Annotated in this window: 57 protein-coding genes and 7 tRNA genes (1 of these 64 running past the window's edge); 43 read left to right on the top strand and 21 right to left on the bottom strand. The window is 61.4% G+C overall.

Features of this window, described 5'->3' with window-relative positions:
• From HY836_RS12515 to HY836_RS12435, 17 genes are all read left to right on the top strand, one after another.
• Positions 1 to 220 carry the end of a hypothetical protein gene (locus HY836_RS12515; RefSeq protein WP_290676486.1) on the top strand. The gene continues 1334 nt to the left of window position 1, outside the view, so 220 of the gene's 1554 nt are visible here — the last part of the coding sequence; the start codon falls outside the window, past its left edge; it ends in the stop codon at positions 218 to 220.
• A gap of 61 nt (positions 221 to 281) precedes the next feature.
• Positions 282 to 1298, top strand: a complete 1017-nt coding sequence (locus HY836_RS12510; protein ID WP_290676485.1) for a nitroreductase family protein — start codon at positions 282 to 284, stop codon at positions 1296 to 1298.
• On the top strand, positions 1295 to 1819 hold the full coding sequence (locus HY836_RS12505) for a serine O-acetyltransferase (RefSeq protein WP_290676484.1): 525 nt from the start codon (positions 1295 to 1297) through the stop codon (positions 1817 to 1819). Before HY836_RS12510 ends, HY836_RS12505 begins: the two co-directional genes overlap by 4 nt.
• The gene (locus HY836_RS12500; RefSeq protein ID WP_290676483.1) at positions 1819 to 3051 is read left to right on the top strand and encodes a polysaccharide pyruvyl transferase family protein; all 1233 of its coding nucleotides are present in this window, start codon (positions 1819 to 1821) and stop codon (positions 3049 to 3051) included. Before HY836_RS12505 ends, HY836_RS12500 begins: the two co-directional genes overlap by 1 nt.
• Entirely contained in the window at positions 3048 to 4088 is a 1041-nt protein-coding gene (locus HY836_RS12495; RefSeq protein WP_290676482.1) for a glycosyltransferase, read from the top strand. Before HY836_RS12500 ends, HY836_RS12495 begins: the two co-directional genes overlap by 4 nt.
• Positions 4089 to 4139: 51 nt before the next feature.
• On the top strand, positions 4140 to 6266 hold the full coding sequence (locus tag HY836_RS12490) for a hypothetical protein (RefSeq protein WP_290676481.1): 2127 nt from the start codon (positions 4140 to 4142) through the stop codon (positions 6264 to 6266).
• A 7-nt stretch (positions 6267 to 6273) separates the two neighbouring features.
• Positions 6274 to 7059, top strand: coding sequence for a WecB/TagA/CpsF family glycosyltransferase (locus HY836_RS12485; protein ID WP_290676480.1), 786 nt, complete (start codon positions 6274 to 6276; stop codon positions 7057 to 7059).
• An 8-nt stretch (positions 7060 to 7067) separates the two neighbouring features.
• Complete coding sequence (locus tag HY836_RS12480) at positions 7068 to 8198, top strand: glycosyltransferase family 4 protein (RefSeq protein ID WP_290676479.1); 1131 nt, start codon at positions 7068 to 7070, stop codon at positions 8196 to 8198.
• Positions 8195 to 9856, top strand: coding sequence for a GMC family oxidoreductase (locus HY836_RS12475; RefSeq protein ID WP_290676478.1), 1662 nt, complete (start codon positions 8195 to 8197; stop codon positions 9854 to 9856). The genes HY836_RS12480 and HY836_RS12475 overlap by 4 nt, the downstream gene beginning before the upstream one ends.
• A complete protein-coding gene (locus tag HY836_RS12470) occupies positions 9853 to 10830 on the top strand; it encodes an NAD(P)-dependent oxidoreductase (RefSeq protein ID WP_290676477.1) in 978 nt (325 codons plus the stop codon). The genes HY836_RS12475 and HY836_RS12470 overlap by 4 nt, the downstream gene beginning before the upstream one ends.
• 120 nt (positions 10831 to 10950) lie before the next feature.
• Positions 10951 to 11373 carry a c-type cytochrome gene (locus HY836_RS12465; RefSeq protein WP_290676476.1) on the top strand — a complete coding sequence of 141 codons (423 nt, stop codon included), beginning with the start codon at positions 10951 to 10953 and terminating at the stop codon, positions 11371 to 11373.
• A complete protein-coding gene (locus HY836_RS12460; RefSeq protein WP_290676475.1) occupies positions 11370 to 11762 on the top strand; it encodes a hypothetical protein in 393 nt (130 codons plus the stop codon). The genes HY836_RS12465 and HY836_RS12460 overlap by 4 nt, the downstream gene beginning before the upstream one ends.
• On the top strand, positions 11759 to 13336 hold the full coding sequence (locus HY836_RS12455; protein WP_290676474.1) for a GMC family oxidoreductase: 1578 nt from the start codon (positions 11759 to 11761) through the stop codon (positions 13334 to 13336). Before HY836_RS12460 ends, HY836_RS12455 begins: the two co-directional genes overlap by 4 nt.
• Complete coding sequence (locus HY836_RS12450) at positions 13333 to 13557, top strand: hypothetical protein (protein ID WP_290676473.1); 225 nt, start codon at positions 13333 to 13335, stop codon at positions 13555 to 13557. The genes HY836_RS12455 and HY836_RS12450 overlap by 4 nt, the downstream gene beginning before the upstream one ends.
• Before the next feature lie 83 nt (positions 13558 to 13640).
• The gene (locus HY836_RS12445; protein WP_290676472.1) at positions 13641 to 14744 is read left to right on the top strand and encodes an NDP-sugar synthase; all 1104 of its coding nucleotides are present in this window, start codon (positions 13641 to 13643) and stop codon (positions 14742 to 14744) included.
• A 33-nt stretch (positions 14745 to 14777) separates the two neighbouring features.
• The gene (locus tag HY836_RS12440; RefSeq protein ID WP_290676471.1) at positions 14778 to 15641 is read left to right on the top strand and encodes a hypothetical protein; all 864 of its coding nucleotides are present in this window, start codon (positions 14778 to 14780) and stop codon (positions 15639 to 15641) included.
• The gene (locus tag HY836_RS12435) at positions 15613 to 17925 is read left to right on the top strand and encodes an ATP-dependent DNA helicase (protein ID WP_290676470.1); all 2313 of its coding nucleotides are present in this window, start codon (positions 15613 to 15615) and stop codon (positions 17923 to 17925) included. Before HY836_RS12440 ends, HY836_RS12435 begins: the two co-directional genes overlap by 29 nt.
• Positions 17926 to 17930: 5 nt before the next feature.
• On the opposite strand, the gene HY836_RS12430 is transcribed toward HY836_RS12435, so the two are convergent.
• Genes HY836_RS12430 through HY836_RS12420 form a run of 3 tightly spaced genes read right to left on the bottom strand, consistent with a single transcriptional unit; the run spans position 17931 to position 19727 of the window.
• Positions 17931 to 18581, bottom strand: a complete 651-nt coding sequence (locus tag HY836_RS12430; RefSeq protein ID WP_290676469.1) for a CatA-like O-acetyltransferase — start codon at positions 18579 to 18581, stop codon at positions 17931 to 17933.
• 23 nt (positions 18582 to 18604) lie between these two features.
• Positions 18605 to 19186: an NnrU family protein gene (locus HY836_RS12425; RefSeq protein WP_290676468.1), complete on the bottom strand. Its 582-nt coding sequence runs from the start codon at positions 19184 to 19186 to the stop codon at positions 18605 to 18607.
• Between the two features lie 49 nt (positions 19187 to 19235).
• Positions 19236 to 19727 (bottom strand): GNAT family N-acetyltransferase, encoded by a 492-nt coding sequence (locus HY836_RS12420; RefSeq protein ID WP_290676467.1) that lies wholly within the window; start codon positions 19725 to 19727, stop codon positions 19236 to 19238.
• Between the two features lie 73 nt (positions 19728 to 19800).
• On the opposite strand from HY836_RS12420, the gene HY836_RS12415 reads away from it, so the two are divergent.
• Positions 19801 to 20643: an alpha/beta fold hydrolase gene (locus HY836_RS12415; RefSeq protein WP_290676466.1), complete on the top strand. Its 843-nt coding sequence runs from the start codon at positions 19801 to 19803 to the stop codon at positions 20641 to 20643.
• Entirely contained in the window at positions 20640 to 21125 is a 486-nt protein-coding gene (locus HY836_RS12410; RefSeq protein ID WP_290676465.1) for a hypothetical protein, read from the top strand. The genes HY836_RS12415 and HY836_RS12410 overlap by 4 nt, the downstream gene beginning before the upstream one ends.
• Positions 21126 to 21129: 4 nt before the next feature.
• On the opposite strand, the gene HY836_RS12405 is transcribed toward HY836_RS12410, so the two are convergent.
• Together HY836_RS12405 and HY836_RS12400 are read right to left on the bottom strand one after the other, a co-directional pair.
• A complete protein-coding gene (locus HY836_RS12405; protein ID WP_290676464.1) occupies positions 21130 to 22170 on the bottom strand; it encodes a peptidylprolyl isomerase in 1041 nt (346 codons plus the stop codon).
• 10 nt (positions 22171 to 22180) lie between these two features.
• A complete protein-coding gene (locus HY836_RS12400) occupies positions 22181 to 22420 on the bottom strand; it encodes a VF530 family protein (RefSeq protein ID WP_290676463.1) in 240 nt (79 codons plus the stop codon).
• Between the two features lie 185 nt (positions 22421 to 22605).
• On the opposite strand from HY836_RS12400, the gene HY836_RS12395 reads away from it, so the two are divergent.
• Together HY836_RS12395 and HY836_RS12390 are read left to right on the top strand one after the other, a co-directional pair.
• Positions 22606 to 23514: a hypothetical protein gene (locus HY836_RS12395; protein ID WP_290676462.1), complete on the top strand. Its 909-nt coding sequence runs from the start codon at positions 22606 to 22608 to the stop codon at positions 23512 to 23514.
• A complete protein-coding gene (locus HY836_RS12390; RefSeq protein WP_290676461.1) occupies positions 23511 to 24749 on the top strand; it encodes a choice-of-anchor X domain-containing protein in 1239 nt (412 codons plus the stop codon). Before HY836_RS12395 ends, HY836_RS12390 begins: the two co-directional genes overlap by 4 nt.
• Here the strand turns inward: HY836_RS12390 and HY836_RS12385 are convergent.
• On the bottom strand, positions 24740 to 26557 hold the full coding sequence (locus HY836_RS12385; protein WP_290676460.1) for a hybrid sensor histidine kinase/response regulator: 1818 nt from the start codon (positions 26555 to 26557) through the stop codon (positions 24740 to 24742). The two genes, HY836_RS12390 and HY836_RS12385, sit on opposite strands and share 10 nt — an antisense overlap.
• Positions 26544 to 27227 (bottom strand): response regulator transcription factor, encoded by a 684-nt coding sequence (locus tag HY836_RS12380; protein ID WP_290676459.1) that lies wholly within the window; start codon positions 27225 to 27227, stop codon positions 26544 to 26546. The genes HY836_RS12385 and HY836_RS12380 overlap by 14 nt, the downstream gene beginning before the upstream one ends.
• A gap of 404 nt (positions 27228 to 27631) precedes the next feature.
• Between HY836_RS12380 and HY836_RS12375 the strand changes: the two genes are divergently transcribed.
• From HY836_RS12375 to HY836_RS12290, 18 genes are all read left to right on the top strand, one after another.
• Positions 27632 to 28648, top strand: coding sequence for an FAD:protein FMN transferase (locus HY836_RS12375; protein WP_290676458.1), 1017 nt, complete (start codon positions 27632 to 27634; stop codon positions 28646 to 28648).
• Between the two features lie 23 nt (positions 28649 to 28671).
• A complete protein-coding gene (locus HY836_RS12370) occupies positions 28672 to 31698 on the top strand; it encodes a hypothetical protein (protein WP_290676457.1) in 3027 nt (1008 codons plus the stop codon).
• Complete coding sequence (locus HY836_RS12365; RefSeq protein ID WP_290676456.1) at positions 31695 to 32333, top strand: hypothetical protein; 639 nt, start codon at positions 31695 to 31697, stop codon at positions 32331 to 32333. Before HY836_RS12370 ends, HY836_RS12365 begins: the two co-directional genes overlap by 4 nt.
• Positions 32333 to 33151, top strand: a complete 819-nt coding sequence (locus HY836_RS12360; RefSeq protein WP_290676455.1) for a hypothetical protein — start codon at positions 32333 to 32335, stop codon at positions 33149 to 33151. The genes HY836_RS12365 and HY836_RS12360 overlap by 1 nt, the downstream gene beginning before the upstream one ends.
• 13 nt (positions 33152 to 33164) lie before the next feature.
• Positions 33165 to 33791, top strand: a complete 627-nt coding sequence (locus tag HY836_RS12355) for an outer membrane beta-barrel domain-containing protein (RefSeq protein ID WP_290676454.1) — start codon at positions 33165 to 33167, stop codon at positions 33789 to 33791.
• A gap of 11 nt (positions 33792 to 33802) precedes the next feature.
• Positions 33803 to 34321 (top strand): TlpA disulfide reductase family protein, encoded by a 519-nt coding sequence (locus HY836_RS12350; RefSeq protein WP_290676453.1) that lies wholly within the window; start codon positions 33803 to 33805, stop codon positions 34319 to 34321.
• On the top strand, positions 34318 to 34566 hold the full coding sequence (locus HY836_RS12345; RefSeq protein WP_290676452.1) for a DUF4266 domain-containing protein: 249 nt from the start codon (positions 34318 to 34320) through the stop codon (positions 34564 to 34566). The genes HY836_RS12350 and HY836_RS12345 overlap by 4 nt, the downstream gene beginning before the upstream one ends.
• Positions 34553 to 35692 carry a DUF3570 domain-containing protein gene (locus HY836_RS12340; protein WP_290676451.1) on the top strand — a complete coding sequence of 380 codons (1140 nt, stop codon included), beginning with the start codon at positions 34553 to 34555 and terminating at the stop codon, positions 35690 to 35692. Before HY836_RS12345 ends, HY836_RS12340 begins: the two co-directional genes overlap by 14 nt.
• Positions 35693 to 35710: 18 nt before the next feature.
• Complete coding sequence (locus HY836_RS12335) at positions 35711 to 36361, top strand: AraC family transcriptional regulator (RefSeq protein ID WP_290676450.1); 651 nt, start codon at positions 35711 to 35713, stop codon at positions 36359 to 36361.
• A gap of 72 nt (positions 36362 to 36433) precedes the next feature.
• Positions 36434 to 38392 carry a hypothetical protein gene (locus tag HY836_RS12330; RefSeq protein WP_290676449.1) on the top strand — a complete coding sequence of 653 codons (1959 nt, stop codon included), beginning with the start codon at positions 36434 to 36436 and terminating at the stop codon, positions 38390 to 38392.
• Positions 38376 to 41558, top strand: a complete 3183-nt coding sequence (locus tag HY836_RS12325) for a tetratricopeptide repeat protein (protein ID WP_290676448.1) — start codon at positions 38376 to 38378, stop codon at positions 41556 to 41558. The genes HY836_RS12330 and HY836_RS12325 overlap by 17 nt, the downstream gene beginning before the upstream one ends.
• Positions 41555 to 41917: a hypothetical protein gene (locus tag HY836_RS12320; protein ID WP_290676447.1), complete on the top strand. Its 363-nt coding sequence runs from the start codon at positions 41555 to 41557 to the stop codon at positions 41915 to 41917. The genes HY836_RS12325 and HY836_RS12320 overlap by 4 nt, the downstream gene beginning before the upstream one ends.
• 86 nt (positions 41918 to 42003) lie before the next feature.
• The gene (locus tag HY836_RS12315; RefSeq protein ID WP_290676446.1) at positions 42004 to 42663 is read left to right on the top strand and encodes a MotA/TolQ/ExbB proton channel family protein; all 660 of its coding nucleotides are present in this window, start codon (positions 42004 to 42006) and stop codon (positions 42661 to 42663) included.
• 1 nt (position 42664) lies between these two features.
• Complete coding sequence (locus HY836_RS12310; RefSeq protein WP_290676445.1) at positions 42665 to 43162, top strand: biopolymer transporter ExbD; 498 nt, start codon at positions 42665 to 42667, stop codon at positions 43160 to 43162.
• A gap of 9 nt (positions 43163 to 43171) precedes the next feature.
• Positions 43172 to 43666 carry a biopolymer transporter ExbD gene (locus tag HY836_RS12305; protein ID WP_290676444.1) on the top strand — a complete coding sequence of 165 codons (495 nt, stop codon included), beginning with the start codon at positions 43172 to 43174 and terminating at the stop codon, positions 43664 to 43666.
• Positions 43663 to 44787 (top strand): TonB family protein, encoded by a 1125-nt coding sequence (locus HY836_RS12300; protein ID WP_290676443.1) that lies wholly within the window; start codon positions 43663 to 43665, stop codon positions 44785 to 44787. Before HY836_RS12305 ends, HY836_RS12300 begins: the two co-directional genes overlap by 4 nt.
• A 33-nt stretch (positions 44788 to 44820) precedes the next feature.
• Positions 44821 to 45426, top strand: a complete 606-nt coding sequence (locus HY836_RS12295) for a hypothetical protein (protein WP_290676442.1) — start codon at positions 44821 to 44823, stop codon at positions 45424 to 45426.
• Positions 45427 to 45435: 9 nt separating this feature from the next.
• Entirely contained in the window at positions 45436 to 45750 is a 315-nt protein-coding gene (locus HY836_RS12290; RefSeq protein ID WP_290676441.1) for an antibiotic biosynthesis monooxygenase, read from the top strand.
• Positions 45751 to 45877: 127 nt separating this feature from the next.
• Here the strand turns inward: HY836_RS12290 and HY836_RS12285 are convergent, their stop codons facing one another.
• The gene (locus HY836_RS12285; protein WP_290676440.1) at positions 45878 to 46003 is read right to left on the bottom strand and encodes a hypothetical protein; all 126 of its coding nucleotides are present in this window, start codon (positions 46001 to 46003) and stop codon (positions 45878 to 45880) included.
• A gap of 46 nt (positions 46004 to 46049) precedes the next feature.
• Between HY836_RS12285 and HY836_RS12280 the strand changes: the two genes are divergently transcribed.
• Positions 46050 to 47531, top strand: coding sequence for a hypothetical protein (locus tag HY836_RS12280; protein ID WP_290676439.1), 1482 nt, complete (start codon positions 46050 to 46052; stop codon positions 47529 to 47531).
• A gap of 83 nt (positions 47532 to 47614) precedes the next feature.
• On the opposite strand, the gene HY836_RS12275 is transcribed toward HY836_RS12280, so the two are convergent.
• The 12 genes from HY836_RS12275 to HY836_RS12220 form a co-directional block, all read right to left on the bottom strand.
• Positions 47615 to 48541, bottom strand: coding sequence for an RDD family protein (locus tag HY836_RS12275; RefSeq protein WP_290676438.1), 927 nt, complete (start codon positions 48539 to 48541; stop codon positions 47615 to 47617).
• Between the two features lie 186 nt (positions 48542 to 48727).
• Entirely contained in the window at positions 48728 to 49945 is a 1218-nt protein-coding gene (locus tag HY836_RS12270; protein WP_290676437.1) for an RtcB family protein, read from the bottom strand.
• Between the two features lie 55 nt (positions 49946 to 50000).
• On the bottom strand, positions 50001 to 51143 hold the full coding sequence (locus HY836_RS12265; RefSeq protein ID WP_290676436.1) for an SPFH domain-containing protein: 1143 nt from the start codon (positions 51141 to 51143) through the stop codon (positions 50001 to 50003).
• Between the two features lie 231 nt (positions 51144 to 51374).
• A tRNA-Thr gene (locus HY836_RS12260) sits at positions 51375 to 51448 on the bottom strand.
• 202 nt (positions 51449 to 51650) lie between these two features.
• Positions 51651 to 52226: an HNH endonuclease gene (locus tag HY836_RS12255; protein ID WP_290676435.1), complete on the bottom strand. Its 576-nt coding sequence runs from the start codon at positions 52224 to 52226 to the stop codon at positions 51651 to 51653.
• 27 nt (positions 52227 to 52253) lie between these two features.
• Complete coding sequence (locus HY836_RS12250) at positions 52254 to 52406, bottom strand: hypothetical protein (RefSeq protein ID WP_290676434.1); 153 nt, start codon at positions 52404 to 52406, stop codon at positions 52254 to 52256.
• 22 nt (positions 52407 to 52428) lie between these two features.
• Positions 52429 to 52505, bottom strand: a tRNA-Glu gene (locus HY836_RS12245).
• 40 nt (positions 52506 to 52545) lie between these two features.
• A tRNA-His gene (locus HY836_RS12240) sits at positions 52546 to 52616 on the bottom strand.
• Between the two features lie 24 nt (positions 52617 to 52640).
• Positions 52641 to 52716, bottom strand: a tRNA-Pro gene (locus HY836_RS12235).
• A gap of 11 nt (positions 52717 to 52727) precedes the next feature.
• Positions 52728 to 52805: transfer RNA gene (locus HY836_RS12230), tRNA-Arg, on the bottom strand.
• Positions 52806 to 52823: 18 nt separating this feature from the next.
• Positions 52824 to 52899 (bottom strand) — tRNA-Phe (locus HY836_RS12225).
• A gap of 14 nt (positions 52900 to 52913) precedes the next feature.
• Positions 52914 to 52989, bottom strand: a tRNA-Asp gene (locus HY836_RS12220).
• Between the two features lie 648 nt (positions 52990 to 53637).
• On the opposite strand from HY836_RS12220, the gene HY836_RS12215 reads away from it, so the two are divergent.
• From HY836_RS12215 to HY836_RS12205, 3 genes are all read left to right on the top strand, one after another.
• Positions 53638 to 54006, top strand: coding sequence for a hypothetical protein (locus tag HY836_RS12215; protein WP_290676433.1), 369 nt, complete (start codon positions 53638 to 53640; stop codon positions 54004 to 54006).
• Between the two features lie 24 nt (positions 54007 to 54030).
• Positions 54031 to 54249 carry a DUF3820 family protein gene (locus tag HY836_RS12210; RefSeq protein WP_290676432.1) on the top strand — a complete coding sequence of 73 codons (219 nt, stop codon included), beginning with the start codon at positions 54031 to 54033 and terminating at the stop codon, positions 54247 to 54249.
• A 261-nt stretch (positions 54250 to 54510) separates the two neighbouring features.
• Positions 54511 to 55209: a rhomboid family intramembrane serine protease gene (locus HY836_RS12205; protein WP_290676431.1), complete on the top strand. Its 699-nt coding sequence runs from the start codon at positions 54511 to 54513 to the stop codon at positions 55207 to 55209.
• A gap of 586 nt (positions 55210 to 55795) precedes the next feature.
• Here HY836_RS12205 and HY836_RS12200 read toward each other — a convergent pair.
• Positions 55796 to 56146 (bottom strand): MmcQ/YjbR family DNA-binding protein, encoded by a 351-nt coding sequence (locus tag HY836_RS12200; protein WP_290676430.1) that lies wholly within the window; start codon positions 56144 to 56146, stop codon positions 55796 to 55798.
• Between the last annotated feature and the right edge of the window lie 652 nt (positions 56147 to 56798).

Raw genomic sequence — 56798 nt, 5'->3', positions numbered from 1 at the left:
CCTGCTGAAGATGGCTGCTTCTGCTGGCGCTGGCGCTGCCACGATGCCACTCGTACGCCAACTGTTCCCAGCAGACCCGCCCTCATTGTTATGCTTAATGACAATGTCTTTGGCATGTGGTCTGACCTTTCTCGTCGTCGCCTGGATCCTGAAACCTTTCGAAAAGCAGGAGAGCGCACTCATCAACAAGGCGCTCCCCCGCCCGCTATTTGCCTGGTAGTCCGATCATGAACGCTAGTCTCGGCGCCCCTACATCCCTGAAAAGCCGATTGAAACAGGCCATGCAAGCGCGCCCAGCCATCTGGGGGCGTTACTGGCGCGCCAAGCAGGAACTCAAACGCCTGGCCATGCTGCGCTATTTCCTGCACGACATCCGGCACACCTATCGCTTCATGTTCTGGCCCTGGGCGCAACGCGAGGCCTGGGCGCTGAGTGCCGAACTGCTGTTTCAGTATCACAAGCTGGAGAAGGGCCTGGTCATGCCGGGTACGCCCAGGCTCTTTGGCCTGGAGCCGGCCGCTTCGGTCATGAATCTGCTCGATCGCTGGGTTCGCGCCAATTTGCCTCGACAGGATCAGGTGTTCCTGGGCGCCATCGAAACCCTGCGCTGCTATCTCGCGCGGATCAACGAGCGCCAACTGGATCCTCGGCAAGTGATTGCACCCCAGCTTGCGCAATTCCTTCAGCGCTTCGATGACGTGCCGGCGCAAGCACACCTGAGCACACCGTACCAACCAGCACTGCCCGCCGAGGTCAGCGAAGACCTGCTGGGCACGACCTTTGATGCCCTGGCCAATGTGCGTCGCAGCGTGCGTGACTTCAAGCCTGACCCCGTCTCATCGGATGTATTGGCACACGCGGTATCCCTGGCGCAACTGTCGCCATCCGCCTGCAACCGCCAACCCTGTGCCGTGATCCTGGTTGATGACCCCAAGAAGCGCAAGCAATTGCTGGATCTTCAAAATGGCAACAAGGGTTTCGGGCATCTGGCCCCGCACATTGCCGTCATCACGGCAGACGAGCGAGGCTTCTTCGATGCCTCCGAGCGACACGAACCCTACATTGACGGCGGGCTGTTCGCCATGAGCCTGATACTGGCACTGCGCGCCCATGGCGTGGGCAGTTGCTGCCTGAACTGGTGTGTCCCCCCTGCTTTGGACAAAGCTGCGCATGAGGTCCTGGGGCTTCATCCAGCCCGTCGCATCATCATGCTCATTGCCGTTGGTTATCCTCAAGAAAATGGTGTCGTGGCGCGCTCTCCCCGACGGAGTACCTCGGACATCCTCACGCACATATGAAGAACCTTGCTTTTCTTGAAGACCTCAGGGTGGCACAAGAAGGCTTGCTGTCTCTGGGCTTCTGGGCATTGCAGGTCTACCGATTTGGCCACCTGCGCTATCGTTTCAACAGCAAACTGATTCGCATTCCCCTGGGCGTGATCCACCTGTTCCTGGCCAAATGGGCAGAAATGCTGTTCGGTGCCACCATTGGCGTGTCAGCCAAAATCGGCCGCAGACTGGTCATCGAACACTCCGGTGCCATCGTGATTCATGGCAACGCCGTGCTCGGCGACGACTGCATCGTGCGCCAAGGGGTGACCATCGGCAACAGGCATCTGAACACCCCTTTTGATGCCCCCGTCATTGGCAACCGCGTCAACATCGGTGCTGGCGCCAAGATTCTGGGCAAGGTGCACATTGGCGACGATGTACAGATTGGCGCCAACGCCGTGGTGCTCAAAGACATCCCGGCCGGCTGCATCGCCGTTGGCGTGCCCGCCCGCATCATTTCCACAAAAAATACCGGAGCCACTTCCTGATGAAGTTCTTTTTCGCCGGCCAAAACAATTTTGGCAATCGTGGTTGCGAAGCCTTGATTCGCTCGACTTCCTGGATGATCCGTCAGCGCATCCCTGACGCCAGCTTCCTGTGCCCGTCGTATGACATCCAGGCAGACCAGGCCCAATGGCCCACCTCCGCACAGATGGGTATCGAGTTTGTGGATGCGCCCCCGTTCCCGACAGCGGTCAAGTGGTGGTCGCGCGCCACGCGCGTCCTGCCGCCCCTGGAGGAACGCACACGCCCGAGCTTTTCGTTGGGTGCCAAGCAAGTGCAACAGTTTCGCCAATGCCAAGGCCTGATCATGACGGGTGGCGACGTGATTTCGCTGGACTACGGTGTACCCTCTTTGTACGAGTGGTCTGGCCTCGTCGACAACGCGCGGGAGATGGGCCTCAAAACCATCTTGTGGGCAGCCTCCGTTGGCCCCTTCACCAAGAAGCCTGGCGTGGAACGCTTCATGGTCAAACACCTGGCCGCCTACGATGCCATCACGGTTCGTGAAACTGAGTCGCTTAGGTATCTACAGCAGCAGTTGGGATTGAAAAACGTCAGCCTGGTCGCCGACCCTGCCTTCAATCTGCAGCCCGAGGCCTTCGACGTCAGCCAGCTGATCGATGGCGACGGCCAGGACGTGGTCGGCCTGAACGTGAGCCCACTGATCCGAGGCTTTCGCGAAAGCGAAGAATCCAAGCAACAGCTTGACCGCGAAGTCGTCGCCTTCATCCGCGACGTGGTAAGCAAGCGCAATTTGCGCGTGCTGCTCTTGCCTCATGTGGACCCGCTGGACAACTCGGTGTTCAACTCGGACAGCCATTACATGCGCGGATTGTTGAACCAGGTTGCCGATCTGAGCGACCGCGTGCGCATGGCCCCCAACAAACTCAATGCGGGCCAACTGAAGCACCTGTTGTCGAAGATGCGCTATTTCATGGGCGCACGCACACACGCCACCATTGGCGCCATCTCCATGAGCGTGCCTACCTTGTCCATTGCCTACAGCGTCAAAGCCAAGGGCATCAACAAGGACCTGTTCGGTGACCTGCGCTACGTGTTGGAAACGCCGAAGGTCACCAGCACCACCTTGATGGAAGGCCTGGACTTGCTGATCCACGATGAGCCAGCAATCAAGTCACTGCTTGCAGACAAGCTTCCAGAGTGGAGATCTAGGGCATTCGGCTCCGTAGATCGCCTTCAGGAGGTGATGCGATGAACAAGAGAGTGTCGGTGATCATCAAGGCGCTCAACGAAGAAGCCAAGATCGCAGCCACTATTGAAAGTGCATTGGCCGCCGTTGCTGCGTTGAATGGCGAAGTCATCCTAGCCGATTCATTGTCAACCGACCGTACTGTTGAAATCGCTCAACGCTACCCGATCAAAATTGCGCAACTTACGCGCGCTGAAGACAGAAGCTGTGGCGTGGGTGCGCAACTGGGTTATCAGTACGCAGAAGGGGAGTACCTCTACGTGCTGGATGGTGACATGCAAATGCGACAAGGTTTCCTGGAGAAGGCCATCGAACTGATGAGCAAAGAACCTGACATCGCAGGAGTAGGAGGTCGACTAGTAGAACGCAATACCGACAGTCTAGAGTTTCAAGCCAGATTAGCTCGCGCACCAGTCAACATGCAGCCAGGCCCCGTGGATCGATTGGACGGAGGTGGCCTCTATCGCCGGAGTGCAATTGAGCAGGTTGGGTATTTGACAAATCGCAACCTGCATTCGTATGAGGAACTGGACTTGGCCATTCGACTACGCAGTGCAGGGTACAAACTTGTTCGCATTCCTGTTGATGCCGTTGACCACTTCGGCCACACCATAGATGCGTTTGCGCTGTTGAAGCGGCGATGGCGCAGCCGTTACATCTTCGGAATTGGAGAAATTGTTCGAGCCAGCCTGGGCAAGCCACACCAAAAGCTACTGCTCAAAGACTTGCGCGAGTTGCGCGTCTATCTCATCGCAACATGCTGGATCTTGACGACGCTGCTGCTGAGCTTGATGGCAATCATGGGGAACTTGCACTGGTGGGGCCCACTATGCTTGGCTGTAACACCACTTATCTTAATGAGCACGAAACGTCGCAGCTTTAGGCTTGGTATCTATGCCATTACGTCTTGGATCGTCCATGCCGCAGCCTTGTTCCGTGGATTGTGGTCGCAACAGCTTCCCCCTTCAACGCCCATACCTTCCGTACTAAGGGTGCAGAATAGCGCAACGCACACTGCCCTTGATCCCCACGTACGTCGGTAAAGAACAGATAAAGCCGTTCATCACATGAGGGCCCCAACTAGAACTGTTCGCTTGCTTGCTACCCTGCTATGCACCATCGCGCTGCACGGATCGGCCTCCACAGCAGGCGTGGAGACTGTGCAATGGGCAACCGTGCAGGACACCAACCTGGAAATCGCACCGGGCAGCCCCCTGGATTTCAGCGCATGGACGACGCAGGCGCAAGACCCTTCCGGGCACGCACGCATGCATTGCGCCTCCTTGGCCTGGAGCCCAGCCACCGGCGGCTTTCCAGATCACCAGACCGCCAGCCGGTATGCGCAGCAGTTGAAGCGTCACGGCTACAACGTCGTGCGCTTTCACTATGTCGAGGCCACGCTGATGGCCAAGCGGGACGAGGACTTCGACTTTGATCCCCAGCAACTGGACAACTGGCTTTTCTTCCTGGCCGAACTCAAGCGCCTGGGTGTGAATTGGGTATTCGATGCCCTGAGTTCCGACAACGGCGCACTGGGTGGCGTGTATCCGCACCGGTGGGTCAAAAAGCACAAGCTCAAGGAACAGGTCTACCTGAACGAACGGGCCCAGCAGCATTGGCGGGAGCTGAACCGCCGGCTGCTGACCATGGTCAACCCCTATACCAAGGTCAAGGTGATCGCGGATCCGGCCTTGCTGGGCATCATCCTCGTTAACGAAAACGGCTTGAACTACCTGGCCACCACGCGGCAACGCTGGCCGGATGGCCTGGACACGGCCTTCAATGCCTGGCTCAAACAGCAAGGCCTCAACAATGATGGGTTGGCCAGGAAATGGAAAGCCAGCAAGGATGCCAGCGACGACCTGGATCTGAATGCCGTGAGCCTGCCCCAAGGGCCCAAGGTGACGGGCGCCAAGGCGGCTGATGCGCAACGCTTCATGAGCGAACTGGAAGGCAAGACAGCCGCCTGGATGAGCGAGTACCTGCGTTCGCTGGGTTTCAAGGGCTGGATCACGTCATACAACAACTGGCCGGCGTTTCAGACCAGTGTCAGCCGCTCGGCCTTTGACTGGGTGGACATGCACGCCTACCACGACGAGTCGTTCGCGTGGTCGCCAGGCACCTCGATCCAGCAAACCAGCTCGCTGGGCGATGGTGTTCGCTATGCGCGCTGGCTGGCCATGACGCGGCAAAAAGGCAAGGCGTTTTCCGTCACGGAATACGGCCAACCATTCTGGAATCAATACCGCTATGAAGCGGGCTTGACCGTGCCAGCGATGGCGCGCCTGCAAGGGTGGAACTTTGCGTGCCTGCACGCGTCTGGCGCCATCGATCTGAGCAGTACCGAAACGTTCTTGTTCAAACGTCAGATCCTGCCCTATGGCGTGGGCCTGGACCCGATCGCCCGCGCAGGCGAAACGCTGGCCGCCGCGATCATGATGCGTGGCGATCTGCGGCCTTTCGATAAAGGGCTGACCTTGCCTTTGTCCAGGCAAGCTGCATTCGACTCGGGCGGCAATGGCCTCCCACCTGATGACATCAGCTACCTGGCCTGGTTGACACGGGTCGATTTGGCCATCACCCACAACGAATCTGCCGACAACAGCCTGCTGCCCCCCTTGACGAAGTGGTCGGCCATCCCGCGCTTGAGCAACCATGTGGCCCTGCTCAAGCGAAAAGGGCTGCTGCCCGGCGACAACCTGAGCGATGTCGACAAGGGCATCTACCAGTCGGGCACAGGAGAAGTGACGCTCGACACCCACAAGGACCAGTTCGCCGTCAACAGCCCACGCACCGAAGCCCTGGCTGCACGCAAACTGACTGCGCCGATCAAGCTCGGCAGCCTGACCGTTCGCCACTTGAGTGGCAGCGGCCTGCTCGGCTTGATATCGCTGGATGGGCTGGCGCTCAAAAGCAGCCAGAAAATCCTGATCGTGCTGGCATCCGATGCGGAAAACACAGGCATGAGTTTCAAGGACCCCGGCCGCAAACAATTGGAGGACCTTGGGAAATTGCCCGCCAGGCTGCGCAGAATCACGGCCAACCTCGATCTGGAAAGGGCAACCCCCTCAAATGGCGTGTTGACCTCACTACATTTGAATGGCGCCCTGGGCGACAATACGCCCTTGACGACGAAAACGGAAAAAGTCAGCGTGGCACTGGACAATTTCGCCGCCAGCCATGGCCCCACGACTTTTTTCTTGCTGACGTTCAATAAGTAAGCTGGACATGAACAAGGCACATCTGTTTGATATTGAATTTGATGCGGTAGACATGCGTGGCGCTGTCGACCGCGTATATGCCTTGGTCAACCGAAAGCAGTTTGCCTGCGACTACGTCGTCACGCCCAACATCGACCACGTGGTCAAGCTGGAAAAAGACCAGGCCTTTGCAGCAGCCTACAAGGATGCCGCCATGGTGGTGGCGGATGGCAAGCCACTGGTGCTGGCCTCATGGATTCTGGGGCGCTCGCTGCCAGAAACCGTGCCCGGTAGCGACCTCGTGCCTGCCGTGTTTGATGGGGCGGTGGAACGCCGCCAGGTGATCACCGTGTTCCTGTTTGGCGCTGGCCCTGGCGTCGCAGACAGCGCGGCCGAGTTGATCGCTGAACGCTGGGGAACGCACGTCAAGGTTGTCGGCACCTTGAGCCCGGATTTTGGATTCGAGAATGATCCGCAAGCCTGCGAACAGATCATGGCCCAGATCAACGCGACCCATCCGGACGTGCTGGTCATCGGTCTGGGCGCCCCCAAGCAGGAAATCTGGGTTCACAAATTCCAGAACCAGTTGAAGGTGGGTGTGGCGTTTTGTGTGGGCGCCACCATCGATTTTCTGGCGGGCGAGAAAAAACGTGCGCCCGACTGGGTGCAAATGCTGGCGCTGGAATGGGCTTATCGGATTTATCAAGAGCCCAAGCGGCTCACCGGTCGTTATGCCTATGACGCCTGGGCCTTCCCCCAGATATTCATGCGCGAAGTATTTTCCCGCCTCAAGGCCTCCCACCGTACCAAATAGGTTCCGATTTGAGCAAGCGCCAGCAGCCCTACATCTATCTGGCCTGCCCATGGGCTCCCATGGGTGGCGGCATGTACAAGGTGGTCGATTACTTGATCCAGGCCCAGACAGAGGGTGCCGGCACAGCTGATCTGCGCGTGCTGGACACCCGTGGTGGCGGGCGCGCCATCTTCTCGCCCCCCATCCTGATCCTGGCCATGTTCAAGGTCTTGTTCGGCCGCCTGAGCGGGCGGCTCGTTGGCCTGCATGTCAACATGGCCGAACGCCTGAGCCTGTTTCGCAAGGGTGCGCTGATCCTGCTGGCGCGTGCCCTGGGCCTGCCTGTGGTCCTGCACCTGCATGCCGCCCAGCTGCATCATTTCTATCGCGGCCTGCCTGGCCCACTTCAATGGCTGGTGAGATGGATTTTTGCATCGGCCAGCCTGGTGGTCGTGCTGGGTGAGCAGGCGCGTCGCTTCGTGATCGAAGAACTCGGCGTGCCAGCATCGCAGGTCGAAATCCTGATCAATGGCGTGCCCGGCAGCAAGGAGCCACGCCGGGCCTTTGACCCCAATGGCCCCTTCAACATCCTGTTCCTGGGCAACCTCATGGAGCGCAAGGGGGTGTCGGATCTGCTCAAGGCGCTGGCGTCTCCAGAGATGAAAGCGCGGCAATCGAAGTGGCATGCGCGCCTGGCGGGTGGTGGCGACGTCGAGCACTACCGGGCGCTGGCCAGGACGCTGGGCGTACCGGACAACACCGAATTCGTCGGTTGGGCAGATCAGGCCAAGGCGGCCAAGCTGATCGCCCATGCCGATGTGCTGATCCTGCCCTCGTACGACGAAGGGCTGCCACTGGTCATCCTGGAGGCACTGGCCAAAGGCGTGGCAGTGATTGCCACACCCGTCGGTGAGATCCCTGCCGTGCTGACCCACGGTGTCGATAACTGGTTCGTGCAACCGGGCGATGTGCAAGGGATCGCCAACGCGTTTTGCACCTTGATGGACAACCCGCCGCTGCGCATCACCCTGGAAACAGGTGGCGCAGACATCTACACGCGCAAGTTCTCCATGGACGTTTTCTTTCGCAACGTGGCTCGCATCCACCAGGAGCGTTTCGGCTTCTGTGCGTCGCAATCCGACCGGCAACAAACATCATGATCTCGAATGCGCGTGACGTGCCCCAAGGCACCAATCTGACGGCAGATGTGTGCATCGTGGGCGCCGGTGCGGCCGGGCTGGCCATGGCCATGGCCCTGCGTGAATCCGGACTGAAGGTGCTGCTGCTGGAGTCCGGTGGCGACAAGGACGACGAAGCGACGCAGGCGCTTTACGCAGGGGAAGTGGCGGACGAGCGCATGCACAGCCCGCCTGACAAATACCGCAAACGCGTCTTTGGCGGCTCGACCACGATCTGGGGTGGGCGCAGCATGCCGTTCAACCCCATCGATTTCGAAAAGCGCGAGCACATTGCCCACAGTGGCTGGCCCATCGGCTTTGATGATGTCGCCCCCTACTATCCGCGCGCCAACGAATTGATCGAAGCAGGCGACTTCGACTACAGCGCTCGATCCGCCTTGCCTGATGCACCGCCCGTCATCGAAGGCTTCCAGAGCAACACCATCCTGTGCGATCAACTGGAGCGTTTCAGTTGCCCGACCAACTTTGCTGCGCGCTACAGACACCGCCTGGCCGAGTGTCAGAACGTCGAGATCATGCTGCAGGCCAATGTGTGCCACATCCAGCTTGATGCCAGCGGGCAAACCGTACAGCATTTGGTCTGCGGCACGCTGGATGGCAAACGCTTTCAGGTGAGTGCAACGCGTTTTGTCCTGGCCACAGGTGGCATCGAGGTGGCGCGCCTGTTGCTGGCTTCACGCGACGTCATGACGACCGGGATTGGCAACCGCTTTGACCAGGTCGGCCGCTACTACATGTGCCACATTGCGGGCAACATCGGCAAGGTGGTCTTCAAAGGCAAGACATCGGCCATCCACCATGGTTATGACCTGTCAGCTGAGGGCGTGTACTGCCGACGCCGCTTCAGCATGCCGGCCGAGCTGCAACGTGAACTGGGCGTGGCCAACGTGATCGCCCGCCTGCACTTCCCGACCATCACCGATCCCGCCCACCGCAACGGTGTGCTGTCAGGCCTGTTCCTGGCCAAGAACTTCATCAGCTACGAATACGGCAAGCGCCTGCAATCGGGTGAGCGTGATTCGCTGGGCCGGTACGCCAGACATCTGTTGAACGTGATGACCGATCCGTTTGACACCACGGCCTTCCTGTTGCACTGGATCCGCTATCGCACGCTGTCGGAACGCAAGTTCCCGTCTGTCGTCTTGAAGAACAGAACCAATCTGTTCAGCCTGGATGTGCATGGCGAGCAGGCCCCCAATCCGGACAGCCGCATCACGCTGACCGCTGACAAGGATGCGCTGGGCATGCCACGCACGCGCGTTGACTGGCGCTACTCGGACATTGACATCGTGTCGGTGGACAAGATGCTCGCCCTGATGGCCAGCGAGTTCAAGCGCTGTGGTGTGGGTGAGCTGACCTATGACCCCAAGACCCTGGCGGATGACCTCACCATGTATGGCGCCTATGGTGGCCACCACATTGGTACAGCCCGCATGGGCACCGATGTGCGAACCAGCGTGGTGAACGCTGATGGCCGGCTGCATGACGTTGGCAACCTGTACGTTGCCAGTGCAGCCACCTTCCCGACATCCAGCCAGGCGAATCCGACCCTGACCATCGTCGCCCTGGCGCTGCGTCTCGCGGCCCACCTCAAGACCCTTGCACGCCAGGCATCATGACCATCAAAGTACTTGTTCTGGGCGCGACGGGTTTCATTGGCCACAAGGTCATGGAGCAGCTCCACGCGACTCAAGGCATCCAGCCTATTGCCGCCAGCCGCCAGGCCACATCCGTCAGAACGCCGCCTTGGCCAACCATCAGCGTCAATACGCTGGACGTCAAGCAGATGACACAGGCGCTGCAGGGTGTGGACGCGGTCGTGAACTGTGTGGCCGGTGATGCCAACACCATCCGGGAAGGCGCACGCATCCTGGCTCAAGCCTGCCAACAGCAACAAGTCCCCACGATCGTTCACCTGAGCTCGATGGCGGTCTATGGCTCGTCCATCGGCCCTATCCTGGAGTCCGCCCCCCTGCGACGTGACGGCGGCTGGTACGGCGAAGCCAAATGCGATGCAGAAGAGATCCTCGCGGGCCTGGACAACCAGACATGCCGCGTGGTCATCCTGCGGCCCGGCTGCGTCTATGGCCCCGGCAGCGACCAATGGGTTGGCCGTATCGCCAGGCTGCTCAAGAGCAGGCGCATCGGCGATCTGGGCGCGGCCGGTGATGGCTTCAGCAACCTGGTCCATGTGAACGACGTGGTTCAGGCCGTTGCCCACGCGGTTCAGCGCCCCCATGCAAGAGGCGCCTACAACCTCAGTTGCCCTGATGCACCCGACTGGAACGGCTACTTCGTGGCGCTTGCAAGGGGCTTGCAGTTCACCCCGGTCAAGCGCATCACCAGGCGACAGTTGAAGCTGGATTCCAAAGTACTGAGCATCGGCTTGAAGGTTCTGGAGATATTGGTGAGCAAACTCAAATTAAGGAGTGTGCATATTCCTGACCCTATTCCCCCTTCGCTCAGTCGACTATGGACGCAGGACATCAGATTGAATAGCAACAAAGCCAGCGCGCAACTGATCGACAACTGGACAAGCTTGAAGCAAGGTATTCAGTCCTCCGTCGATTGGGTAAAGCAAGATAAGCGGTAATACACCCCGAATCGGGTGTCCCCCCAATCAAGGGGAAGCCCGCACAGCAACACCGCGCTCGCGTAGCATCGAGAAAACCACAGCCAATATCGGCTGCGCAGACAATTTGACGAGGAACTGATGGGCGCCAAACATATTCGTTTGATTTACGGCACGCTGGCCTTGCTGCTGCTGTATGTCGGCGGCAATATGGTCTACCGTTTGCTCGTGGTCAAACAGGATGAGGGAGACCCACGCACGCAGGCCCTCATTCAACGCGGTCAAGCCATTGCCGAAACCTGCGCGGCCTGCCACTACCTGGATCAGCGCACCCATTTCGTCGGCCCCAACCTGGTCAGCCTGATCGGGCGGCCTATTGGCCGCGCCGAAGGATATGAATATTCTGAAGCGCTCCAGAAGCAAAGCGACAACTGGACGCCAGACAAGCTGAGCGCCTTCCTGGCCAATCCACAGCAGTTTGCGCCCGGCACCAAAATGGCGCTGGCCGGCTGGCCGCCGGCAGATGTTCAGGCGATCGTGGCTTACCTGCAGAGCAAAGAATGACCCGTTCGAAACAGCACCCATCGCCACATCTGTCGCGCAGAGGCTTGATCAAGGCCTCCTTGCTCGGTGCTGCAACCGCACCCGGCGTGAACTGGCTGGCGTCGGCCCATGCAGACACACTGTTCCCCCTGGAGCCGCAAGCGCTGCAAGCACTGGCCATCAAAGTCACCGATGCCTTGCCAGCACAGGTGTGTCAACGGGCATGCCTGTCCGTCTCGGCGCATGTGCAGGCTGCAGGCCTGACGGGCCCGAGCGGCATGGAGAGCCTGTTGCAGTTGCTGCACCGTGATGATCTGGCGCATGGGCGCGTACACGAGTTGCACGGGATCGGCCTGAGCAACACGCAAATCGGCGTACTGGCTGCCATGCGTCAGAAGGTATCGGCATGAGCAAGTTCGTCGACGCCAGAGAGCAGGACTTCAAGGAACCGCTGCAGGCGGATGTCTGCATCGTGGGTGCTGGCGCTGCCGGCATCACGCTGGCACGCTACCTGGCCGACAGCGGCCTGGACGTGCTGATGCTGGAATCGGGCGGCCTCAAGCTGGAAGGCCCCACGCAGGCCCTCTACCAGGCTGAACGTCGAGACATCAAGTACTACGACATGACGGCGTGCCGCCTGCGTTACTTCGGCGGCACCAGCAACCACTGGGCTGGATACTGCCGCCCCAATGATCCCATCGACTTCATGGGCCGCCCGGAATTGGGCATCGCGCCCTGGCCCATTGGCGAAGCGGAGCTCACACCGTACGTCAAGCGGGCGGCGGCTGATCTTGGCCTGAGCATGGAAGGCTTTGATCCGGCCTTTCAGGCCCGGCGCTTCAACATCGACCCAGCAGACCTGCCTGATCGGCACTCTGATATCTGGCTGACCAAGGTCTTTCAGATCACCACACGCAAGCTGCAAGGCCAGATCTGGATGGACCAGCTGACGAGGCAGGCCAATTTGCGCGTGTTGCTTCACGCCAATGTCACCAGGATCCATGCAGCGCAGAACGGCTCGCACATTGATGCCGTGAGCGTGCGCGCCCTGGACAAGGCGCCCTTCAAGGTCAAGGCGCGTTGGTTTGTGCTGGCGGCCCACGCCGTGGAAAACGCCCGTCTGCTGCTGGACTCCGATGACGTGATCCCTGGCGGCATTGGCAACCAGCATGACAACGTGGGGCGACATTTCATGGAGCACCCACAACTGGTGTCCGGGCGCTTCGTCCCCAACGAGAAGTTCTTGCGCCTGTATAACGCTGGCGAGATGCTCAAGTCATCTCTCAACATCAATTTCAGCCTCAATGCCGCGACCATGAAGCGCGAAGGCATGCTGCAGTACTACTGCCGCTTCCTGCCCGTGTATGACTTCGAGCGCACACAAGAAGCGTTCAAGCAGCTCGGAGACGGGTTCTGGAAGCCGGGCGACATGAAAGCCCTCAAGGCTTTGGGCCGTGTTGTGGGCGACCTGCCGGGCAGCTACAAGCATCTGATGAACAAGTGGGAAATCCAGCCCGCTGCACCCATTGCCTTCAACCTGGACCACCGCACCGAGCAGGAGCCCAACCGGGAATCGCGTGTGATGCTCAGTCCGGAGCGCGACGCACTCGGCTCGCGCAAAGCCATCATCAAGTGGTCGTTCACGGATCTGGACTACAAGACTTTTGCCCGCGGCAATGAGCTGGTTTCACAGGAACTCAAACGACTGGATCTGGGCACGGTGAGTGCCCCGCCACTGACACCGGACACCATCCGGGGCATCGTGCGCGGTCACTTCCACCACATGGGCACCGCGCGCATGAGCGCGCGCCCGGAGGATGGGGTGGTCGACACCAACGTGAAGGTCCACGGTATCGACAACCTGTTTGTGGCAGGCAGCGCGGTGTACCCCACAGCGGGCTATAGCGGGCCCACCATGTTCCTGATGGGCTTTGCCATTCGACTGGCCGAGCACCTCAAGACGTTGAAAAAGGCCGCAGCATGAAAGCCCTGCTGATTCAGTTGCTCTTGCCACCTGTGCTGGTGGCTTTCCCATGGCTGCTCGCACTGGTTCGGGGGCAATGGGTGCGCTTTGCTTTGCTGCTGCTGCTGTGGAGTGCCGCCATCGCCGTGATGCTGCTGAAGTGGTCTGTCCCAGGCGCCGCAGCGCTGGCTGCGCTGGGCCTGATCACGGCCATGTCCACCACCATCCAGATCCATGGCTGATTGACGATGATGTCATCTTGCCGACGCAGGCCGCTGGCATCATCAACAACGCATTTTCGACCTACGCCCACCACTGTAAAACCATGACAAAAGCCATGATCCTGGCCGCTGGCCAAGGCACACGAATCCGCCCGCTCACAAAGGGCATGCCCAAACCCATGGTACCCATTCTCGGCAAGCCGGTGCTGGAATACCTGATCGAGCATCTGGCCCGCCATGGTGTGCGCGAGATCATGATCAACGTGGCCTATCACCACTGGAAGATCGAGAACTACTTTGGTGACGGCAGCCGCTGGGGTGTGGAGATCGGCTACTCGTATGAAGGCGTGCGCGACCACGGCGAGATCGTGCCCAAACCACTGGGCTCGGCGGGCGGCATGCGCCACATCCAGGATTTCAGCGGTTTCTTTGACGAAACGACGCTGGTGATCTGTGGTGACGCGATCATCGATCTGGACATCACCACCGCCATTGCCGAGCACAAGGCCAAGCGTGCCATGGCCAGTGTGGTGACACTGGAAGTACCGCGTGACCAGGTGAAGAACTACGGCATTGTGGTGGCGGATCCATCAGGCAAGGTCCAGTCCTTCCAGGAAAAGCCCAACCCTGCCGATGCGCTGTCCAACCTGGCCAGCACCGGCATTTACCTGTTTGAACCTGCCGTGCTGGAACTGGTCCCGCCCGGCAAGGAGTTCGACATTGGCAGCCAGTTGTTCCCCATGCTGGTGGCGCAGGGCCTGCCTTTCTATGCGCAAAGCCGCCCCTTCCAGTGGCTCGACATCGGTCGGGTGAGCGATTACTGGTCGGTGTTGCAGCAGGTGCTGGCGGGCCAGATCGCTGACATGCGCATGCCGGGCAAGCAGGTTCGCCCTGGCGTGTGGGTCGGTTTGAACACGCGCGTTGATTGGGATAAGGTCAACATCACGGGGCCCGTCTACATCGGTTCGGGCTCGTGCATTGAAGCGGGCGCTACGATTCAAGGCCCCACCTGGATTGGCCATGGTTGCCGCGTGCGCGCAGGTGGCAATGTGACGCGCAGCGTGATGTTCGACTACACACGCCTGAATGTGGACCAGGCCTTCATGGAAGTGATTGCCTCGCCCTTGTATGTGGTGGACCGCCACGGCCATACCACCTACCAGGGCGAAGAAGGCAGCGCCTACCGCTGGGGCGACGCCCGCGCCTGATACAGCACGCCATCACTGTATACTTGTACAGTGATGAGCGATGTACAGCCCCCCGTTCTGAGCCGAACCCACCTGTCGCGCCTGATGAAGGTCTGGCGCTCGGCAGGTTGGCCTTGCCGTGATCCGATCGAGCTGGATCTGCTGGCCGCAGGCCTGCTGGAACTGGCCGCATCGGCGCACGGCCATGAAACGCTGAAACTCACCCCACAAGGGTTTGATGTGCTGGTCGCCAGCCGTCAACGCAATCTGCGGGCCATGAGCCGGCATGAGCGCCTGGTGCAGCGCGTGGCGCGACAACTGAACCAGGGCGGCCGACTGGTCTGGACCGAGCTGTCCCTGCGTGCGCTGGTCAAGGGTGACGCAGACGCGCCCCCTGCTGCGCTGCAGACCTCGGAGGCCCTGCCGGATCTGGCCTTGTGGACGCAGGATGATCTGGATGCGGGTTCCATGCCCGCAGAACCAGCAGAGCCCAAAGGCACCTGGCGCATGGCCCGGCCCGATGTGTTCTCCGTTCGGCACACCTCGGTGGAAGCCTATCTGCAACCGGTGGTGCATGAGATCAAGGTCAGCCGGGCTGATCTGCTCTCGGACCTTCGACACGCCGCCAAGCGCGAGTCCTACCAGTGGTTGTGCAGCGCCTGCTACTACGTGTTCCCCGCCGGTATCGCGCAGCCCAACGAAATCCCGCAGGATCTGGGTGTGTGGGTGATCCACGGTGATCTGGACAACGGCCGCCTGGAGCAGTTGCGGCCTGCCCGACATGCGCCGATGACGGTGCCCTTCCCCGTGTGGATGGCGCTGGCCAAGACCACGCCCTGGCGCGACGAGGCCCAGCAGGACGCCCAAGCACTGCTGGGCGAGCAAGCGGATGAACACACCAATCAACGCGAGCTCTGACACCTCAACGCCATTGGATGCACCCAGCTATGTGGTGGCCGTGCGCACGCTGTGCGAGTTCACGGCCAAGCAGGGAGATCTGGACTTGCGCTTCACGCCCACGCCTTCGGCTCAGGAGGGCATCGAAGGGCATGCGCTGGTGGCATCGCGACGAGGCACCGGCTATCAAAGTGAGTTGAGCCTGAGTACCCGCTGGGGGCCCTTGCTGGTGCGTGGCCGCGCAGACGGCTATGACCCTCGTCGCCAACGCGTGGAAGAGGTCAAGACTTTCAAGGGCAAGCTTGATGCCATGCCGGCCAACCATCGGCATCTGCACTGGGCTCAGGTCAAGGTTTACGGGGCCTTGTTGTGCCTGGCCTTGCAACTCGACGAGATCGAACTGGCCTTGGTCTATCTGGACATCGGCACCAACAAGGAAACGGTGCTGACCGAACGCCATGCAGCCAGCGCACTGCAAGGTTTTTTTGAGGAACTGTGCGGCCGTTTTGTGGATTGGGCGCAGCAGGAGATGGCGCATCGCCAGGCACGGGACGCCGCGTTGTCCGCGCTGCGCTTTCCGCATGAATCGTTCAGGCACGGGCAACGCGTGCTGGCCGAATCGGTCTACAAGGGCGTGGTGTCCGGACGCTGCCTGCTGGCTCAGGCACCCACAGGCATCGGCAAGACGGTGGGCACCTTGTTCCCCATGCTCAAGGCCTGCCCCGGGCAGCAGCTGGATCGTGTGTTCTTTCTGTCGGCCAAGTCATCGGGGCGTGCGCTGGCGCTGGAGGCCATGCAGCGCCTGAGCCCAGGCCACACGCGTGTGCTGGAGTTGATAGCCCGAGACAAAGCATGCGAACACCCTGACAAGGCCTGCCACGGGGAGTCCTGCCCGCTGGCCCAAGGCTTCTATGACCGGCTGCCGGCCGCACGTGCAGAAGCGGCCTCGCAAAACGACGCCTTGCTCGATCAGGCCACCATTCGCACCGTGGCCTTGAAGCACCAGATCTGCCCCTACTACCTGGGCCAGGAGATGGCGCGCTGGTGCGATGTGATCGTGGGGGACTACAACTACTACTTCGATCTCAACGCCATGCTGCATGGGCTCATGCAGGCACAACAGTGGCGCGTAGGCGTGCTGGTGGATGAGGCGCACAACCTGGTGGAGCGCGGCCGCAAGATGTATTCAGCCGAGCTGGATCAGGACAGCCTGCAGGGCGTGCGGCAGAACGCGCCACCTGAATTGAAGAAGCCGCTGGATCGACTTCGCCGAGCATGGCAGGCGCTGCACAGCGATCAAACCGATGCCTACGCTGTGCAAAGCGAGTTACCGGACGCGTGGATGACGGCCCTGCAGCACGCCATCGGTGCGATTACCACCCACTTGTCCGAGCACCCCACCGAAGTGGACGGCGAACTGCAAGCCTTCTACCTGGAGGCACTGCACTTTGCCCGCATGGCCGAGCTGTTCGCCTCACACAGCTTGTTCGACATCACGCTGCGGCAATGGGGTGCAAAGCGCTCATCCACCGTGTGCATCCGCAATGTGGTGCCGGCCCCCTTCCTCAAACCGCGCTTTGAAGCTGCGCGATCGGTCACGCTGTTTTCCGCCACGCTACAGCCACCACGCTATGTCCACCAGATGCTGGGCCTGCCCGACAGCACGGCCAACATCGATGTGCCCTCGCCGTTCGAATCCTCACAACTGGATGTACGCGTGGCCAGGCACATTTCCACCCGTTACAAGGACCGTCAGGCATCCATGCAGGCCGTGGTGCAGGCCATGGCCGAGCAGTACCGCAACCGGCCTGGCAACTATCTGGCCTTTTTCAGCAGCCACGATTACCTGCAGGAGGTGGCCGCGCTGCTGGAGGTGGTGCACCCAGACATCCCGATATGGAAGCAATCCCGCCGCATGCAGGAGAGCGAACAGCAGGCCTTCCTGAGCCGCTTCACGCCCGATGGCCAGGGCATCGGCTTTGCCGTCCTGGGTGGTTCATTCTCGGAGGGCATCGACCTGCCCGGATCACGCTTGATCGGCGCTTTCATTGCCACGCTGGGCATGCCGCAAGTGAACCCTGTCAACGAGCAGATTCGCCAGCGGCTGGATGATCTGATGGGCTCAGGGCACGACTACGCTTACGTCTACCCGGGCATGCAGAAGGTGGTGCAGGCAGCAGGCCGGGTGATACGCACGGTGACGGATCAAGGTGTCGTGCTGCTGCTCGATGACCGCTATGGACGGCGTGACATCCAGCGCTTGCTGCCCACGTGGTGGCACCTCGCAGACACCCCAGACAGGTAGCCCACTCAACAGACCCAGTCAGCGGCGGACGCGCTCAGCTCAGACAAAGCTGTATAGAAACGCCCGACGTGCAAGCCATCCACCACGCCATGGTGAACCTGAATGGCCACCGGCATGGTCACCACCTTGCTTCCTTCACGCTCAATGAACTTGCCCAATGTGATCACAGGGATATAGCCATAGATCGGGTCATAGGGATGGGTGAAGGCGGTGAAGCTGAACCACGGGATGCTCGTGATGAAGAACATGTGGTGCTTGGGCCCCACACTCAAGTCAGGCGCAGCCTTGACGGCATTCATGCGCTCGGTAGCGTCAGCCTTGTACCGACGGAAATCCTCGATATGTACACCGTCGCAAAAAGAAAATAGATCACCTTCACGGGCCACGGTGTAGCCCGGATCCACGCGATCGAATTCGTACAGTACGCCGTCGATGACGCGATGCCTCAACTCCGGCACAGCGTTGACCGAACAAGATACCGCATGGCTGATGGCGATGAAGACCGACACACCCGCCGCATCGGCAGCGCGCTTGATGCCGGTCACATCCACCTCGCTGGTGGTGCTGAACTGCGGCATCAAACGGCTGTTGAAGGCCTTGAGGATGTCTGCCCTGGCGTAGCTTTGAAGATCAACCGGCCGCTTGCCAGGCGCCATGCACCCTGCAGATACATGCGCCATCAGACACCCATCGGCGACTTGCCAATCAGGTGCAGGTGCCCCCAGAAGGCAAAGCCCGCCCATGCCGCCACGCCCACCACCACGGTCAACACGGTCGCGATGGCAGACGTGTTCAAGGGGGCAGGTGGATCACGGCGATCACGCTGACGCGACGCACGGAAATCCAGGATCGCCCACAGCAAGAAAGCACCAAACAGCACCACGTGTGCCAGTTGCCCATTGGCCAGCAAGTGAGACAAGGCCCAGACCTTCACGCCCAGGATCATGGGATGACGCAGCCTGGCCTTGATGGCATTGCCCGGCACATAGGCCGCGACCAGGAAGATGAAGGTGACCAGCGTGAGCAGCGCCGCGATGTGGCGCATGGGCAGAGGCGGCACCCACAGCACCACCGGCGCCAGCCGCGTTTGACCAAAGCCACAGACGATCAGCACGAAGCCTGCGATGGACAGCAGAGAATAAACGCCCTTCCATGGCAAGGCGCCGATACGCTCGCGGGTTCGCGTGCGCCAGTCATCGGCGAAGATGCGTACCGAATGCACGCCCAGGAAAATCAACAGCCCCAGCACCAGCTCCAACATCGCCAATCCTTGTGTGAAGTAAGGGATCAGGGTGGATTATGGGCGGTGTTCAGCCCAGCGTCTTGACCATCAGCAGATAAGGCACGCCATACATATCCGGCAAGGTGCGATGCACGACAAAGCCTGACCTGGCATACAGGCCTTGCGCGGCCTTCATCACGGGCGAGGTGTGCAAGGCCAGCGCTGGCGCACCATCTCGGCGCGCCCTGGCAATGCACTCGTCCAGCAAGCGCTGCCCTACGCCGCAACCACGGCCGAAGGGCGCTACCGACAGGAGCCGCACGATCGGCCAGTCAGCAGGGAAAAAATCTGGTCTGGCCTGATGGGCCCCGACATAACCCACAGCACCCAATAGCCGGCCACCGCGTTCGGCCAACAGCACCTCGCTGTCATCTGCTTTCTGGGTCAATGCGTTCAATCTGGGAACCAGTTCATGCCAACCAGGCATCGAAGCCGCCAGATCCAGCCAGGATTCACGCACCAAAGCATCAACCACCTCGGCGTCTTGCGCACGGAACTCACGAATTGTCAAACTACTCATACCCACCCATTTGTGTTTCTCGGCATCTTGCCTGCGCCACATGCTGACGGCAAGATCGCACACCACCCTGCTCATGGCATCTTCACCACGCATTCCGGTCTGGCTTCGCACACTGTGCCTCACCTTGCTGTTGCTGACGGCGCTGCTCTGGATGGGCGCCGTCGGCTTCCTGTGGGTTCGACAAGAGCGTTTGCTGTTTGCACCGGAGGTGCTGGCGCAGGATCATGCCTTCACGCAGGCCGACACACAGGAAGAGTGGGTGGACGTACCCGGCGCCCGCTTGCATGCCCTGCACCTGCGCCAGCCCTTGCGCAACGGGCAGCGTCACACCAAAGGCATCGTGTTTTACCTGCATGGCAACGCAGGCAATGTGGCAACCTGGTACACCAACCATGACTACTGGCTGCAAAGTGGTTACGACCTGTTCATGCTGGACTATCGAGGGTTCGGCAAAAGCAGCGGGCACATACAAAACGAAGCACAACTGCATGACGACGTGATGCGCGCATGGCAACAAGTTGCGCGGGAATACGTCGGCCTCAAGCACGTGATCTTCGGGCGCTCACTGGGCTCCGGGCTGGCCACCCGTCTGGCCATGCAGGTGCACAGTGATTTGCTGATCCTCGTGTCCCCCTACCAGAGCATCGAAGCCCTGGCCACATCGATCTACCCCTGGGTGCCCCCGGTGGTCTTGCGTTACCCTATGCACACGGATCAATGGCTGCCCCACGTGCCGGGCCGCATCGTGATTTTTCATGGTGACCGAGACACCCTCATCCCTTTCTCGCATGCGCAGGCACTGAAGCGTTTGCAAGCTCGGGCGCAATTGATACGTGTGGACGGCGCTGGCCACGGCGACATCCAGGCCTTCCCCATCTACACACAGGCATTGAGCCAAATCCTAGCCCAACCATGACAAAAGTCCACGCCTTCGCACTGTGTGCAGCGCTCTTGAGTCAGCTCGCTCAGGCCGAAGACAGCTCGGCAGTTGATCAGCGCTTCTTCCTGGACGCAGCCGATTGCGCGGCGGCTTTGGAAGCCCGCGTCATCGACCGTCAGACGCAAGCCCGCACGGCCGCCCGCGATGAAGCCATGCTGCGCGATGTCGAGCACGGCTTCGTGTTCATCGGCGTAGCCTACAAACGTGGCCTGCGCAATCCACAGGCGGACGACATGCTCCATGCAGCAGAAAAGCGGTGGAGCGCCCTGAGCAAGGCAGACAAGGAAGCGCGGCTGGCCAGTTGCACCAGCCAGGGTCTGCGCTTGATGGATGAGGTCTCGATGCTGGAGCGATTCATCGTGCGCAACCGAGCCAGTGCGCGGCTTGATCGCTTGCTGGAGAAAGAACGGGAGCGGGACAAAGACAAGGCACCGGGCACCGCTCACGACAAACCATGATGGCTCACTGCCGGCCGCGCCTGGCTCGTTGACGCAAGCGCGCCGTGATCATGGCTTTCATCGAATCGAATGAGGGTCGGGGCGTCGGCCGTGTTTCCTGCAACTCGATGACATGCCAGCCAAAAGTAGATTGCACGGGTTCTTCGGTCAATCCCTTTGGCGCCAGCGCCATCAAGGCCTGACCAAACTCCTTCACGTACGTGCCCGGGCCCGCCCAGCCCAGATCGCCACCGTCCTGACCTGATCCGGTATCGGTTGACAAGGCCTTGGCCAGTTTGTCAAAAGACTCCCCGGCCTGGATGCGTTTGATGACCGCCTGCGCCTGTGCTTGCGTGTCCACCAGAATGTGGCGTGCCTTGTACTCCATCTCCGCCGATGGCGGTACGGTGCGTTCATACTCCTCTCGCATCATGGCCTCGGTGATCGGCGTGGCACCTTTGATGCCATCGATCACACCCGAAGCAATCAGATCCTGGAAGGCCTCGGCGGCAAATTGCCCTATCTTGAAGCGCTTGAAGACGTCGTCCGTCAAAGGATACTGATAGCGCTTGCGGTAGTCTTCCTGACCCACCACCTGCGCGTCAGGTTGAGACGCGGCCCCCAAGCCCTTGCCTCGAAAACGCAAGACAGCCACATCGAAAGCGAAGAACCGACCGTCCTTGTCATCGCCGACTTGATGCGAGATCTGGATCAGTTGCGCACACCGACTGCGCGCCATCGCCAGCAAAGGCTTGGGCGGCTGCTTGCCTTCGTCCTTGGCGTCTGTGAAGACGATGTCGATGTCGTAGGTGCCTGAGCGCAAGCTCTCGGCCACATGGCCCGTTACCTCGCGATTGACCTCGCGCCAGAAGCCGTCTATCTTGGCATCACTGAAGCGCGCCCCCGTTCCGCCTGCGAGCACGGCACACCGATAGGCATTGGGAGGATAAGGGTCGCCGTTCGGTTCGCTGCCGGCTTGAGCACCGCCCACATGCAGCGCCAAGCTTGCCCACAGGCAAAGTCCCAAGCGGACCATTGAGCGACGTGTTTGGTGGATCAGATGCATGCTGGCTACCTCACTGTGCCTGGCGCGTCTGCCTCAGCGTATACAGATACAGCCCTTCGACCTTTTCTCGGGCCCAGGGTGTCTTGCGCAGAAACTTCAGGCTGGAGGCCACGCTGGGCTCATGAGTGAAGCAGCGAACAGGTATGCGCTGGCCGAGTTCTTCCCAGCCGTAGTAGTCGGCCAAGTCTTCGACCATGCGGGCCAGTGTGATGCCGTGAAGCGGGTTGCGAGGCTGCGCTGTTGAGTCCATGATGACGGGCCGGTTCCTGACGTTGCGTGCACATCCTACAGGGTACGCCTCCACCTACCCGCTCGGGTAGGTCCCCCCTCCCCGCCTGGGCGACCCTTGAGCAAGGGGTGGATTCACGCCATGCGTGTCCGAATAATCAAGGCATCCCATAACACATGCGCAAGGCGCGCAACGCAGGATTCCTTATGCCCTTGTCATCGCACACCACACGCCTTTCCATGCTCGCCCTGGCCATCTGCGGCTTGAGCAGTCTGGCCCATGCCACCAACTATTCGCTGTGGATCAACGGCCGCACCAGCACGCCAGGCAATGTGAACAGCCCGGCCGATTTCACCTACTGGGGTGGCTCACCCGCGCTCGGCGTGCAAGCGGGCATCAACCCCATCAGCGTCAACTGGGATGGCAAGAGCCACGTCGCCACAACCAATGCCGGCATCCAGAAGGCACTGGACTGCTATTGCACGGGCAGCAACTGGTGCTACGTGGCCGTGCACAGCGCAGGCAATCTGCAGATCGGCTATGCGCTGTCGAAGTACGGCAACTCGGTTCGCAACAGTTCCTCGGTCCCCACTGATGGTGTCTGTACCGGCGCAGTGGGTGGCGCCAAACAAACCGGGTGGAACATCAAGTTCGTGGATGTGGGCGCGGGTGCTGCGGGCGGTTCCGAACTGGCGGACTCGGGCGCCTGGAGCACCTCGGAAGAGCTTGTGCAAGACCTCAAGACCACGACGGCACGGGCCATGTACGACCACAACCTCACACGCAATGTGAATTTCTACATGTACGCCGGCGCGAAGGGCGCCGTCACTTCGGCCGTGCTCAAGGGTCAGAACGATTCGGTGGTGGCGTATCACTCGACAGGCGGCACCTCAGGCACGGCCGGTAGACGTCTGTGCAACCCTGGCCAATCATCTCTGACCTGCCCTTACGACCTCACATTGGGCACGGCGGCCAATGAAGATGGTTCGAAGAAGTGGAGCTTCCACTCGGTGGTGTTCCGTGATGACGCCGAAACCCTTGACCACTACGTCAACCAGAGCTGGGCAGGCGTGATGTCGAAGGTTCGCACCCACATGGTCAACACCGCCAAATGAAGCAAGCCCCGCAACGCGATACCCGCAAGGCGCGCAAGTCCAAGGTGACGGCCGTTGTGGCCATTGCCTTGCTGGGTGTGGCGCTGCTGTGGGCGGCGATGGGGGATGGCAAGGCGCACTCCGAGCCATCCAGCGTTGCCAAGCCTCAGGCGCCCGGTTTGAACGCCATGATGGCTGGCCACGTTGATGCCGGGCAGACCATGGCATCGCCAGCCCACAGTGCACGCCAACTGCTCGTCGCCCAAGTGACCGAAGCCAGGCAACGGCTGTCGAGCTACCGCGCCGCCACCATCTATCCGCCCGAATCTCAGCCCATGGCGGCCCATGGCGACATGCTCAAGCCATTTGACCCGGTCGTGGAAGACCATGCTGCGCTCAGCGCACAAGGTGTGCCCATATCGGGCCGACATCTGCGCACCAGCCAGGACCGCGTGTATGTGAGCGGGTCGGACAGCGTGTTGTTCACCGTGGCCATGCATGACGACCAGAACCGCAAGGCTCCCCTGCGCGTGATCAGGGCCACGGCACATGAAGTACAGGATGCCGCCCACCCTCAGACCGTGTTGCCCGTGGCCGTGCAGTTTGATGACCGCGGTAACCATGGCGATGCGTTGGCTGGCGATGGCGTCTTCAGTGCACGCTTGCAACCCGCCACACAAAGCTTCGCTGCCACGCAAGGCACGATCCGAGTTGACCTGGATCTGCAAAGCGACGTTGGCGGGCCTGTTCACGCCTTCTTTGACATTGTGTACATGCCCAACGTGCCGGCCATCTGGAGCGGCCAGGTGCGAGAAGTCATGGACAAAGGCTCGCTGGATTTCTACTTGCGCGCCGACATCAAGGAGGCAGGCCGCTACATCGTCACGGCACGCGCGTATGACGCCACCGGCAAGCCATTCGCCATGTTGAGCTTCAATGACGAGGTACCCGCAGGCGCCCGTGACATCCGGCTGACCTTGTTCGGCAAGCTCGCACGTGATGCCAGGCCGGTGTTCCCGATCACACTGCGCGACATTGACGGCTTCATCCTCTATGAAAGCCGCTTTCCCGATCGCGCCATGATGCCGCGATGGCCCCAGACCGCGTACACCAGCCAGCCACATGCCATCAGCGAGTTTGCCGATACCGAATGGACAAGCGAGCAGCGCCAGCGCTACCTCACCGAATACAGCAAGGATGTGCAGGTGGCCGAGCAGAATCTTCAGCGCGTGAACAACACCCCGTCTCAACCCTGAGATGGCCGCGTGATCTCGTGCAGGGCCGTGAGCAACTGGTCTCGATCGAGCGGCTTGTGCATCACCCTGATTCCCTGCTCTGCAGCTCTCGCCTGAATCAAGGGATCCAGGTCGCCCGTGACGAGGATCGCAGGCATGTCATCGCCAAATTCGTGACGTAGCTCGGCGATGGCATCAAAGCCGCTGTATGAGGGGCCCAGACGGTAGTCACAGATGATCGCCCTGGGCCAGGCATCAGCATCAGCCGCTTGTTTCACCAACGCCATGGCCGTGTCACCCCCGAGTGCCAGATAGCCACTGTCATTGAGTACCGTCAGAACGGCCTCTCGAACATTGGTCTGATCCTCAATGACCAGGATGCACTCGCTTTCCGTGGCCATCAAGGCTTCATCGCCGAGCACGCCCGATGGCAAGGGCATGGCCGAACTGGCCTCACCTGGTTGAAAGGCGATATCGAAGCATGAACCCTTGCCCAGTCTGGAGCGCAGTGTGATCCGGGTATCCGTCAGGGCCAGCAGGCGGCGGACCACGCCCAAGCCCAGGCCTAGACCATCCTGCGCGCGGCGCGCCGAGTTCTGCACCTGGAAGTAGTCGTCAAACACCTTGACGCGATCCGCACGGGCGATGCCCATGCCCGTGTCCCACACCTGGCAGTGGATGTGGTTGCCTTTGCGGCGCGCACGCAAGCGCACCTCGCCCTGGGCGGTGTAGCGCACGGCGTTTTCCAGCAAATTGCGCAGCATGCGCTGGGCCAGCACCGGGTCGGTCCAGATCCAGTCGTCAGTGGGATGAACCGACCAGCGCAAGCCCTTCTCGCTGCACGCCAGCGCGAACTCGTGATCCAGTGAAGTGAAGAGATCCCGCACCGACACATGCTGGGGCTGACAGGCCACTTTCTGGGCATCAATGCGGGCCACATCGAACATGCGCTCGAACAGTTGTCGCATGGACGTCAAGGCCGCGCCGAGCTTGTCAGCCACTTCAAGCTGGTAGAGCGTGGTGAGTTGCTTGCGCAAGTGGTCACTGAGCAATTGCAGGCTGTAGAGCGGCTGGCGCAAGTCATGGCTGGCCGAGGCGAAGAACTCGCTCTTTTCTCGATTGGCCTGTTCGGCTTGCGCTTTGGCACGGGTCACTTCATCGACCTCGCGCGCCAGTTCCTGGACCAGCACGGCGTTGCGCTGGCGTGTGCGTGCGGCATCGAACAAGCGGCGGGAGATCGCGCGCCCCGCCAGCAAACCATTGATGCCAGCTGCCACCAACAGCACGGCGATGTAGTGATCCACAGGGTTGCCGTGCACCAGCAGTGCCGCCAACAGGCTCAACACGACCGGGGCCGTGCCCACCATGGCCAGGCCGAAGTCTTCGATCGCATAGAAGGTCAGGCCATAGGTGAACACCACCACGGTGATGAGCAAGGGCAGTTGCCATTGGGGCGTCAGACTGCCATACAGCAACGCGCACAACGCACCGCCTGATACCGCGTGAACGGCCCGCCAACCCAGCAAAAGCCAGCGCCAGGGCTGGTAATTCATGGCGCTGAGTTGCACACGGCGAAAGCGAATCGCCAAGGGGATGACGACGATGCACACCAGCATCATGCAGGCATACAAGGGCAACCAGATGCCAATGGGCAGGCTTGACTTCAGGATGAGCACCCCGATCAGGGTGAGCCCCACCAACTGCAAGGGCACAGCCTTGGGGTGATTGCGCCATCCGCTGCTCACCATGTCGATCCAGATGGCTGCGTCCTGCTCGGACAAACCTCGCAGAGACAGGCACAGCAGGCGCTGGTCGCTATGGGCTTGCATGGGGTGCGGCGCAAGCCAGTATCAGGTGCACGCGGCTGCTGACCTTGTAGGCCCTCAACAAACCACTGACATGCAGTTTGACCGTATCCGGGCTGATACCCAGTTCGTCAGAGATCACCTGATTGGAAAAGCCCTTGAGCACCAGGCGCAATACTTCGCTTTGCCGCGGCGTCAACTTGATGGTGGCGGGTGCCACCGCAGATTGAGGCTCCGCCCCTGACAGTCGCCCCGTGAGCTGCCAGAGCAACTCCCTGGGGAAATAGATGCCCCCACTGGCCATGGCCGAGATGCCTTGCACGAACTGATCCAGATCGCCGTGCTTGGGCACGAAGGCGGCCGCGCCTTGTTGCAGGCATTGCATGGCCAGTTGATCGTCGTCCGTGCCGGACACCACCCCCACCATCACGTTGGGCGCGATGGCCTTGATCCGCTGCAACGTCTCCAGACCACGGCTGTCCGGCAGGTTCAAATCCAGCAAGACGGTGTCGATGGCCACACCGTACTCGCCTTGCAGTATCTGAGTGGCCTGGCGCAAATTACAGGCCTCGAACAATTGCGCGTTGGGGCGAAAGTCGGTGAAAACGCGCACGATCCCCTCGCGGATGAGTGCATGGTCATCCACGATCAGATAAGCGTCGCCGCGGATGATGGGGGCCTGTGTACTGCTCATGTTTGAATTCGTTTCGAGACCCATTATGTGTGCGGCGCGCGCATGGCCTTGATGGGCCGGCCGGCCACATCGACTCGTTCGGTTGCGTCCGAACACGCTGTTGATCAAACGTCATCCGCCGTTGAGACTGCGCTTGGCAGTGCATCCCCCCCGCGTTTTGGTGTGGCGCTCGTCACACAAGACGTGCGGCTCATTGGGCATGGCGCTACGCGAGAAGCAAAACGTCGATTTCGCCTACTTACATCTGATGCATCTGCACGCAGACCGGCCCGAATGTAACGCTGCATACTGCACGCCACCGACGTAGCCAGTCCTGCCACCTCTTCAGACACGCACGCCACTCCACCTCCTTGCTCGGGCGACCAGGACGCGTTGGTTCTGCTTTAACTGGAACCTGCCTCAAGATGTTTGGCGCCCTCAAAGCCCTTCGCCGTGAACCACAACGCACCTCCGCCAGCCCACCGCAGGTGGTGAACGCGGGTGCGTGGCTGCAGCGCGAGGAAGCCATCATGGGCACGGCGATCAACGTGGTGCTGTGGTGTGATGATCGGGCGCAAGGCGAAGCGGCCATGGATGCGGTGATGGCCGAGATGCACCGCATCGATCGGACCATGAGCCCTCATCGGCCCGACTCGGCACTCTCACGCATCAACCAGCTTGCGTACGATGAACCCGTCCCATTGAGCGACGAGATGTATCGCTTGCTCACCAGGGCGCAGGCTTTTTCGGCCCTGTCTGAAGGGGCGTTTGACATCACCTATGCCGCTGTCGGCCAGTTGTATGACTACCGAGCCGGCACGCGCCCCAGCCCCGAAGCGCTGGCCCAGGCACGCGCTGCCGTGGGCTATCAACACCTGAAGCTTGACGCGCCAGCGCGCACTGTTCGCTTTGGTATGCCAGGCATGCGCATTGACCTGGGCGGCTTCGCCAAGGGCCATGCGGTCGACAACGCGGCGGCCATCTTGCGCACACATGGCATTGCACACGCCCATGTCAGCGCGGGTGGAGACAGCCGCGTGATCGGCGATCACCGCGGGCGCCCCTGGAGCATCGGCATCCGCGACCCGCGTCGCCCTGGCGAGATGGTGGCCGTGCTGCCGCTGCAGGATGTGTCGATCTCCACATCGGGTGACTACGAGCGTTATTTCGATGTTGACGGCGAACGTTGCCATCACCTGATCGATCCAGCCACGGGCCTGTCACCACGCAGCGTGCACAGCGTCACCATCCTGGCAGACGACGGGCTCACCACCGAGGCCTTGTCCAAATCCTTGTTCGTGTTGGGCCTGAGCAAGGGCATGGCACTGATCGAATCGCAGCCTGGCGTGGACGCCATCGTGGTGGATGCACAAGGCGCCTTGCATTTTTCTTCTGGCTTGATGGCTGCGCCCACGCAGCGCTCAGGCGCTGTTCAAGCATGACACGCTGAGGAAGCCCAAACATCATGAAGCTGAAGCGCCCACTTTCCATCGCTGCCGCGCTCGCCGCGCTGTTGAGCCTGCCTGCCTGCATGGAAGGCAGCTCCTCGTCCGAGTCCAATGCCAGCACGAGCTCCATCGCCATCCCCATCGCCTATGCCAAGCGGGCCAACACCATCATGGCCAACCCCACCAACGGCGCACCCACTGCGCCTGGCGGGGATCTGATCATTCGCGATGTGTCATCGCCCAGCGCACCGGAATACAACATCACCGAGCGCTTCACCCAGGGCCAAGGCGATGCCTCCGGCCCTGAAGTGTCTTACGACGGCAAGAAGCTGGTGTTCGCCATGCGCTGCCCGGACACCAACACGGCCATGATCAACCTGGGCGAAGTCTCGGTGCGCGCCTGCACCGGGCGCTGGAACATCTGGGAATACGACATGAGCAGCGGCGGGCTGACCGGCGGCACCTTCCGCCGCCTCACCGCATCGATGAGTGACGATGATGTGGACCCGACCTACCTGCCCGGTGGGCGCGGTGTGGTCTTCACCTCCAACCGCCAGACCAAATCCCGCGTCAACCAGTTCATGGGCCAAAACCGCCGGGCCCTGGACGAATACGAACGCGAACCGGTGTTCAACCTGCACACCATGGATGCCGATGGTGGCAGCATCACGCAGATCTCGTTCAACCAGAGCCATGACCGCAGCCCGGTGGTGCGCCAGAACGGCGAAATCATGTTCTCGCGCTGGGACCACGTGGGCGGCCGCAACCACTTCAAGATCTTCCGCATCAAGCCAGATGGCACCGATCTGTTCGTGCTGTACGGCGCGCACAGCGACGGCAACAGCTTCCTGCACCCGCGTGAGATGGACCCCAATAGCGCGAAGTACAAGGGCTTTGTGGCTTCGGACGTGATGCCACTGTCAGGCACGCGTGAGGGCGGCGCCCTGATGTTCGTGGACGTCACCAACTTTTCAGAGCAGCACACGCCGGTCAATTCAGACGTGACCGCAACAAGCGGCCAATCCCAGCCCACAGCCGAGCCCCTGAATTTTGGTCGCGGCTTGTCGAACTATGGGCGCATCACCACGCCCTACCCTTTGTGGGATGGCACGGACCGCTTGCTCGTGTCCTTTGCGCCTTGCCGGGTTCATCGCAATGGTGCGGTTATTCCGTGTGCCAAGTTGAGCGACGATGAGAAGCGGCGCCTGGCGCAAGAAGATCGCCCACGTGCAGAGGTATTGAACGACGAAGTTCAAGACGACGTGCCGCCTGCCTATGGCATCTACATGTTCGACCCAGCAAGAAGCACCTTGCTGAACGTCGCATCGCCACCTGAAGGCTTCATGTACACGCACCCGGTGGCTCTGCAGCCTCGTACCGAACCCGGCACCAGCGATCCCACCAATCTGGATGAGGCCCTGGCCGCAGACGGAGAGGGCATCATCGAGGTGCGCAGCGTTTATGACACCGATGAACTCGGGCGCATGGGCGACGCGGTGTTGCTGGACGGGATTGACAACACCAATGGCTGCACCACACCCATCCCCAAAATTGCACCGCCCGACCCCAGGACGGATACACGGCCACTGATTCCCGATCTGCTGCGCATGAAGAACCCGGCGGATCCTGCCTATGGCTGTGCGCCTGCGCGATTCATTCGTGTGTTCCGCGCTGTCGCACCACCGGAGGATATGACGGGCACACGTGACGCCATTGGTGAGACCGATTTCGAGATGCAGCAGATCCTGGGCTATGCCCCCATTGAGCCGGATGGCTCGTTCAAGCTGCGCATCCCGGCCGACACGCCGATTGGCCTGGCTGTGGTGGACGCGGAAGGCCGCGCATTCCAGACCCACACCAACTGGATCCAGGTGCGCCCTGGCGAGCGCCGCACGTGCGACGGGTGCCACAGCCCACGCCGTGGTGGGGCCATCAATGCGGGCAGCGTGGTCAACGCGATGCCCGATGCACTCAAGACTTCCTTGATGGTGGGCACCGTGTCCAGGCCCATCATCAAGAGCGATGGCGAGACACTGGCCGGTATCCGTACCAGGCTTGATCCATCCGCACTGCTGTATTCACCCGACTTGATCTACACGGACATCTGGGCTGATACCAGCAAGAACGGGGTCACGGCCCGCGCCCCCATCACGCTGAACTACGACGGTCTCGACAGCAATGCCAAGCCCTCCAACGGCATCATCAACTACCCTGAGCACATCCAGCCACTGTGGACGACCCCCCGAGGCACCGGAGGTGTCAACACCTGCACCACCTGCCACAACGCCCAGGCCAAGCTGGATCTGAGCGGCACCACCGCCGGCACAGGCCGGATGACGTCTTACCAGGAGCTGATGGTGGGCGATCCCATCATAGACCCAGCAACAGGCAGGGCCAGAACGCGCCTTCGCAGTGGCATACCCGTGATCGAGCGCGGGCCGGCGCTGGTGAACACCTCGGCCAGCGAGGGCGAGGCCCTGGGCCTGAGCCGCGCGAGCCGATTGACCGAGATCCTGTGGGGCAAGAACATGGCTGCCGACGCCGATGCCCGAACAGCACACCCCACACCGCCCAACACGGCGCCGAACCACGCCACTTTGCTCAACGCGTCTGAAAAGCGTTTGCTCGCGGAATGGATGGACCTGGGCGGCAAGTATTACAACGACCCCTTCAACGCCAACACGATGATGCGCCCCATCAGCGGGCTGAACCGCACCACGTTTGACTCGCAGGTGTTCCCCATCTTGCAAAGCACGTGTGCCAGCGGTTGCCACCAGGCCATCGGCAGCAGCAATTCGGCCACGCCCGGCACCGCCTTGCGTGACAACCGATTCGTGCTGACTGGCGATAAACCGGGTGACTACAACGTGACGCTGACCATGATCACCGACGCCTGCACCGAGGCCGCCAACGCGCTGCTCAGCAAGCCATCGAGCCTGCGACACCCAGACGTTGGCGTAGACAGCCCCGCCATCCTGCCCGTTGGCAGCACGGCCTACAACACCATTGCCAACTGGATACGGACGGGATGCCGGAACCCATGAGCTGCACCGCTGAATACTTGATGCGCACCGCGTTGCATGGCGCCATGGTTTTGTCCATGGTGGGGGCCTTATCGGCATGTGGCGGTGGCGGCGACGGGGGCAACAGCAACCCGCTGGGCAACCCTGCGTCGGTCAGCAACCCGGTCATCACCGGGGGGCAGAAGCTGTCGTTCGTGTACTTCCAGAAGTGCATCAACCCCATCTTGCTGGCGCAACTGCCCGCACTGCAAGGCGGCGGCTTCACCAACAGTTGCGCGAGCGCCGGTTGCCACGACACGGTCACAGGTGCTGGTGGTGCCTTGCGCGTGGTGCCAGGTGCGCAAGCGGTTGACCTCACGGATCCGGCCAACACACCCGCCGTGATCCGCAACAGTGACATGTACAAGAACTACTACTCGGCCCAGGGCGCCGTGGTGGTGGGCTCATCCACTCAGAGTCGTCTGCTGTCCAAACCGATGTTGCTGGTACAGCACGGCGGTGGACAGATCTTCGCCAGCCTCAGCGATGCCCATGCCGCGCGCATTGCCTACTGGATCAACCACCCCATGCCCATGGGTCAGGATGAATTCAGTGCAGCGGCCTCAACGATGTTCACCCCGCAAGACCCGCAGACCGGGGCCTGCAATCCACCATGATGGGTCATTGCATTAAAACCAAAGCCGTCACCTTGCTGCTGACGGGCATGTTCGCTTGGGCGAACGGTTACGCAGCCGATGAATCCGCTACCCCTGTGGCCGCCAGTTCGTCCACGCCATCGGCACCTGCTGCGTCTGGACCGATATCGCCCGAAAGCCTGCAAGTCACCGAACCGTATATCGAACTGCACACCGGGCCCGGGCGAGGCTTTCCGGTGACGCAAGTGGTCTTGCGCCACGAATGGATCGAGATCGAACTGCGCCATACGGATTGGTACCGCGTGCGCACAGCCAAAGGCCAGGTGGGGTGGGTTGTGCGACAGCAACTTGCATCCACCCTCACGGCGGCCGGTGTGCGCAAGAGCTTTCGGGACATCGTGCTGGATGATTTCCTGAACCGCAGCTTGCAGATGGGCGCCGCCTGGGGGCGTTTCAAAAGCGAGCCTGCGCTCAAGGCCTGGGCGGGCTACCGCATGTCGGAAACACTCAGCCTGGAATTCACGCTGGGCCAGGTTCAAGGCAAGTTCGCGGGCTCCGACTACTGGCATGTCGACCTGATGGCTGAGCCTTGGTCCGATCAGCGCTGGTCACCGTTTGCCAGCATTGGCGTGGGGCGATTCAAGAACGAGCCCAATACCAGCCTGGTGGGCGCCACCACCAGCAACGCCAAACTGACCCATGCCGCCGTGGGGCTGAACTACCACGTGAGCGACCGTTTCTTGCTGCGGGCTGATTACGGCCTGCACACGGTCTACCTATCTGACTCGGTCACCACCGAATACCGCGCCAGCTCCATTGGCGTGGCCTTCTTTTTCTAGACGGACTCCGGCCATGTATTACCGAACCCGATCGATCACGCCACCACTGCTGACACTCATGTTGTGCATGGCGTGTGCAACATCCCAAGCAGACGAGCCACCCATCGTGCCCCAGGTTGAACCGCGCGACGTGACTGTGCCGCACTTCCCATCCAATGACTTCGAATTCGGCCTGTTCATGGGCACTTACTCGACCCAGAACTTTGGCGCCAGCAAGGTGCGCGGTTTCCGCCTGGGGTATGCCATCACGGAAGACTTCTTCGTGCAAGGCGCCTATGGCCAGACCAAGGTCAGCGACAAATCATTCCAGCAGATCCTGCCAGCACAGATCCTCGAAGACGGCAAGCTCAGCTATTACAACCTCTCGATGGGCTACAACGTGCTGGCCGGTGAGGTGTTCATCGGCAGCAAGCATGCCAAGCCATCCGCCCTGTATCTGATTGGTGGCATCGGCAGCACCAAGTTTGACACGCGCAAACGCCAGACGATCAACTATGGCGCGGGCTTTCGCGTGTACCTCAGCGACTGGGCCGCCTTGCAGATCGACGCGCGCAACCACATGTTCTCGCTGGACTTGCTGGGCAAGCAGGAAAGCACGAACAACCTTGAATTCACCGCTGGCGCGACCTTCATCTTCTGAGGCCACACAAGATGTACCCGCTCCAGACCTTGCGCCTGCCCCGCTGGCTTCGCTTCAGCCTGATGACGCTGGCGGCCAGCTTCGCCATGCAGGCCTGCGCCAATGTGCAGGTGGCCTCTCAGGCACCGGACTTCACCTTGCGCGCAATGAAAGGCGCCAACACACGACTGCAGGAACTGCGCGGCCGGGTGGTGATGGTCAATTTCTGGGCCACGTGGTGCGGCCCGTGCCGGCAAGAAATGCCCCACCTCAATCGCCTGCACGAGAAGTACAACCGCGCCGGTCTGGTCCTGCTGGGCGTCAACGTGGATGACGATCCTGGCAATGCCGCCGCCGTGGCCACCAAGCTGGGTATCCAGTTCCCCGTGCTGCTGGACACCGACAAGAAGGTCAGCGATCAATACGATCTGCAGGCGATGCCGTCCACCTACCTGATCGACCGTGACGGCAAGGTGCGCTTTGTGCACCGTGGCTACCTCAACGGCTATGAGGCACTGTATGAAAAGCAGATCCGGGAGCTGTTGAAATGAGCACACGCAGGCATACCCCAAGGCTGCGCCTCATCAGCATCCTGACCCTGACGGGCTTCACGCTGCTGAGCGGTTGCGCCATCCAACCCTGGGTCAAGCCTTACGAGCGCGAACGCATGGCCGACCCGATCATGAGCTTCACACGCGGCACGCTGGCTGAAAAGAGCCGCGAGCACGTGCGTGATGTGCGCGAAGGCGCCAGAGGCGCCACCGGCGTGCAGGGAGGCGGCTGTGGCTGCAACTGATCGCACCCATTCATCCTCACGCGGCCTGGCACGCGTGGCTTTTCAATGGCTCAAGCAAGTCCTGGGCATCCTGGGCAGCCTGTTTGCCGTGGGCGGTGCCAAGGCTGTTGACCTGGGTACGAACCGTGCCGAACTTCTCTACCACCTGCACGATGGCGGTGGCGTCAGGGCACAAGGGCCCGCCGTGCTGGTGCGCAAGAACCTGCTCGACAAGGTGGCCGTCACGGGCACCGTGTATGTCGATGCGGTCAGCAATGCCTCCATTGATGTCGTCACCTCGGCCAGCCCCTTCACCGAGCGGCGCACCGAATATGGCCTCAATGCCGACTACGTCTACCGCAACGCCCAGATCACCGTGTCGACCAGCACCAGCCAGGAGCCCGATTACGTGGCCAAGCGCATGGGGCTGGACATCTCGCAGGAGGTGTTCGGTGGCCAGTCCACGATCTCCATGGGTTTCACACGCGGCGCAGACAATGTGCGCAAACATGGCGAGCCCAGCTTTGCCGCCACGGCCGATCACTGGCAGTACCGCGTGGGTGGCTCGCTCATTCTCACGCCCCGCTGGATCGCCAGTCTCAATGCCGAAGCCCTTGCAGACAACGGTTATCTGGGCAGCCCCTACCGCGTGGCCTATGTGTTTGGTGCGGCGGTGCCTGAGCGCGTACCCGGCACCCGATCCTCGCGCGCGCTCAAGTTCCGCGTGGCAGGGGACCTGGGCTCGCGCGATGCCATCCAGTTTGGCTACCGCTATTTCTGGGACACCTGGGGCATTGCATCGAGCACCCTGGATCTGACCTACAGCCGCTACTTCGGAACCGAATGGCTGGTCGACGTCACGCTGCGCCACCACGCCCAGCACAAGGCCTTGTTCTACAGCGACAACGCCCAGTCGGACACCCGCTACGTCTCTCGCAACCGGCAACTCAGCACCTTCGACGACACCAGCCTGGCCGGCAAGGTGGCCTACACCTGGAAAAAGGTGCCAGGCCAGTACGACATCACGCTCAACGGCGCCCTGGAGTACGTGCAATACAAGTTCAAGGACTTCACGGACATCCGCACCAACCAGCTCTACCACTACAACGCCAGCGTGATGCAGGTGTTCGTGTCCTCCAATTTCTGACGAGATGAGTGCTTCACCATGCGCCTGCGAGCCCTGCCTCTGATCCTGACCGCGCTGATGAGCTGTGCGGCGCTGGTCCACACCAGCCGTGCGGCCGAGCCCGTGCCCCCTGTTGCCGCCAGCGCCCCCAGCGCAACGGTCAGCACGACGGCCAGCGCGCCTGCAGCCGCTGCTGCACCAGCCAGCGCAGCCGCCAGCTCGCCCGACACCAACACGCCAGACCCCGCCACACTGGACGAGCGCATCCAGGGCACCAAGCGTGATGTCATCCAGCTCAACCGCGATCTGCTGGTGCTGGAAGAAGAGCTGCTCTTCCCTGCCAGCACGCAAGTGGCCGTGTTCGTGTCGCTGGACGTGGGCAAGCTGTTCACGCTGGATTCGGTACAGATCAGGCTGGACGACAAGCTCGTGGCCAACTACCTCTACACGCCACGCGAACTCGCCGCCCTGCAGCGTGGCGGCGTGCAACGCGTCTTCCTGGGCAATCTGCGCGTGGGCGAGCATGAACTCGTGGCCACCTTCACAGGTGTGGGCCCGCATGAGCGCGACTACAAACGAGGCGCCACGGTGAAGTTCGAAAAGGGCACCGAAGCCAAGTACATCGAGCTGCGCATCGAGGACGCCACGGCCAAGCTGCAGCCCGAATTCAACGTCAAGGTCTGGCAATAAGCGACCATGCCGACCATGCGTCTTCCGCCTCTTCGCCCACGTCCACATCGACCCGCCGGCCCCTCACCCGGCATGAGTCGAATGGCGCCCGTGACCCTGCGCGGCCTGGCCGTGCTCACGCTGGGCATGCTGGGCTTGAGCTGGCCGCTGCTGGCACATGCCGCTGGCCAGGAAGCGAAGCAACAGCGCCTGGTTCAGGCACCACACTATGGCGATGTTGTCTTCCATTTCTTTCAGGAAGACTATTTCACGGCCACCACCACGCTGATGGCCTCGCAGCACTTTCAACGCATCGCGCCTCATGACGATGAAGCCGAGGTGCTGCGCGGCGGCATGCTGCTGAGCTATGGCCTGCACCGTGACGCCGGCGAGATCTTCACGCGCCTGATCGAGCGAGGCGCCAGCCCTGCCGTGCGCGATCGCGCCTGGTTCTACCTGGCCAAAATTCGCTATCAGGTGGGCGAACTGGCGCTCGCGCAAGAGGCACTGAGCCAGATCCAGGGGACGCTGCAAGCCCCCCTTGATGAAGACCGCAGCCTGCTGCAGGCGCAACTACTGATGGCCCGCGCAGACTACAAGGGCGCAGCCCAAGTCCTGCAAACCATGAAGGGCAAGACCCCGGCTGCACGCGTGGCGCGCTTCAACCTGGGCGTGGCGCAAATCAAGGCGGGCGACACGGCCACCGGCACCGCCACGCTGGATGCGCTGGGCCAGGAACCCGTCAACAACGACGAGCAACGCGCCCTGCGCGACCGTGCCAATGTGGCCCTGGGCTTCGCCGCCCTCGCGGCGCAACAGGCGCCTGCGGCGCGGCAATACCTGGAGCGCGTGACACTACACGGCCCCGAGAGCAACAAGGCCCTGCTCGCCTATGGCTGGGCTGCACTGGATCAACACGCGCCCTTATCGGCGCTGGTGCCCTGGCTGGCGCTCACTGCGCGAAATGGTCAGGACTCGGCCTCACTGGAAGCCCGCATTGCCGTGCCTTATGCCTACGCACAACTGGGCGCCAGCGGGCAGGCATTGCAGCACTACACCGCGGCCATCGACAGCTTCGAACGCGAGCGGCTCAGCCTGAATCAATCCATCGAGCTGATTCGCTCTGGTCAACTGGTTGACAGCCTGCTGACCCGCAATGCGCAGGGCCATATGGGTGACCGCTGGCAGATGGACGACCTGCCCGATCTGCCCCACCCGGCGCACCTGAGCTCGCTGCTGGCCACCCATCCGTTTCAGGAAGCCTTCAAGAACCTGCGTGATCTGCACCACCTGGCGCAACACCTGCAAGGCTGGCGAGACAAGATCGACATCTTCAAGGACATGCTGGCCACGCGCAGACAGGCCTTTGCCGACCGCCTCGCCCAGGTCAACGCACGCACCAGTGCGCAAAGCATCCCGGCCTTGCAACAACGCGTCGATGCCGCCTCGGCGCAAGTGGCGCAAGGCGAAGTCGACCAGGACGGCGTGGTGTTCGCCGATGTCAGGCAACAGGCCTTGCTGGACCGCGTGGCCCGTGTTCAAGCCATCACCCAGGCACCTGATGACGACCCCGACATCGTGCAGGCCCGCGAACGCATCCGCCTGGCCGCCGGCGTACTGAACTGGCAGCTTGCACAAGAGCAGCCCGTGCGGCTGTGGGAAGCCCAGAAGGCCCTGCGCGCCATGAATGAAGGCCTGGCTGAAGCCCAACGCCGCGACGCCGCCATTGCGCTGGCCATGCGAGAAGAGCCACAACGCTTTGACCAGTTCGATGCCCGCATTCAGGCCCTCGTTCCCTTGCTCGATGTGATGATCCCCAAGGTAGCGGCACTGAGCACCGAACAGCAGACCGTCGTGCAGGACATGGCCGTGGCCGAACTCACGCGCCAGAAAGAGAACCTGGACGCCTATACGGTGCAAGCTCGCTTTGCCGTGGCGCAGCTGTATGACCGCGCCACGGAAGGTGGCAAGCCCACATCAGACGGTCTGACTGGCACGCAAGCAGGCAGCAGCAAAGACCAGAAGGGAGCAGCCGATGCGCCCAAGCCTTGACACCACCTGGCGCCTGTCTCTGCTGGCATCGGCCTGTTTGCTCAGCGCCTGCGGCATCCTGCGCAGCAGCAAGGAGCCACCCACCCTGCGCTCACTGGCCTCGCAGCAGATCACGGTCAAGCCTGACGCGGTGGAAGGCATCAACGAAGCGCAAGCCATCCAGGCTTATCGCCAGTTCCTGGACGCCGCACCCAACTCGCCGCAAGGCGCCGAGGCCTTGCGCCGCCTGGCCGATCTGGAGATGGACCGCGCCGACAAGCTCAGCGCCGATCCCCATGCCACAGGCGAGCCTGACTACCGCGCCGCCATCGCCCGCTATCAGGAACACCTGGCGGCCCACCCGCAAGCGCCCAACCGTGACCTGGTGCTGTACCAGCTCGCACGCGCCCAGGAGCAGGCTGGCCAACTGGAAACCGCCCTGCTGACCCTGACCCAGCTGGTGCAGGCACACCCCGACACGGCCTATGCCGACGAGTCCCAGTTCCGCCGCGGTGAACTGCTGTTCAGCGCCCGCCAGTACGCGCAGGCTGAAAAGGCTTACGCGGCCGTGCTGGCGCCAGACCGCCTCAACCCCTACCGAGACCGTGCGCTGTACATGCAGGGCTGGTCGCGCTTCAAGCAGGGGCGCCTGGACGAGGCGCTGCATGCCTTCTTCGGCGTGCTGGACATCAAGCTGGGGCACAACCCTGGCGAAGGCAACCTCAGCAACGTTGAGGGCTTGGGCCGCGCCGAGCGTGAGTTGCTGGAAGACACCTTCCGCGTGATCAGCCTGTGCCTGACCAATCTGCAAGGCGCCGAGAGCATCGCCAGCTACACCAGCGCGCCCGTATCCGCGCAGACACCGCAGGATGCCCGCCAACGCTACGCCTTCCACGTCTACGAACAACTGGGCGAGTTCTACCTCAAGCAGGATCGCCCCAAGGACGCGGCTGACACCTTCAACCTGTTTGCCACCCGCGCGCCGCTGGATGCCCAGGCGCCCAGGTTACACTCGCGCGTCATCGAGATCTACGAACGCGCCGGTTTTGCCACCCTGGCGCTGGAGGCCAAGAAGCAGTTCGTGGCGCACTACGGCCGCCAGAGCGACTTCCGCAGGGCCAGCCCGCAAGCCTGGGCCACGGCACAAGCGCTGGTGCAGACCCATCTGGCGGAGCTGGCCAGCCACCATCACGCCCTGGCCCAACGCAGCAAGCGCTCTGCGGACTATCAGGAAGCCGTGCGCTGGTACCGCGAACTGCTCGTGTCCTTCCCGGATGCCCCGCAGGCTGCCCGCAAGCGCTTCCTGCTGGCTGAACTCTTGTTCGAGGACGCCCGCTTCGCCGAGGCCATCACCGAATACGAACAGACCGCTTATGACTACCCCGTGCATGCGCAAAGCGCCGATGCCGGTTATGCGGCCTTGCTGAGCCACGCGCAAGTTCAGAAAAAGGCCGACGCCCAGGCGCTGCCCGCCTTGCAAGGTCAGGGCGTGGCCAGTGCCTTGCGATTTGCCAAGGCCTTCCCCACCGATGTGCGCACGGGCCCCGTGCTCAGTGATGCAGCCGAGAAGCTGTACGCACTCCACGATGCCAGCCAGGCCGCCGAAGTGGCCCAACAGGTGCTGGATCTGAAGCCGCCCGCTGCCGAGCCACAACGGCGCGTGGCCTGGACGATACTGGCCCACACCGCCTTCGAGCGCCAGGCCTTTGACACCGCAGAACAGGCCTATGCGCAGGTCTTGCTGCTCACACCCGCGCAAGCCGCTGGCCGCAACGAGCTGATCGAGCGCCAGGCCGCCGCGGTATACAAGCAAGGCGAACAAGCCAAGGCTGCTGGCCAGTGGGGCAACGCCGTGGCCCATTTCACCCGTGTGGCCAGCGTGGCCCCGCAATCGGCCATCCGCGCCAACGCCCAGTTCGATGCCGCTGCCGCGCTGATCGCCATGGAGGACTGGGGGGCTGCCGCTGCGTCGCTGGAAGACTTCCGCCAGCGCTATCCCAAACACGCGCTGCAAGCCGAGGTCGCACCCAAGCTGGCGCTGGCCTACACCGAACAAGGCCAATGGGCCAAGGCCGCCAGCGAGCTGGAACGCGTATCGGCCGGCAGCAGCGATGCCACCGTGGCTCGTGATGCCCTGTGGCAGGCCGCCGAGTTCCACGAGAAGGCCGGGGCCCGCGCTGCCGCCGCCAAGGCTTACGAACGCCACCTGGCGCAAAGCCTGGCCATGCGCCCTGCCCCGTTGTTGCCCGCCATCGAAGCGCGCGCCCGCCTGGTTCAACTGGCCAGGGAGGACGGCAACGCCAAGCGTGAGCTGGCGCTGCAGAAAGACATCTACCTGGCTGATCTCAACGGTGGCAACGAACGCACCGATCGCACCCGCTATCTGGGCGCCACAGCCGCACTGGCGCTGGCCGAGCCCGTGGCCAAGGCCTACCGCGAGGTGGCCCTGGTCGAGCCCCTGCAAAAGCAGCTCAAGCTGAAGAAGGCCAGGATGGAAGAGGCCCTCAAGGCCTATGCCCTGGCCTCGGAGCCCGGCGTGGCCGATGTGAGCACGGCGGCCACTTATCACATCGCGTCCCTGTACCGCGACTTCGGCAAGGCCATGCTGGCGTCCCAGCGTCCCAAAAAGCTGTCAGCCGTGGAGCTGGAGCAATACAACGTGATGCTGGAAGAACAGGCCTTCCCGTTTGAAGAAAAGGCCAGTGATCTGCATGAAGTCAACGCCCGCCGCGCCGCAACAGGCATCTACGACGAATGGGTGCAACGCAGCTTCGACGCCCTGCGCGAGATGCTGCCTGTGCGCTATGGCAAGCGCGAACGCGGCGAAGGTGTCGATACCTCAACCACGGCCCCACGAGCCAAGCTGAACGACGCCGCCACCGCCCTGGAACAAGCCGTGCAGCAAAAACCCAAGCAACCCGCACGCTTCAACCAGCTGGGCGCCACCTACCGCCAGCTGGGCCAATTCGACAAGGCCCGTGCAGCCTATGAACAGGCCATCGCGCAAGATGCCAGCTACGCGCCAGCGGTCCTCAATCTGGGCATCCTGTCCGACCTGTACCTGGGTGACACGGCGCGCGCCCTCACGCTGTACGAACGCTACCTGACGCTCACCCCCGCTGGCGATGCCACCGTGGCCAAGTGGGTCGCAGAGATCAAGAAGCGCAAGCCCAAGGAGGCCTCATGAAGCGTCCCTTCCATGTGTTCGCCGCATGTACCGCAGTGTGTACCGCCACGTGCATCGCCACGTGCATCGCCCTGGCCAGTGCCCCTGCGATCGCGCAAGACCGTGCCGTCATCGACCCCACCACGATTCTGGGCAACCGCGAGCTGCCCAAGGTGCTCTACATCGTGCCCTGGAAGAAGCCGGTGCCGGGTGACCTGAGCGGGCGCCCGCTCGTCAGCGTCGTCGATGAAGCCCTGGCGCCGATCGACCGCGACGTGTTCCGTCGCCAGTTGCAATACCAGTCTCAACAACAAGCGCGGCAACTCGCGCAACAACAAGCCAAGGCCGCCGAGGGCGCAGCGCCTGCCACGCCACCCTGACGTGGCATCACGCGCTGCACCCCGCCTTTGCTGCTCAAGCCCTGCCTGCCCCACACCTGCCCCATCTGTCATTGGAGATCCGAGCCATGAATGCCTTCGAAACCGCCGTCAAGTTTTTCCAGGATTGCGGCCTGTTCATTTACCCCAGCGTGCTGATCATGGCCCTGGGCGTGGCCATAGCCGTTGAACGCTTCATCTACCTGTCGCGCGCGCGCCGTGACAACAGCAAGGTGTGGGCTCAGGTGCTGCCCCTGCTGCAAAAGGGGCAGTTCAAGGAAGTGCTGTCGCTGACCGCCAATTCCGATGCAGCCGTTGGCAACATCGTTCACCACGGGCTGGAGCGCATGCAAAGCCCCGGTCGCCGCGAAGACTTCGATGCCGCCATGGAAGAAGGCATGATGGAAATCGTGCCCCGCCTGGAAAAGCGCACGCACTACATCGCCACCTTTGCCAACGTGATCACGCTGGTGGGCCTGCTGGGCACCATCATCGGCCTGATCAAGGGCTTCACGGCCGTGGCCCAGGTGAACCCGGCAGAGAAGTCCGAGATGCTGTCGGCCAGTATCTCGATCGCCATGAACAACACGGCCTTCGCGCTGATGGTGGCCATCCCCTTCCTGCTGATCCACGCCTTCCTGCAATCCAAGACCAACGAGATCATCGATGGCCTGGAGGCCGCCAAGATGAGCTTCCTCAACGTGGTGACGCGCATCCGCGCCGAACAGCAGCAAGCCTCGGGGCGCTGAGATGGCCGGCCGATCCAGAAGGAGGCGCCAGACCGCGGCGCACCTGGAAATCACCGCCTTCATCAACCTGATCGTGGTGCTGGTGCCCTTCCTGCTGTCCACAGCGGTGTTCTCGCGCCTGGCCGTCATCGACCTGAGCCTGCCTGCCCAAAGCTCGGGCGTGGCGCAACTCAAGGTCAACGAGCTGCAACTCGAAATCGTGATCCAGCCCGAGGCGCTGGAGGTGGGGGACCGTGTGGGTGGCCTCATCGAGCGCATCCCCAACAAGGATGCCGTGCCGGATGTGGCGGCCTTGTCCAGACTGGTGCAGCAGATCAAGAACAAGTTCCCCGAGAAGCTGGATGCCACCGTGTTGGCGCAAGCCAATACGCCTTACGACACCCTGGTGCAGGTGATGGACGCCGTGCGCGCAGGGCATGTGGTGCAAGGCAACCAGATCGTGCGCGGCGAACTCTTCCCCAACATCTCGATCGGTGACGCACCGGTCGCCACACGATAGAGAGGGGCCATGTCACTCACCCCCAGACAAAGGCGCGCGGAGCGGCGCGCACGGCACGGCAATGCGGTGGACATGAACCTCGTGTCCCTGATTGACGTGTTCACCATCCTCATCTTCTTCCTGCTGTCCAGCGCGGGCGGCGTGGAGACGCTGGTCAGCCCCAAGTCGGTGAAGCTGCCGATGTCCGAAGCGCAGACGGCACCGCATGAAACCGTGGTGATCGTGGTCAACGCCACCGACATCGTGGTGGACGGCCGCAAGGTGGCCGCCGTGGCCGATGTGATCGACGCCAGGGAAGACCTGATCGCGCCCCTGAAGGCCGAGCTGGAAGCGCTCGCCAGCCGCGAAGTGATCCGCCAGGAGAACAACGCGCCAGCACGGCGCCTGACCATCATGGGTGACAAGGACATCCCCTACCGCCTGCTGCGCAAGATCATGGCCACCAGCGCCAGCGCCAACTATGCGGACGTGTCCTTTGCCGTACGCCAAAGGAGCGCATCGTGAGCGCCGCCGCATTGGTGTCTTTCCGCACCCCGGTGCTGGCCTGGGCCGACTCGGCCGATGACGAGCGCCTGTTCAAGCGCGTCACCAGCACCGTGCTGATCATCACGGTGATCTTGTGCCTGATCGTGCTGCTGTCACCCACGCCTGAGCCTGATCACACGCAGGCGCCGGCCTTGCCTGCACCCATGGCCAAGCTGCTGCTCGAACACACGGCACCGCCCCTACCCGTCAAGCCTGTGGTGCAGCCTGAGGCGGAAGCCAAGGCCGCACCCGTTCAGGAAAGCCAACCTGTGCCGGTGAAGGCTGCACCTCGCAAGCAGGCTGCGCGCATCAAGGACGAACCCAAGGCAGCCCCCGTACCCGAAGCGCGTGCACCCGTTGACAACAAGCCAGCCGGCGAAGTCGAAGCCGCGCGCCGCAAGGTGGCCGGCATGGGCCTGCTGGCCGCGAAGGACGAGATCGCCCAGGTGCGTGGCGCGCCCGTTGCAGTGCAACTCAACACCAGCATCAAGCAAGGTGCGGGCGTGGGCAGCGGCTCGGGGCCAGGTGTCGGGGCAGGCAACCAGCCAGGTGTCCCCACGCGCGCGCTGATCACCTCGAATGCCACGGGTGGCAGCGGTGGCATCAACACCAGTGGCTACAGCCGCAACACAGGCGGCGGTGGGCTGGCTGGCCGCGCCACCACCCTGGTTGAAGGGGCGGCGGGCGGCGGTGGAGGGGGTGGCGCAGGCGGCGGTGGCACACGTGGCCACGGGTCGGAAGTGGGCGCTGGTGGCGTCGGCAACGGCAATGCAACTGGCGGCACGCTCAAACGCGGCAACAGCGGCAAGGCATCACGCTCGATCGAAGACATCAAGCTGGTTTTCGAGCGCAACAAGGGCGCCATCTATGCCATCTACAACCGGGCACTGCGCGAAGACCCGTCGCTGCAAGGCAAGGTCGTGGTGGAGCTCAAGATCGCACCCACGGGCGAGGTGATGGCCTGCCGCGTGGTGTCCAGTGAGCTGCACGCGCCGGAGCTGGAAGCCAAGCTGATGGCGCGCATCCGTCAGTTCGACTTTGGCGCCAAAGAGGTCGATCAGATGGTCGTGACCTGGCCGGTGGACTTCCTGCCTTCTTGAGCCGCATCGTCCAGCGCCATCAGGCGCCGGGCCATGTCCACCGTGGCCCGTCAGCTCCTCACTGCTAGACTTGCCAACTCCAATCTGGAGGACACCATGGCCTTGCAAGATTTATCCTGGGGCGTACAACAAACAACGCCGTTCTCATGCGGCGCCGCGTCCTGCCTCTTCATCCTGAAAATGCTCGGGGTTGAAAAGTCCACGCACAACGTCAACAACGTGATGAGCAAGACCAGTTCCGCTGGTCCCTTGCCGATCTTCGGCAGTTCACCCTACAAGATCGGCAAGTACATCGAGCACCGATGCCAGGCTGTCGTCAACAACGCACGCGTCTACCGCCTGCCTGGGCCACGGATTCCCAAGTACAAGGGGTGGCTGCACCTGCTCGAACCTGGGTTGGATCACTTTTTGTACTATCACAACTCAACGTTCACCACCAACCACGCCATCTTGCGCTTCGTTGTACCCCGCAGCAAGACGAACGTGACGGCGCATTACGTGGTGCAGACTCATTTCGGCTCCAGAGGCAGCAAGATCATGGATCCAACATCGGGCACACATCTGGACCAGACCTTCGAGCAGTATCTGAGCAGCCATGACTTCATGAGAACAGGGCTGGATCTGGTCATCCATGGGTAACCCAGCCACATGATTCTTGAAATCGCTCAACTACAGGTCCGACCAGGCATGGCCTCTGAGTTCGAAGCGGCATTCAGCATCGCCCAAGACATCATCGCGTCAATGCCCGGTTACCTCGGCCATGAGCTTCAAAAGTGCATCGAGCAAGATCACCACTACATGCTGCTGGTGAAATGGCGAACGGTGGCAGACCACGAGATTGGCTTTCGCCAGTCGGCGCAGTATCAGGAATGGCGCAAGCTGCTGCACCACTTCTACGATCCGTTCCCAACGGTCTTGCACTATCAGACCGTATCGGGAACGCAAGGTGAAGCTGCATCCTGAGCATCAGACCTTCTTCAGGATGACTTAAGTATTGCAACACCAGCTCGCCGCTATAGTCGGTCAGCTTTCGCCATGCAGGCAATCAGCATGGATGAAAGCAAGGCCCCTCCAGAGGGCCTGAAAGAAGTCAGGGAGAGTTGACGCGCGCCATGCCCATGGCAGCACCTGCGCGCTCAACGTTGCCGTCTCGTCGTTGTACCCGCTGTACCCGGATGGTCGTCATGCAGTCGTCACCCGCTGCAGGCGAAGCCATCTGCTTGACGTCTCTTCTCTCCAACTTTCAATCAGGAAGCAAGCCCATGACTTTCACGCATGCATTGCGAGGCACGTCCGCGTTCGGCCTGGCTGTGTTGACAGCCTGTTGCGCCTACGCCCAGACCACCCACCGGCCAGCGATGCTGGCAGAGACCAGCGACGGCAGCACCTCACCTTCGCCTTTTGCTGACAACAACGGCCAGCTCCCGCCCAAGAGCAGCTACTCAGGCCCCTTGTTCAAGCTCAACGGCACATGGCCGCAAAAAGCCTTGCCACCTTTGAAGAACCCTCCCTGGCAAGTGGCGATCAAAGGGCAGCAGATCAACACCCGCAACGCACAGGCCTACGCCAACGCCTTGCGTGACTATGTGGCCCCGAACGCCAAAACGCTGATCACGAACTACGACGCGTGGGACGCCAGCAAGGCGGGCTGGTACAACGAGCCGTGGTTGGGCAGCATCCGCGAAGCGATCCGTGGCACCTATGCCGCTGGTGAATTCGGCCCAGGCATCTTCCCCGGCACAGGCTTGCGTGCCAACTTCACCACGCATGTGCTGACCTACTACGATGCACGCGCCGCCTACTCGCTCTACAAGCTATGGGGCACCAGTGCGATGGAGCCGGCCATCAAGACCGCCAACGCGCAGTTCGCTGAGGGTTCCGTGATCGTGAAGGCGGCCGTGTTTGCCTCGGCAGACCCCAAGCAGCCTACGGACTGGTGGGACGCCATGAAAGGCGCACAGCCCTGGCAGCTCTACATCGACCCCACAGGCGCCTCACTGGCCACGCCGCAGGTCTGGCCAAGCTATGTGGCCCAGTTCGACATCATCGTGAAGGACACGAAGTCATCGCCCAAAACGGGTTGGGTTTTCATGACCCTGGTCTATGACAGCTCAGTGCCCGGCGACACATGGGACAAGATGATCCCCCTGGGTGCACAGTGGGGCAATGACCCGCAAGCGACCAAGCCCGGCCAGCCTCTGATCGAGAACTGGATCAACCAGAAGGCGCCCAAATACGCTACCCAGACCTTGGGCTGGATGGGGCGCCTCTCAGGCCCGAACGATGGTGCGCGCAACAACATCGCGGTCAACGGCAAGGTCATCCAGAATGCACCGAACTCATCGTGCATGAGCTGCCACAGCACCGCGCAATGGAATGTGGCCAAGCACCGCATGGACTCCTTCCTGCTGCCTTCTTTCTCACAAGCCGCGCCTCCGGGATTCCAGTTGTGCGGCGATGATGGCAAGCCCAACCCCAATGGCCAGAACATCTGCTCGCCAGCGCCTGCCTCGGCAGCCTGGATGAAGTGGTTCACCAACCGCCTGGGCACCCAGCCGATGGACAAGGGCTCCGTGGCGATGGACTTCGACGAGGTGTTCTCGTTCAAGTCCCTGCCCAAGTGGTGGGCTGCAACGCACCCGACACCGAAGGCGGCAGCCGTGGAGGCCAAGCCAGCAGTGTCTGCGCAGCGGTTCAATCAGTACACGGGGGCGCCCTTGCCGAATGAGGGGCCAGGAAAGTAAGCGGGGCCTATTCAGGGGCTCAGGGGCAGTGGGTACGCTGCGCTGAGCCCCTATTTAGTTTGGGGCGAGGCCACACATGCCGCTTATTGCGCCAGCCATTCAGCCGGTGTATGCGACTGATTGCGCGACTGCCATGACGCAGCAATGCCGATGTCATACCCATAGACCAGCACCACCTGGATGGTATCGAGCTGGCGTGCGGCCGGGTCTGCCGACAAGGCCAGCTTGGCGAGTTGACCGGCACGCGTGGTGCTATTGATGTCGGCATCCTTGGTGTAGGCCACGATGCTCAAATAGGTGCTGCTGACCTTGCCCTTATCAGCAGTCACTATGAAGGACTGGCCTTGGTTGACCTGGGCATGGCTGACCCAACTCGTGGCGTTCACTGCTTTGTAGATGCTCAGCAAAGGCGAGAAGGTGGCATTGCCGGCAGCCCTCTGGCCGAAGTAAGGCAGGATGGCACTGCCCACCATCAGCACACCACAGACGGCCAAATGAACAGGCCAAGTGGGTTGCGCCTTGACAGACTCCTCCTGGCTGCCAACGGCACGCACAACCAAAGAGCCCACCATCAAGTCATGCAGCGACTGCCGTGTGGCCCTGTTGAACACGAACAGATAGGCCACGCTCAGCCCCACACCAAAGACCGCCACCGACAGCACATACGACCAGAACGACAGGAGCACAGCCTCTGACCATGGCGCGCCATTGAGAAACCAGGCTGCACCCAGCGGCAGGAAACGCACCAAAGCCTGCTGCACGGACAAAAAGCCGCCCTGCTGGCTGACCACTTTGATGCCCAGAGCCCGCTTGCCAAGCGTCTGGCCACCACTGAGGCTGCTGTTGAGCAAGCCGAAATAGGGCCAGGCAACGCAGAAGCCCAACAAGCGCCCCCACAAGCCAAGCTGCACGAACTGATCCGCGAGAACCAGGCCCGCCGCCCAGCCGACGGCACCAAGGACGACGCCATCCAGAAAGAAGGCGCCCAGGCGGCGCCAAAAACCTGCCATGGCGTTTGAGGTTATTTGCTGTTCTGTCTGCACGACGGAGTGCTCCCTTTTTGTTCAAGTAAGGGGTGCGTAGGCCATGCACCCAGTCGTCTTACCGAGATGGGCAATGATGCCATGTCACTGTCATGACAGCCCTTGCTCGGTAGATAGCTAGGACTTGCTTGATGAGGGAAGTCATTCATCTTGTCATCCCTTGACGCACACCACCTGTTTGAGCGTGTGCACCACATCAACCAGGTCGCGCTGAGCCTCCATCACCGCGTCAATGTCCTTGTACGCGGCTGGCGTCTCATCGATCACGTCCTTGTCCTTGCGGCACTCCACGCCCTCGGTGGCCGCACGGTGATCGGCCAGCGTGAAGCGGCGCTTGGCCTCGCCACGGCTCATGACACGACCAGCACCATGCGAGCAACTGTCGAAGCTCTCCGGGTTGCCCTTGCCACGAACGATGTAGCTTCGCGCGCCCATGCTGCCGGGGATGATGCCCAGCTGGCCCGCCTTGGCGCTCACCGCGCCCTTGCGGGTCACGAACACGTCCTCGCCAAAGTGATGCTCGCGCTGCACGTAGTTATGGTGACAGTTCACAGCTTCAATGTGGCTTTGGAAGTTCTTGCGAATCACGGTCTTGGCGGCCTCGATCACGCGGCGCATCATCACTTCGCGGTTGATGGCGGCGAATTTCTGTGCCCAGCCCACGCCACGCACATAGTCACCAAAGTAGCGACTGCCTTCTTCGAAGTAGGCCAGATCGCGGTCAGGCAGGTTGGCGTTGTTTCGGATGGCGTCCTGCTTGGCCAGTTCGATGAACATGGTGCCAATGAAGTTGCCCACACCACGTGAACCTGAGTGAAGCATGAACCACACGGCACCTTGCTCGTCCAGGCAGACTTCGATGAAGTGGTTGCCGGTGCCGAGCGTACCCAGGTGGTTGCGGTTGTTGGTCTTGGCAATCTTGGGGTAGTCGCGGCACAGCTCGGTGAACTCGGGTTCGAGCTGCGCCCACGCTGTATCGACCGAGCCCGGCACCTTCTGCCATGCACCCGGATCACGATTGCCTGGCGCGCGGCCATGCGGTACGGCACGCTCGATGGCGGCACGCAGCGGGCCCAGGTTGTCGGGTAGGTCTTCGGCGGTCAGCGTGGTCTTGCAGGCCATCATGCCGCAGCCGATGTCCACACCCACGGCGGCCGGGATAATGGCCTTGATGGTCGGGATGACCGAACCCACGGTCGCCCCGATACCAAAGTGCACATCCGGCATGGCCGCAATGTGTTTGAACACGACGGGCAGACGGGCCGCATTGGTGAGCTGGCGACGGGCTTCGTCTTCCACAGGCACACCTCGCGTCCACATCTTCACCGGCACGCCACCAGGCGTGTCTTCTTCGATGTAATTCGTTTCCATGATTGTTCTCATTCTTCAATAGATGGAGGCAGCATGGCCGCCTCCGATCGTTGCACTAGGCCTTGAGTTTCACAAGACCGTTGAGGACTTGATCCAGACCTCCGAACACGGAGATCTTGTCGATGCGCTCGGCCACACGCTCCAGCGTTTCCAGCTCTTTCATGCGCAAGGCGACAGGGTTGCCCTCCATCACCTTGGCCGTGTTGAGCAGGGAACGCGTGGCTGCGGTTTCCTCACGACGACGGATCACGTTGGCTTGAGCAGCCTTTTCGGCTTCAACCACCTGCGCCAGGATGGTCTTCATCTCACCGGGCAGCACGATGTCTTTCACACCGGCCGTTTCCAGCTCGATGCCGTAGGCCACCAGACGTGACTTCACATGTGCCATCACGACCTCGTCGATCACGGTCTTGTTCTCCAGCAACTCATCGAGCGTTCGCGTACCCACGGCCGAGCGCAAGCCAAGCTGCAGCTCACGGTACAGGTGTTCCGCAGGCTTTTGCAGCTGCGTGTAAGCCTTGAGCACATCGGTGTAGCGCCACGATGCCGACAGGTTCAAGCGCAGGCCGACCTTGTCCTTGGTGAGGATGTCCTGGCCGGACACGTCCACCACCTGCAGGCGCAAGTCCACCAGCTCGACCGACACATTGCGGTTGAACTTCCAAAAGCCGTACGAGCCGGGCTTCAGGAGTGAGTCCACCTTGCCGTCGATCTGCAGCACACCCACGCCATGCTCGGGCACCTGCACGGTCAACACGCCGGTCACACCAAGCAAGGGGCGTTGGCGCATCTGCGTTTGCGTCAAGCGCGCCACCAGTTCGGCAGGCAGCTCGGCCTGATCGCTGATGTCCAGCACATCGACCTTCACCTCGTGCAGGCCCTTCCAGTACAGGCGGCGCGTGGTGGGCGCCAGCAACTCGACCAGCACGCCGTTTTCGTAGCGCAGGCCCACCTCGGTTTCCTTGAGGTCAACACGCACGAACTCAGCCTCCACCACATCAGGCTCCTTGGCCATCAGGTAGTCAGCCAGGCCGTGCGCAAAGGCGGACTGTTCCAGCGAGAAGGTCTCGACACGTACGTCGCTCAGTGCCGTGGCCAGCCAGTGACGGCCAGGCTGCAGCACGCGCTCGAAGTCGCCATTGCGCAGCAAGAGGCCACGCTCGTTCTTTTTGACAGTGAAACGTTTGAATCCCAACATGGGTTTCTCCTTTGTTTGTATGAGGATGCCGTTACAGCGTTGGCTGCGGGCAGGGATGGCCTTGGCTCAGGCCTGGTGGATTCGTGGCGTGCCGTCCTCCCTGATCGACACACCACTTGGCCACCTGCGCGAGCCACGCGTTTTCCTTGCACAAGCCGCCAGCGCTGACAGATGGCAAGCCATCTGCGTTCGGCGGAGGTCTTTCGACCGGTTTGATCAACCTTGGTAAGGTTGTTGGTACGGGAATCGAACCCGTGACAGACGCATTACAAGTGCGTTGCTCTACCCGACTGAGCTAACCAATGGGTGGCTGCTTGGGAATTGAACCCATCACCGTTGCCGGTGCTGACCACAGACAGCCCAATCAACCGTTTCCAACAGACGCGGCATGCACCGTGACAACAGGCTTGAACCTGGCCACAGCGCACCGGCGGGGCGGGCTTTCACCCAAACCCCTGACCTGTGAGCGCCTGCCTTTCACGGCAGACTCGTTGGCGCTTGAACCTCTCAGTTCAAACGCGATCCTTTAGGCAGGCGCGAAGCCAGCCATTCGTGTACGTCGGCCCGGATGTGCCTGCCTTGCAGCAGGAAGTCTTCGAATCGACTGGGCACATAGGGCAGATACAGCAAGGGCATGCGGGCTTCCTCTGGCGTGCGGTTGGCCTTCGTTGCATTGCAGCCGGGGCAAGCCGTCACCAGATTCATCCACGACATGGCACCGCCACGTGAAGCCGGCACGATGTGCTCACATTGCAGAACGCTCTCTGCGAAGCGGTCTCCACAGTAGGCACAGATGCACCGGTCACGCCGAAAGAGCTTGAGCCTGCTCAGCGACGGTGCGACATCAAACAGGTTGATGCGCGACGCGCCGTTGAGCGCCATGATGGGGAAGACCTCCATCACGGACTGTCGGCCTTTTCGGGCGTTGAAGCCACCAAGCAGACGACGCAGCGGTCCAGCACCATCGACCCATGCCACCGAGTCACGGGCCAGATGGATCGCGGCTTGCTCGACCGTGATCCAGGCTTGTGGCGTGCCTTGGATGTCCAGTTGCAGGACATGCGTTGAGGTACTCGGTGACATGGGACGCCCTCCTTTCTTGGGCAGGTATCAGTGCATGTTGTCGTTGGATCGGCGCAGCTCACGCTTGAGGCGCTGCCGCTCTTGCTTGTTGTTGGGTTGATGGGGGCCTGCCTTGCGTTGCATGGCAGGGACGACAAGTGGGTTCCTCGGTTTGGAGGTGCCCCGTTTGGGTGTTCTCATGACAAGCTCCCTTGCGAATGAATGGCGTCTCGTACGGGAATCGAACCCGTGTTGCCGAATTGAAGGTCCGGTGTCCTAGGCCAGCTAGACGAACGAGACAGTGCGATGACAGCGATATGGATTGCCCAATGCGCTTGGGGGTGACCGGCCGGAGTCGAACCGGCACCATCGGCATCACAAACCGAGGCTCTGCCATTGAGCTACGGCCACACCCAAGCGCACTGAGCGTTGAATTGGTCTCGGTGGACGGGATCGAACCGCCGACCTGATGCTCCCAAAGCACCCGCGCTACCAGCTGCGCTACACCGAGTTCTGGTTAACTGGCACCTCCTGCACGACTTGAACGTGCGAACCCTGGTTTCGTAAACCAGTGCTCTGAATCCACTGAGCTAAGGAGGCAAATTTGTTGGAACTGATTGGTGCCGCAGGAGGGGTTCGAACTCTCGACGCCCGGCTCTTCAAGCCGGCGCTCTACCAACTGAGCTACCGCGGCAAGTGAAATAGGTTTGGCGCTTCGTGCGGGAGTCGAACCCGAGGCTTCCGGCTAGACAGGCCGGCACTCTGGCCACTGAGTTAACGAAGCCTTGTTTCCACTTCGGCTGTGCCCAAGCGCGAGCACTCACGGACAGCTGTCCAGAGTCGATGTCTCGCTGCATGTGGATCCAGGCCCGGCCCACACACATCCCTTGCCACCGACACCTGCATCTGCACTCGCGCTTTTGCATGTGGCTCGGAGTGCAAGGACACACCCGAAGTGGAGCGAATGGCAAACCATCCGCAAAGTGATCGGAAAAAAAAAGGCCCGGATCCTTTTGGAATCCGGGCCTCTGCTTGAGAGAGCTAGGAGGGGGCGTGCGCTTTACGCGTCAACGACTCCCTCACCCGGTTGCACCTGATCCTCTTGTTCATGGATGTACCCATCCCGCTTGGCATGGGATGGTTCAAACTGGAGCGCGATCAAGCACGGGCGGCCGCCAGGCAACATCGTGGCTGCCAGACGCACGAACGGCACGAACGCGCCCTGACCCATGAGGGGCAGGCGGTTGGTGGTGTTCAGGCTGACTATCACGATGTGTCCTTTGAAAATCTGCGTTGGTTGATTGGTTTGACCTGGCCAAGCTTCATCTCGAAACTTGACAATGGACGAAATAGTAAAGAGTCTTTACTTCACTGTCAACACCCTGCGACAATGTTGCTGTTGCCATTCGTGGCATTGAGCACACGAACCATCTTGAACAACATCACCGTGACACGCCGGCGTAACGCGCTGGCGCTATTTCAAAGCTTCGCAGAAGAGGCGCTCGCCTCGGGCATACCGCCCAAAGGGCTGGAACAATCGTTTGCCCAGAAGCTGGAGATCTCGCCCAGCATGTGGAGTCAGATCAAGTCGTCACGCCCTATTGGGGACAAGATGGCCAGGCAGATCGAGCAGCACTGCGGCAAGCCATCGGGCTGGCTGGATGAGGAGCGAGAGAGTGCCGGATTGACGCCTGCAGAGCAGCAATTCCTGGCCTTGGCCTTGCAGGCCTGGCGATCAACCAACTCTGCTGGCCGCAAGACTTTGCGTGAATGGCTCAAGACCAGCATGACGAAGGTCTGACACATCCACTTCAAAGACCAAGAGATGAACCCCGGCGACCTTGAGCAACTCGTTTCGATGCCCATGCCCTTTGGCAAACACAAGGGTACTTTGCTGGCCGACTTGCCTGGCAACTACCTGAACTGGTTTGCCAGAGAAGGATTTCCTCGCGGCGAGATAGGACGATTGCTGGCGCTGATGCAGGAAATTGACCACAACGGTCTTCGCGATTTGCTCAAGCCGCTTAGAGGCAAGCACTTCTGATGCCGATGCATCCAGGGCGCTGGCCAATGAGTCCGTCTTTCCATCGCTCCTGATGGCCACAGGTTCAGGGCGTAGACAGATTTGCCATGCCAAACTATCGCCGGATTCGACAACTCAGCAAACCGTGAGCCCCGAAGAGGGCTGGGAGAATCGCATGCAACTCAAGCCAAACTTCACCAAGACGGCCTTGCAAGAAAACGCAAGAGCCTGGCGCACTGATCAATGCGCGTGCCGCCCCGCCTGGCTCGGCTGAGGTACCCCATGCTCATCCTTCCACTTGGCACGCAACGTGAAACACAAAAGCGCGTGCCTTTCTTGACGCTCCTGGTTTGCGTGACCTGCATCGTCGTGCATGTGCTGGTTACCAAGGAAGCCACGAAGCTGGCCTACGCCTTTGCCCCCCACACCATGAATGTGGGGCACATGATCACGGCCGCCTTTCTGCATGCCAGTTGGTCACACCTCATTGGCAATCTGTTTTTTTTCTTTTGCTTTGCCAGCACGATCGAAAGAGAGATCACCGCCAAAGGCTACATCGCGCTCTTTCTACTGTTTGCGGTCATCACCCACTTGAGCTTTGCCTTGCTGACCAAGGTCTACTTGCCAACGCTGGGGCTGTCGGGCGTGGTGTGGGGATTCATGGGTCTGTTCCTTGCTCGCTTTCCCTTCGAGAAGGTGGATTGCTTCATCTGGTTTCTTTGGAAGATGCGCATGGTCGGTGTACCGGCGTTGCTGTTTGTGCTGGGTTATCTTTTCATGGACGTGGCCGCACTGCGCCGCAACGCGCCCGGTGTCAACCACCTGGCCCACTTGTCTGGATTCATGGCGGGCATGATGTTGATTGGCTTTGGGAGCATGCTGGAGCGCACCACAGCACCCCGCAGAGTGCGCCGCCAAGCCTCACCATCCCGCAACACAACCATCGCTGCACCGCCCGTGCCAGATCACGACTGGCGATAAAGGATGCGGCCGTCGAATGGCCCGGATAAAGGCATGCCGGGACGGTATGAGCCGAGACAAAAAGCCCCCCCCGAAACGAGAAAATCACCGTTGGCAGCCAAATGCCGCCTATCCGGCTGTCGGCTTTGCAGCGGGAGCGGCCGATCAACCCTGTATGGTCGCGCCGCAGCTTGGTCTCGGCGTTGGAAGCCGCGCAGCGGCCATTCGAGAGCGCCAGCGATCGACCCAGAGCAGTCGGTCATGCCGGTTAGTCGCGGGCGCTACTCCATAGCGCATTGGTGCGCGATCAGGCCGGTGGGGCTGTTAAACGGTCGCACGCCACCCATGTCTCAAGCCGCTGACGTCGGGTGGACAACGCAGCGAGGTAAAGGAGGAGGGGTGGACGCAGTCCGCCCTGGGGGACACGAGCGGAGTTGTCCACCCGGCGTCCGTGGCCCACACGCAGCTCGAACACGAAAGACAGCAAGTGGCCGGAAGTGCCAGTTCGAAGAAGGCGCCGACAGCTGACTTCCGTTGGCGCGATACCAGACAGTGAAGGTCATCTTCCCGGCACTCCCGCGTGCTCGCGGCTCCCGACCAAGAGTGGTCACTCATGGCGCCGGGACGCCTTACTAGAGCGAGCGACCGCCTTGGTGTACGACCAATCAATCAGGTCTATCAGATAGTCGGTAGGTACAGCGCCAACGTCCACAATTGTGACCCAGTGAAATCTGGCCATGTAGCGTGCTGGCTTGATGCCAGGTACGTCAGTGAGCGCCAAGAAGTATTCCGGAGTTGTTCGGACGCTAAAACGCCACTGCTCCGGCTCGCTGGTCTTGAAATAGGCAAATTTCTTGCCGCCAGCGTAGTAGACCAGCACGTTGCTGGGTGGTCCATACAACTTTGAAGAAGCGCCGGGATACCGGCAGCAGTGCTCTTTGACAGCGGCAACATCCATTTTCGATCCTGAGCGGCCTAACACCTACGTTAACGGGGGGTGACGTGTGCCTGCTAGCCCAGCGATAGTGCATCAAGTCAGGGCAATACAACTTAATACGTCTCCTGCCACCAAGGCGGCCTTGCCCTGCTTCTCGATGCGTTGAGAAGAGGACTGCCAATGCTGTATGGCAACCCACAACTGAGCATACGAGAAGTCGGCTTCATCATCTGTGATTCCGTTGCAGATGTGAATCGGCCCGAATGCCGGCGGACTGCATTCGCGCGTATGAGCCAAGTCCCGCTTAGGGTCGGTTCAGCCCGGCCACCTAAAGCTGGACCGGTCATTCAGGATTGATCGCGGTAGCCAGTTGTTGAGTGGCAGGTTTCGGAGGTGCTGCGATCATACGCGCCGCTGTCCTTCTAGTGGCCGGTGGTGATGGAAGCAGCCGCCCCGACCTTCGAGCGCGAAAGACTCTGACCAGTCGGAAGCCACCACACACCAACACCCAATAACAAAAGGGCCCGAAGGCCAATGCCAGTCAGTTAAGCCTGACTGGCGTTTTTTTTGATGGGTACTTACCGCGGGCGGAGCGTTTGACCTCGCGGGGGAAGCTGCGATCGGTGCGACGAGGAGGGAGCACGAAGTAACGAGCCTGCTCAAGTAAGCGTTG

Origin of the sequence: Aquabacterium sp. (assembly GCF_016234775.1) — a bacterium.
Taxonomy (GTDB): domain Bacteria; phylum Pseudomonadota; class Gammaproteobacteria; order Burkholderiales; family Burkholderiaceae_C; genus Aquabacterium.
Note: the sequence above shows the minus strand (reverse complement) of the source record. Positions and strands in the feature narration are given on the sequence as shown.

Coding starts and splice junctions, on each gene's coding strand:
- HY836_RS12510 (WP_290676485.1), top strand. CDS start 282: ATGCAAGCGCGCCCAGCCATCTGGGGGCGTTACTGGCGCGCCAAGCAG.
- HY836_RS12505 (WP_290676484.1), top strand. CDS start 1,295: ATGAAGAACCTTGCTTTTCTTGAAGACCTCAGGGTGGCACAAGAAGGC.
- HY836_RS12500 (WP_290676483.1), top strand. CDS start 1,819: ATGAAGTTCTTTTTCGCCGGCCAAAACAATTTTGGCAATCGTGGTTGC.
- HY836_RS12495 (WP_290676482.1), top strand. CDS start 3,048: ATGAACAAGAGAGTGTCGGTGATCATCAAGGCGCTCAACGAAGAAGCC.
- HY836_RS12485 (WP_290676480.1), top strand. CDS start 6,274: ATGAACAAGGCACATCTGTTTGATATTGAATTTGATGCGGTAGACATG.
- HY836_RS12475 (WP_290676478.1), top strand. CDS start 8,195: ATGATCTCGAATGCGCGTGACGTGCCCCAAGGCACCAATCTGACGGCA.
- HY836_RS12470 (WP_290676477.1), top strand. CDS start 9,853: ATGACCATCAAAGTACTTGTTCTGGGCGCGACGGGTTTCATTGGCCAC.
- HY836_RS12465 (WP_290676476.1), top strand. CDS start 10,951: ATGGGCGCCAAACATATTCGTTTGATTTACGGCACGCTGGCCTTGCTG.
- HY836_RS12460 (WP_290676475.1), top strand. CDS start 11,370: ATGACCCGTTCGAAACAGCACCCATCGCCACATCTGTCGCGCAGAGGC.
- HY836_RS12455 (WP_290676474.1), top strand. CDS start 11,759: ATGAGCAAGTTCGTCGACGCCAGAGAGCAGGACTTCAAGGAACCGCTG.
- HY836_RS12450 (WP_290676473.1), top strand. CDS start 13,333: ATGAAAGCCCTGCTGATTCAGTTGCTCTTGCCACCTGTGCTGGTGGCT.
- HY836_RS12445 (WP_290676472.1), top strand. CDS start 13,641: ATGACAAAAGCCATGATCCTGGCCGCTGGCCAAGGCACACGAATCCGC.
- HY836_RS12440 (WP_290676471.1), top strand. CDS start 14,778: ATGAGCGATGTACAGCCCCCCGTTCTGAGCCGAACCCACCTGTCGCGC.
- HY836_RS12435 (WP_290676470.1), top strand. CDS start 15,613: ATGAACACACCAATCAACGCGAGCTCTGACACCTCAACGCCATTGGAT.
- HY836_RS12430 (WP_290676469.1), bottom strand. CDS start 18,581: ATGGCGCCTGGCAAGCGGCCGGTTGATCTTCAAAGCTACGCCAGGGCA.
- HY836_RS12425 (WP_290676468.1), bottom strand. CDS start 19,186: ATGTTGGAGCTGGTGCTGGGGCTGTTGATTTTCCTGGGCGTGCATTCG.
- HY836_RS12420 (WP_290676467.1), bottom strand. CDS start 19,727: ATGAGTAGTTTGACAATTCGTGAGTTCCGTGCGCAAGACGCCGAGGTG.
- HY836_RS12415 (WP_290676466.1), top strand. CDS start 19,801: ATGGCATCTTCACCACGCATTCCGGTCTGGCTTCGCACACTGTGCCTC.
- HY836_RS12410 (WP_290676465.1), top strand. CDS start 20,640: ATGACAAAAGTCCACGCCTTCGCACTGTGTGCAGCGCTCTTGAGTCAG.
- HY836_RS12405 (WP_290676464.1), bottom strand. CDS start 22,170: ATGCATCTGATCCACCAAACACGTCGCTCAATGGTCCGCTTGGGACTT.
- HY836_RS12400 (WP_290676463.1), bottom strand. CDS start 22,420: ATGGACTCAACAGCGCAGCCTCGCAACCCGCTTCACGGCATCACACTG.
- HY836_RS12395 (WP_290676462.1), top strand. CDS start 22,606: ATGCCCTTGTCATCGCACACCACACGCCTTTCCATGCTCGCCCTGGCC.
- HY836_RS12390 (WP_290676461.1), top strand. CDS start 23,511: ATGAAGCAAGCCCCGCAACGCGATACCCGCAAGGCGCGCAAGTCCAAG.
- HY836_RS12385 (WP_290676460.1), bottom strand. CDS start 26,557: ATGCAAGCCCATAGCGACCAGCGCCTGCTGTGCCTGTCTCTGCGAGGT.
- HY836_RS12380 (WP_290676459.1), bottom strand. CDS start 27,227: ATGAGCAGTACACAGGCCCCCATCATCCGCGGCGACGCTTATCTGATC.
- HY836_RS12375 (WP_290676458.1), top strand. CDS start 27,632: ATGTTTGGCGCCCTCAAAGCCCTTCGCCGTGAACCACAACGCACCTCC.
- HY836_RS12370 (WP_290676457.1), top strand. CDS start 28,672: ATGAAGCTGAAGCGCCCACTTTCCATCGCTGCCGCGCTCGCCGCGCTG.
- HY836_RS12365 (WP_290676456.1), top strand. CDS start 31,695: ATGAGCTGCACCGCTGAATACTTGATGCGCACCGCGTTGCATGGCGCC.
- HY836_RS12360 (WP_290676455.1), top strand. CDS start 32,333: ATGGGTCATTGCATTAAAACCAAAGCCGTCACCTTGCTGCTGACGGGC.
- HY836_RS12355 (WP_290676454.1), top strand. CDS start 33,165: ATGTATTACCGAACCCGATCGATCACGCCACCACTGCTGACACTCATG.
- HY836_RS12350 (WP_290676453.1), top strand. CDS start 33,803: ATGTACCCGCTCCAGACCTTGCGCCTGCCCCGCTGGCTTCGCTTCAGC.
- HY836_RS12345 (WP_290676452.1), top strand. CDS start 34,318: ATGAGCACACGCAGGCATACCCCAAGGCTGCGCCTCATCAGCATCCTG.
- HY836_RS12335 (WP_290676450.1), top strand. CDS start 35,711: ATGCGCCTGCGAGCCCTGCCTCTGATCCTGACCGCGCTGATGAGCTGT.
- HY836_RS12330 (WP_290676449.1), top strand. CDS start 36,434: ATGAGTCGAATGGCGCCCGTGACCCTGCGCGGCCTGGCCGTGCTCACG.
- HY836_RS12325 (WP_290676448.1), top strand. CDS start 38,376: ATGCGCCCAAGCCTTGACACCACCTGGCGCCTGTCTCTGCTGGCATCG.
- HY836_RS12320 (WP_290676447.1), top strand. CDS start 41,555: ATGAAGCGTCCCTTCCATGTGTTCGCCGCATGTACCGCAGTGTGTACC.
- HY836_RS12315 (WP_290676446.1), top strand. CDS start 42,004: ATGAATGCCTTCGAAACCGCCGTCAAGTTTTTCCAGGATTGCGGCCTG.
- HY836_RS12310 (WP_290676445.1), top strand. CDS start 42,665: ATGGCCGGCCGATCCAGAAGGAGGCGCCAGACCGCGGCGCACCTGGAA.
- HY836_RS12305 (WP_290676444.1), top strand. CDS start 43,172: ATGTCACTCACCCCCAGACAAAGGCGCGCGGAGCGGCGCGCACGGCAC.
- HY836_RS12295 (WP_290676442.1), top strand. CDS start 44,821: ATGTCCACCGTGGCCCGTCAGCTCCTCACTGCTAGACTTGCCAACTCC.
- HY836_RS12290 (WP_290676441.1), top strand. CDS start 45,436: ATGATTCTTGAAATCGCTCAACTACAGGTCCGACCAGGCATGGCCTCT.
- HY836_RS12285 (WP_290676440.1), bottom strand. CDS start 46,003: ATGGCTTCGCCTGCAGCGGGTGACGACTGCATGACGACCATCCGGGTA.
- HY836_RS12280 (WP_290676439.1), top strand. CDS start 46,050: ATGACTTTCACGCATGCATTGCGAGGCACGTCCGCGTTCGGCCTGGCT.
- HY836_RS12275 (WP_290676438.1), bottom strand. CDS start 48,541: ATGGCAGGTTTTTGGCGCCGCCTGGGCGCCTTCTTTCTGGATGGCGTC.
- HY836_RS12270 (WP_290676437.1), bottom strand. CDS start 49,945: ATGGAAACGAATTACATCGAAGAAGACACGCCTGGTGGCGTGCCGGTG.
- HY836_RS12265 (WP_290676436.1), bottom strand. CDS start 51,143: ATGTTGGGATTCAAACGTTTCACTGTCAAAAAGAACGAGCGTGGCCTC.
- HY836_RS12255 (WP_290676435.1), bottom strand. CDS start 52,226: ATGTCACCGAGTACCTCAACGCATGTCCTGCAACTGGACATCCAAGGC.
- HY836_RS12250 (WP_290676434.1), bottom strand. CDS start 52,406: ATGAGAACACCCAAACGGGGCACCTCCAAACCGAGGAACCCACTTGTC.
- HY836_RS12210 (WP_290676432.1), top strand. CDS start 54,031: ATGAACCCCGGCGACCTTGAGCAACTCGTTTCGATGCCCATGCCCTTT.
- HY836_RS12205 (WP_290676431.1), top strand. CDS start 54,511: ATGCTCATCCTTCCACTTGGCACGCAACGTGAAACACAAAAGCGCGTG.
- HY836_RS12200 (WP_290676430.1), bottom strand. CDS start 56,146: ATGGATGTTGCCGCTGTCAAAGAGCACTGCTGCCGGTATCCCGGCGCT.